This window comes from Clostridium phoceensis (genome assembly GCF_001244495.1).
Lineage (GTDB): Bacteria > Bacillota > Clostridia > Oscillospirales > Oscillospiraceae > Lawsonibacter > Lawsonibacter asaccharolyticus.
In genome coordinates this window covers 703,844-756,795 of sequence record NZ_LN866274.1, presented here as the reverse complement: position 1 = coordinate 756,795, position 52,952 = coordinate 703,844, and the positions used below count along the sequence as shown (strand labels likewise).

At 64.1% G+C, this 52,952-nt stretch carries 48 protein-coding genes, 4 tRNA genes and 1 riboswitch; of the genes, 34 read left to right on the top strand and 18 right to left on the bottom strand.

All coding sequences use genetic code 11. The features are described from left to right. Positions 1-287: 287 nt before the first annotated feature. Positions 288-363: transfer RNA gene (locus BN1969_RS04360), tRNA-Thr, on the top strand. A gap of 11 nt (positions 364-374) precedes the next feature. Next, positions 375-459 (top strand) — tRNA-Tyr (locus BN1969_RS04355). Between the two features lie 553 nt (positions 460-1,012). Here BN1969_RS04355 and BN1969_RS04350 read toward each other — a convergent pair. Then, entirely contained in the window at positions 1,013-1,423 is a 411-nt protein-coding gene (locus tag BN1969_RS04350) for a DEAD/DEAH box helicase family protein (protein ID WP_050623187.1), read from the bottom strand. Positions 1,424-1,548: 125 nt separating this feature from the next. After that, the gene (locus BN1969_RS04345; protein WP_050623186.1) at positions 1,549-2,874 is read right to left on the bottom strand and encodes a glucose-6-phosphate isomerase; all 1,326 of its coding nucleotides are present in this window, start codon (positions 2,872-2,874) and stop codon (positions 1,549-1,551) included. A gap of 174 nt (positions 2,875-3,048) precedes the next feature. Here BN1969_RS04345 and BN1969_RS04340 point away from each other — a divergent pair. Both BN1969_RS04340 and BN1969_RS04335 read left to right on the top strand, forming a co-directional pair. Next, positions 3,049-3,124 (top strand) — tRNA-Val (locus tag BN1969_RS04340). Positions 3,125-3,147: 23 nt separating this feature from the next. Next, positions 3,148-3,223, top strand: a tRNA-Ala gene (locus BN1969_RS04335). A 41-nt stretch (positions 3,224-3,264) separates the two neighbouring features. Here the strand turns inward: BN1969_RS04335 and BN1969_RS04330 are convergent. Next, entirely contained in the window at positions 3,265-3,483 is a 219-nt protein-coding gene (locus tag BN1969_RS04330) for a hypothetical protein (RefSeq protein ID WP_050623185.1), read from the bottom strand. 174 nt (positions 3,484-3,657) lie between these two features. On the opposite strand from BN1969_RS04330, the gene BN1969_RS04325 reads away from it, so the two are divergent. The 5 genes from BN1969_RS04325 to ptsP are packed head-to-tail and all read left to right on the top strand — an operon-like array spanning position 3,658 to position 7,052. Next, positions 3,658-4,194 carry a hypothetical protein gene (locus BN1969_RS04325; RefSeq protein ID WP_050623184.1) on the top strand — a complete coding sequence of 179 codons (537 nt, stop codon included), beginning with the start codon at positions 3,658-3,660 and terminating at the stop codon, positions 4,192-4,194. A gap of 28 nt (positions 4,195-4,222) precedes the next feature. Further along, on the top strand, positions 4,223-4,777 hold the full coding sequence (locus BN1969_RS04320; RefSeq protein WP_050623183.1) for a hypothetical protein: 555 nt from the start codon (positions 4,223-4,225) through the stop codon (positions 4,775-4,777). Between the two features lie 27 nt (positions 4,778-4,804). Next, on the top strand, positions 4,805-5,059 hold the full coding sequence (locus BN1969_RS17820; protein ID WP_108980311.1) for a hypothetical protein: 255 nt from the start codon (positions 4,805-4,807) through the stop codon (positions 5,057-5,059). 22 nt (positions 5,060-5,081) lie between these two features. Continuing rightward, on the top strand, positions 5,082-5,342 hold the full coding sequence (locus BN1969_RS04315) for an HPr family phosphocarrier protein (protein ID WP_050623182.1): 261 nt from the start codon (positions 5,082-5,084) through the stop codon (positions 5,340-5,342). 57 nt (positions 5,343-5,399) lie between these two features. Then, complete coding sequence (ptsP, locus tag BN1969_RS04310; RefSeq protein ID WP_050623181.1) at positions 5,400-7,052, top strand: phosphoenolpyruvate--protein phosphotransferase; 1,653 nt, start codon at positions 5,400-5,402, stop codon at positions 7,050-7,052. A gap of 116 nt (positions 7,053-7,168) precedes the next feature. Here the strand turns inward: ptsP and BN1969_RS04305 are convergent, their stop codons facing one another. Continuing rightward, the gene (locus tag BN1969_RS04305) at positions 7,169-8,587 is read right to left on the bottom strand and encodes a spore germination protein (RefSeq protein ID WP_050623180.1); all 1,419 of its coding nucleotides are present in this window, start codon (positions 8,585-8,587) and stop codon (positions 7,169-7,171) included. A gap of 128 nt (positions 8,588-8,715) precedes the next feature. Here BN1969_RS04305 and BN1969_RS04300 point away from each other — a divergent pair, with 128 nt between their 5' ends. The 6 genes from BN1969_RS04300 to BN1969_RS04275 all read left to right on the top strand — a co-directional run bounded on the left by BN1969_RS04300 (position 8,716) and on the right by BN1969_RS04275 (position 13,328). After that, positions 8,716-9,531 (top strand): sugar phosphate isomerase/epimerase family protein, encoded by an 816-nt coding sequence (locus BN1969_RS04300; protein WP_050623179.1) that lies wholly within the window; start codon positions 8,716-8,718, stop codon positions 9,529-9,531. A 91-nt stretch (positions 9,532-9,622) separates the two neighbouring features. Beyond that, on the top strand, positions 9,623-10,147 hold the full coding sequence (locus tag BN1969_RS04295; protein ID WP_050623178.1) for an RNA polymerase sigma factor: 525 nt from the start codon (positions 9,623-9,625) through the stop codon (positions 10,145-10,147). Next, the gene (locus tag BN1969_RS04290; RefSeq protein WP_050623177.1) at positions 10,107-10,991 is read left to right on the top strand and encodes an RsiV family protein; all 885 of its coding nucleotides are present in this window, start codon (positions 10,107-10,109) and stop codon (positions 10,989-10,991) included. Before BN1969_RS04295 ends, BN1969_RS04290 begins: the two co-directional genes overlap by 41 nt. A 104-nt stretch (positions 10,992-11,095) precedes the next feature. Further along, the gene (locus BN1969_RS04285) at positions 11,096-11,968 is read left to right on the top strand and encodes a YitT family protein (protein ID WP_050623176.1); all 873 of its coding nucleotides are present in this window, start codon (positions 11,096-11,098) and stop codon (positions 11,966-11,968) included. A gap of 134 nt (positions 11,969-12,102) precedes the next feature. Further along, positions 12,103-12,381 carry a hypothetical protein gene (locus BN1969_RS04280; RefSeq protein WP_050623175.1) on the top strand — a complete coding sequence of 93 codons (279 nt, stop codon included), beginning with the start codon at positions 12,103-12,105 and terminating at the stop codon, positions 12,379-12,381. 50 nt (positions 12,382-12,431) lie between these two features. Continuing rightward, positions 12,432-13,328, top strand: coding sequence for a LysR family transcriptional regulator (locus tag BN1969_RS04275; protein ID WP_050623174.1), 897 nt, complete (start codon positions 12,432-12,434; stop codon positions 13,326-13,328). 64 nt (positions 13,329-13,392) lie between these two features. On the opposite strand, the gene BN1969_RS04270 is transcribed toward BN1969_RS04275, so the two are convergent. Genes BN1969_RS04270 through mtnA form a run of 3 tightly spaced genes read right to left on the bottom strand, consistent with a single transcriptional unit; the run spans position 13,393 to position 15,969 of the window. Then, complete coding sequence (locus BN1969_RS04270; RefSeq protein ID WP_050623173.1) at positions 13,393-14,217, bottom strand: aldo/keto reductase; 825 nt, start codon at positions 14,215-14,217, stop codon at positions 13,393-13,395. Between the two features lies 1 nt (position 14,218). Further along, the gene (locus BN1969_RS04265; protein WP_050623172.1) at positions 14,219-14,881 is read right to left on the bottom strand and encodes a class II aldolase/adducin family protein; all 663 of its coding nucleotides are present in this window, start codon (positions 14,879-14,881) and stop codon (positions 14,219-14,221) included. Continuing rightward, on the bottom strand, positions 14,878-15,969 hold the full coding sequence (gene mtnA / locus BN1969_RS04260; protein WP_050623171.1) for an S-methyl-5-thioribose-1-phosphate isomerase: 1,092 nt from the start codon (positions 15,967-15,969) through the stop codon (positions 14,878-14,880). The genes BN1969_RS04265 and mtnA overlap by 4 nt, the downstream gene beginning before the upstream one ends. A gap of 175 nt (positions 15,970-16,144) precedes the next feature. Here mtnA and BN1969_RS04255 point away from each other — a divergent pair, with 175 nt between their 5' ends. From BN1969_RS04255 to BN1969_RS04240, 4 genes are all read left to right on the top strand, one after another. Then, the gene (locus BN1969_RS04255) at positions 16,145-16,789 is read left to right on the top strand and encodes a cytidylate kinase-like family protein (protein WP_050623170.1); all 645 of its coding nucleotides are present in this window, start codon (positions 16,145-16,147) and stop codon (positions 16,787-16,789) included. 21 nt (positions 16,790-16,810) lie between these two features. Continuing rightward, positions 16,811-17,524, top strand: coding sequence for a gamma-glutamyl-gamma-aminobutyrate hydrolase family protein (locus tag BN1969_RS04250; RefSeq protein WP_050623169.1), 714 nt, complete (start codon positions 16,811-16,813; stop codon positions 17,522-17,524). Next, positions 17,521-18,783, top strand: coding sequence for a M15 family metallopeptidase (locus BN1969_RS04245; protein WP_050623168.1), 1,263 nt, complete (start codon positions 17,521-17,523; stop codon positions 18,781-18,783). Before BN1969_RS04250 ends, BN1969_RS04245 begins: the two co-directional genes overlap by 4 nt. Positions 18,784-18,866: 83 nt before the next feature. Beyond that, a complete protein-coding gene (locus BN1969_RS04240) occupies positions 18,867-19,379 on the top strand; it encodes a pyridoxamine 5'-phosphate oxidase family protein (RefSeq protein WP_050623167.1) in 513 nt (170 codons plus the stop codon). 185 nt (positions 19,380-19,564) lie between these two features. Here BN1969_RS04240 and BN1969_RS04235 read toward each other — a convergent pair whose 3' ends face one another. The 5 genes from BN1969_RS04235 to BN1969_RS04215 are packed head-to-tail and all read right to left on the bottom strand — an operon-like array spanning position 19,565 to position 25,746. Then, on the bottom strand, positions 19,565-21,451 hold the full coding sequence (locus tag BN1969_RS04235; RefSeq protein ID WP_050623166.1) for an S-layer homology domain-containing protein: 1,887 nt from the start codon (positions 21,449-21,451) through the stop codon (positions 19,565-19,567). 15 nt (positions 21,452-21,466) lie between these two features. Then, the gene (locus BN1969_RS04230) at positions 21,467-22,696 is read right to left on the bottom strand and encodes an ABC transporter permease (protein ID WP_050623165.1); all 1,230 of its coding nucleotides are present in this window, start codon (positions 22,694-22,696) and stop codon (positions 21,467-21,469) included. Continuing rightward, positions 22,693-23,478, bottom strand: coding sequence for an ABC transporter ATP-binding protein (locus BN1969_RS04225; protein WP_050623164.1), 786 nt, complete (start codon positions 23,476-23,478; stop codon positions 22,693-22,695). Before BN1969_RS04225 ends, BN1969_RS04230 begins: the two co-directional genes overlap by 4 nt. Positions 23,479-23,482: 4 nt before the next feature. Beyond that, a complete protein-coding gene (locus BN1969_RS04220; protein WP_050623163.1) occupies positions 23,483-25,123 on the bottom strand; it encodes an efflux RND transporter periplasmic adaptor subunit in 1,641 nt (546 codons plus the stop codon). A 14-nt stretch (positions 25,124-25,137) separates the two neighbouring features. Next, a complete protein-coding gene (locus tag BN1969_RS04215) occupies positions 25,138-25,746 on the bottom strand; it encodes a TetR/AcrR family transcriptional regulator (protein WP_050623162.1) in 609 nt (202 codons plus the stop codon). A gap of 465 nt (positions 25,747-26,211) precedes the next feature. Between BN1969_RS04215 and BN1969_RS04210 the strand changes: the two genes are divergently transcribed. Next, entirely contained in the window at positions 26,212-26,565 is a 354-nt protein-coding gene (locus BN1969_RS04210) for a helix-turn-helix domain-containing protein (RefSeq protein ID WP_050623161.1), read from the top strand. A 68-nt stretch (positions 26,566-26,633) separates the two neighbouring features. Here the strand turns inward: BN1969_RS04210 and pepV are convergent, their stop codons facing one another. The 3 genes from pepV to feoB are packed head-to-tail and all read right to left on the bottom strand — an operon-like array spanning position 26,634 to position 31,267. Continuing rightward, positions 26,634-28,001 (bottom strand): dipeptidase PepV, encoded by a 1,368-nt coding sequence (pepV, locus tag BN1969_RS04205; protein ID WP_050623160.1) that lies wholly within the window; start codon positions 27,999-28,001, stop codon positions 26,634-26,636. Further along, the gene (locus BN1969_RS04200) at positions 27,998-28,825 is read right to left on the bottom strand and encodes an HAD family hydrolase (RefSeq protein ID WP_050623159.1); all 828 of its coding nucleotides are present in this window, start codon (positions 28,823-28,825) and stop codon (positions 27,998-28,000) included. Before BN1969_RS04200 ends, pepV begins: the two co-directional genes overlap by 4 nt. Positions 28,826-28,846: 21 nt before the next feature. Beyond that, positions 28,847-31,267, bottom strand: coding sequence for a ferrous iron transport protein B (gene feoB, locus BN1969_RS04195; RefSeq protein WP_050623158.1), 2,421 nt, complete (start codon positions 31,265-31,267; stop codon positions 28,847-28,849). A gap of 203 nt (positions 31,268-31,470) precedes the next feature. Between feoB and BN1969_RS04190 the strand changes: the two genes are divergently transcribed. The 4 genes from BN1969_RS04190 (at position 31,471) to BN1969_RS04175 (ending at position 36,084) form a co-directional block, all read left to right on the top strand. Further along, positions 31,471-31,956, top strand: a complete 486-nt coding sequence (locus tag BN1969_RS04190; RefSeq protein WP_050623157.1) for a MarR family winged helix-turn-helix transcriptional regulator — start codon at positions 31,471-31,473, stop codon at positions 31,954-31,956. After that, entirely contained in the window at positions 31,953-33,776 is a 1,824-nt protein-coding gene (gene ftsH, locus BN1969_RS04185) for an ATP-dependent zinc metalloprotease FtsH (RefSeq protein ID WP_050623156.1), read from the top strand. The genes BN1969_RS04190 and ftsH overlap by 4 nt, the downstream gene beginning before the upstream one ends. Before the next feature lie 90 nt (positions 33,777-33,866). Further along, a riboswitch (TPP riboswitch) is annotated at positions 33,867-33,973 on the top strand. 305 nt (positions 33,974-34,278) lie between these two features. Next, positions 34,279-34,797, top strand: a complete 519-nt coding sequence (gene thiW, locus BN1969_RS04180) for an energy coupling factor transporter S component ThiW (RefSeq protein ID WP_050623155.1) — start codon at positions 34,279-34,281, stop codon at positions 34,795-34,797. A 105-nt stretch (positions 34,798-34,902) separates the two neighbouring features. Further along, positions 34,903-36,084: a winged helix DNA-binding domain-containing protein gene (locus BN1969_RS04175; RefSeq protein WP_050623154.1), complete on the top strand. Its 1,182-nt coding sequence runs from the start codon at positions 34,903-34,905 to the stop codon at positions 36,082-36,084. A gap of 289 nt (positions 36,085-36,373) precedes the next feature. Here BN1969_RS04175 and BN1969_RS17815 read toward each other — a convergent pair whose 3' ends face one another. Together BN1969_RS17815 and BN1969_RS04165 are read right to left on the bottom strand one after the other, a co-directional pair. Continuing rightward, positions 36,374-40,009, bottom strand: a complete 3,636-nt coding sequence (locus tag BN1969_RS17815; RefSeq protein WP_050623153.1) for an ABC transporter permease — start codon at positions 40,007-40,009, stop codon at positions 36,374-36,376. A gap of 62 nt (positions 40,010-40,071) precedes the next feature. Continuing rightward, the gene (locus BN1969_RS04165) at positions 40,072-40,773 is read right to left on the bottom strand and encodes an ABC transporter ATP-binding protein (protein ID WP_050623152.1); all 702 of its coding nucleotides are present in this window, start codon (positions 40,771-40,773) and stop codon (positions 40,072-40,074) included. Positions 40,774-40,934: 161 nt separating this feature from the next. Here BN1969_RS04165 and BN1969_RS04160 point away from each other — a divergent pair, with 161 nt between their 5' ends. The 8 genes from BN1969_RS04160 (at position 40,935) to BN1969_RS04125 (ending at position 48,783) form a co-directional block, all read left to right on the top strand. After that, entirely contained in the window at positions 40,935-41,522 is a 588-nt protein-coding gene (locus BN1969_RS04160) for a TetR/AcrR family transcriptional regulator (RefSeq protein WP_050623151.1), read from the top strand. 132 nt (positions 41,523-41,654) lie between these two features. Beyond that, positions 41,655-42,230: a xanthine phosphoribosyltransferase gene (locus BN1969_RS04155; protein WP_050623150.1), complete on the top strand. Its 576-nt coding sequence runs from the start codon at positions 41,655-41,657 to the stop codon at positions 42,228-42,230. A gap of 119 nt (positions 42,231-42,349) precedes the next feature. Further along, positions 42,350-43,654: a BMP family ABC transporter substrate-binding protein gene (locus BN1969_RS04150; RefSeq protein ID WP_050623149.1), complete on the top strand. Its 1,305-nt coding sequence runs from the start codon at positions 42,350-42,352 to the stop codon at positions 43,652-43,654. 193 nt (positions 43,655-43,847) lie between these two features. After that, the gene (locus BN1969_RS04145; protein ID WP_082203648.1) at positions 43,848-45,422 is read left to right on the top strand and encodes an ABC transporter ATP-binding protein; all 1,575 of its coding nucleotides are present in this window, start codon (positions 43,848-43,850) and stop codon (positions 45,420-45,422) included. Further along, a complete protein-coding gene (locus tag BN1969_RS04140; RefSeq protein ID WP_050623148.1) occupies positions 45,419-46,546 on the top strand; it encodes an ABC transporter permease in 1,128 nt (375 codons plus the stop codon). The genes BN1969_RS04145 and BN1969_RS04140 overlap by 4 nt, the downstream gene beginning before the upstream one ends. Further along, complete coding sequence (locus tag BN1969_RS04135; protein WP_050623147.1) at positions 46,543-47,538, top strand: ABC transporter permease; 996 nt, start codon at positions 46,543-46,545, stop codon at positions 47,536-47,538. The genes BN1969_RS04140 and BN1969_RS04135 overlap by 4 nt, the downstream gene beginning before the upstream one ends. Before the next feature lie 749 nt (positions 47,539-48,287). Continuing rightward, entirely contained in the window at positions 48,288-48,500 is a 213-nt protein-coding gene (locus BN1969_RS04130; protein ID WP_050623146.1) for a ribbon-helix-helix domain-containing protein, read from the top strand. Beyond that, entirely contained in the window at positions 48,490-48,783 is a 294-nt protein-coding gene (locus tag BN1969_RS04125; RefSeq protein WP_050623145.1) for a hypothetical protein, read from the top strand. Before BN1969_RS04130 ends, BN1969_RS04125 begins: the two co-directional genes overlap by 11 nt. Before the next feature lie 318 nt (positions 48,784-49,101). Here the strand turns inward: BN1969_RS04125 and BN1969_RS04120 are convergent, their stop codons facing one another. Continuing rightward, positions 49,102-51,762, bottom strand: a complete 2,661-nt coding sequence (locus BN1969_RS04120; RefSeq protein WP_050623144.1) for a cation-translocating P-type ATPase — start codon at positions 51,760-51,762, stop codon at positions 49,102-49,104. Between the two features lie 165 nt (positions 51,763-51,927). Here BN1969_RS04120 and BN1969_RS04115 point away from each other — a divergent pair, with 165 nt between their 5' ends. Both BN1969_RS04115 and BN1969_RS04110 read left to right on the top strand, forming a co-directional pair. Next, complete coding sequence (locus tag BN1969_RS04115) at positions 51,928-52,290, top strand: BlaI/MecI/CopY family transcriptional regulator (protein ID WP_050623143.1); 363 nt, start codon at positions 51,928-51,930, stop codon at positions 52,288-52,290. 2 nt (positions 52,291-52,292) lie between these two features. Beyond that, a partial coding sequence (locus tag BN1969_RS04110) for a M56 family metallopeptidase (RefSeq protein WP_147576994.1) occupies positions 52,293-52,952 on the top strand: 660 nt, incomplete at its 3' end.

Genomic DNA, 52,952 nt, shown 5'->3' with positions numbered 1-52,952 from the left:
CTCCTCCTCTCCCCTCTTGGCGGCGCAGGCGGCGCACAGCAGCCCCCCGTCCGCCCAGCCCAGCTGGTCACAGCGGTACTGCTCCCCGCCGCACCTCGGGCATACCAGCACAGGCCGCGCCTGCTGGATGTCCCGCAGCGGCGGGTACGGCCCCCGGCTCCGCCGGACTATTTGGATCTTCTCCTCTGTTTGGTAAATTTTTTCTCTCTCCTCTCAAAATAATACTTGACAAAAGCCGAGACGTCTGTTATAGTATCCCTTGCTGTTGGACAGCCGTCTTGACAAGTGCTGGTGTAGCTCAGCCGGTAGAGCAGCTGATTTGTAATCAGCAGGTCGGGGGTTCGAATCCGTCCACCAGCTCCACAATTTCATATGGAGGAGTTCCCGAGTGGCCAAAGGGGGCAGACTGTAAATCTGTTGCGTTTCGCTTCGGTGGTTCGAATCCACCCTCCTCCACCACATGGCCGCAAAGTTCGCTTTGCGGCCATGTTTTTTATCCTCAGGACAAAAAACATGCCGTCCGCCGCCTCTCTGTGATTCTATTTGACCCTCACCTCCCATCGATCCTGCTCTTTTTTTGACCCTAAAAGTGCTTATTTTCAAGCCTTTTAGGGTTTTCTGCTTCCACCAGCCCGAAGCGGCCGGAAATGGATGTCAAATGATATGAGCAAGCCGTCCCCCACACTCCTTTCGGTCCAGCGGCCCCCTTTACGGGCGGAACGGCGGCCCTGCCGGTCCGGGACCGCAAGGCCGCCTGTCTTCGGATGCTTTTTTACTCCCTTTTATATAGAACATATGTTCTAATTTCAGTCATAGAATACTCCCTTTTCCTTCCCCTGTCAACCCTATTGGACATCTCTTCCTGTCGGAGTTTTCTCCCTGGTCCCGAAATAAGGGACCGCGCCGGCAGAAGGGGGGCGCTCCCGCCTCTCGGCAGGCGCAAAAAGCCCGGGCACATCCAAAACAGGAGTGCCCGGGCTTCTTTTTATCTCATTCAGACGGGGGGAGGTCTTTAGAAATACTTCTTGATTCCCTCGGGGGCCAGGGAGGCGTCGTCACTGATGGTGATGGTGAACTTGATGCCATGTTTCTCGCCAAAGGCGTTCAGCCAATCCAGAAACTTCTCGGTCTCGTTGTCGCAGGGGCCGGGAACGATCTTGCACAGGCTGTCGATGAAGATATGGGTGATGTCATAATTGCCAGCGTACAGACCGCTGACAAAGCCCTTCAGGGTGGCATAGCTGTCGATATCGTAGCTGCTGGCCTCCACCAGACGGATCTGATAGTGGATGTCATAAGTCAGCTTGGAGCCCCGCTCGATGCAGACGACATTGCCGTGCTCGGTCTGGACGGCGTTGTTGATCATGTCGATCATCTGCTTGGTCTTGCCGGAGCCCTTCTTACCCATGATTACTCTAATCATGTTACTCACTCCTTACGATGTTAAACGTGGGAAGCTGGTCCCTTCCTTGCTATCACTTTACCATATCGAACCGTTTTTTTCAACCGGATTCTTTGTGAATTTTTTGGGATCTGTCCAGGGAGGGCTCAAAGCCGGGACTCCAGCTTCTGCTTCATCTCCTCATAGCCTGGCTTGCCCAGCAGAGCGAACATGTTCTTCTTATAGGCCTCCACGCCGGGCTGGTCAAAGGGATTGACCCCCAGCAGGTAGCCGGACAGGCCGCACACATACTCGAAGAAATAGATCAGGTAACCCACCGAGCTCTCGCTGATCTGGGGCATCCGGATCAGGATGTTGGGCACGCCGCCGTCCACATGGGCCAGGATGGTCCCCCGCAGGGCCTGCTCCGCCACAAAGGACAGGGGCTTGCCGGACAGGAAGTTCAGCCCGTCCACATTCTCCGGGTCGTCCGGGATAAGGAAGGTGCCCTTGGGCTCGAAGCGGACCACAGTCTCGAACATCAGGCGCTGGCCCTGCTGGATGTACTGGCCCATGGAGTGCAGGTCAGCGGTGAACTCCACGCTGGCCGGAAACAGGCCCTTGCCCTCCTTGCCCTCGCTCTCGCCGTAGAGCTGCTTCCACCACTCCGCGAAGAAGCGGAAGCTGGGCTCATAGCAGGCCAGCAGCTCCACCGACTTGCCGCTCTCATACAGGGCGTGCCGGGCGGCGGCATACTGCCAGGCAGGGTTGTCCATTCCTGGGATGGACAGCTCCTTCATGGCCCGGGCCGCGCCCTCCATCAGGGCGGCGATATCGATCCCCGCCGCGGCGATGGGCAGCAGCCCTACTGCGGTGAGCACGGAGTAGCGGCCGCCCACGGCGTCAGGCACTACGAAGGTCTCGTACCCCTCCTGGTCCGCCAGGCCCTTCAGTGCCCCTCTGGCCCGGTCGGTGGTGGCGTAGATCCGCTCTCTGGCTCCCTCCTTGCCGTACTTCTGCTCCAGCATCCCCTTGAAGATCCGGAAAGCCACCGCAGGCTCGGTAGTGGTCCCTGATTTAGAGATCACGTTCACCGAGAAGTCCCGGTCTCCGATGAGGGCGATCAGCTCCAGCAGCGCGTCGGTGGACAGTCCGTTGCCCGCAAAGTAGATGTCGGGGGTGTCCTTCACCTTCAGGTTATAGTTGGGGGAGGACAGCAGCTCGATGACCGCCCGGGCACCCAGGTAGGAGCCGCCGATGCCCACCACCACCAGGACCTGGGACTGCTTTTTGATGCGCTCCGCCGCCGCCTGGATGCGGGCGAACTCCTCCCGGTCGTACTGCTCCGGCAGGGCCACCCAGCCGGTGAAATCCCCCCCGGGGCCGTTGCCGGCGGCCAGCATGTCGGCCGCTTTCTTCAGGCCGGTCTGACGGGAGACCGCGTAGCCCTGGGGCAGAAATCCGGCCAGCTGAGACAGATCAAGCTTTAACATAGAAATCCTCCTCACAGGTATCAAGATCTATGCTTTCAGTGTAACACATCTTTTTGCTTTTTTCACGAAAAATTTGGAAATTTTCGCATTTCCCTTTTTCATATTTTTCTCCGGAAATCGAGAAAAAACACTTGACATTCCACCCAGCGGCATATATAATAGTCCATGCTGTTCGGACGATTAGCTCAGCTGGTAGAGCATCCGCTTGACGTGCGGGAGGTCACAGGTTCAAGTCCTGTATCGTCCACCATTTAAAACTTGATATTGTGTCGTGGGGGTATAGCTCAGCTGGGAGAGCGCTTGAATGGCATTCAAGAGGTCAGCGGTTCGATCCCGCTTATCTCCACCAAAACAGAGACCGACTTGTTTTCACAAGTCGGTCTCTGTTTGTTACCGGACCTCATACACACAAGCTCCATCTATGTTTTTCCCGCTGAACGACATGCTCTGGCAGCGCCCTCCAGCCACATCCTCATAGAGAAACACCCCCTCATGGGCCTGGGGATATCTGGAGAAGCTGTCCAGCATGATCTCCCGAAGGCTGTATTTCCCGGGCGCCAGGCCAGCCAGGATGCTTGGCATGGTTTGATCCCACTCTTTTCGGTTCATGGCTATATGACCTCCTTCATTTAAACTGCCTTGTTCCAATTTTATTATACCAAAACGCCGTAACTTTGTAAATAACTGTTTTAAGCTAACAGTTGATTTTCTCGACTGGCTGTGCTATCATATGGTCAAAGCATTTAAGACCCAAAATTTTTTGAACGAGGGGGCAGCTGGATAATGAACGGCGAGACACTTTCCACCCGCTTTGCGTACCATTATGACCTGACTTTGAGCCTGGCTCTCCCGGGTCCGGAATTTTCCGCTGAGGACCGGCGCACTCTGGAGAACGGGATCAATTCCTATAATGAAAGATCCATCTACATGAACAACCCCAAACATATCAGTCTGCTGGAAATGGGAAAAAACCACATCAAGATCAGGCTCTCCTCCACCCAGATGCTGACCACCCCGGGCCGCGGCCTGCGGGCGCTGACTGCCATCCTGGTCAAAACCCCCTCCTTCGAAGGCCGCGTCACACCAGGAGGCCAGCTCTTCCGCGTACTCCACGCGGAGCGCCCCGATGACCGCGGCGGTGCCCCGGAGGCAGCGGCGATATCAGACGCGGAGCTGGTGAAGGCACTGGTGGACTATCTGCTGGAACGGAAAGACGGGTCGGCCGCCAGCAGAAAGAAAAAGGCCGCGGTGGAGGCGATGAAGCGGCTTGCCATAGACGCCGCCATGATCTGCCCGCCGCCGAAACAGAGTGAACAGTAAGGCCTTTGGTGCAAGGAGGTACACTGGTTTGAAAAGACAGGAAGCTATCCGGGTCCTGACTGGCCGCCTCAGATCTTCCCGTGTTAGGCACAGCGCAGGCTTTGACAGCGGTCAGATGCAGATCACCATGGGATTCAACGCGGTGTATGCCCCGGATCACCGCATCGAGTCCTGTATCTGGTTCTACGAGGACACAATGGAGGCAAGGTGCTACTACTCCTCCCTGGGTGCAGAACTATGCCGGAAAAGCAGACATATCGACGCTCTTCTCCGCCTTCTGAATTTTATCAATGCCCGGGTCTTTCCATCCTGCCGCGGCAGCGGATATATGCTGTACAGCCCGCACATCCTCTACACACCGCGGATCTATCTGACAGCTGACGGCCGCTTTGACATTACGATCACCACCATCATCCCCTATGACTTCTTCGGCCTTGCTCCGCTGGAGACATTGGACTATATCACGATATGCTGCCCGGAACTGCTGGATCGGCTGGCTCTCCCGATCTACTGCGTGCTGCTGGGCAAAGAGACCGCGGATGGTGCCATCTCACACATCGAAAGGGAGTTCCTGAAAACGTAATGTCCTGCAGAAGAGTGTCAGAACAGCATGCTGCGGCTCATATTTGTGACCGACGCCACCGCAGCGGGAAGGCTCTGGTCCATCCGGCAGAATCACCCCGAAAGCGGATCTGACGTGCTCAATGTGTATCACTGTCAGCAGCGCGTCTATGAGGAGATATATGTCAAGGAGCAGGTCTCCCTGGAGGGGGACGAGTGCAGCTTTCCATCTGCGCCAACCGCCGTTCCAGCTGGAGCCGGGCGCTGCGCCCCTATGGATCCGCTTTGCCGGTCAAGGGTCTGAATCATAAAAAGGAGTCTCTGTCATGAAATCTTTTACCTATACCATCGTCGATCCTGTAGGCATCCACGCCCGTCCCGCCGGCCTGCTGGTCAAGACAGCCAAGGCCTTCTCCGGTACCGAGATCTCCGTCACCAAGGGTGACAAGACCGTCAAGAGCACCCAGCTGATGAAGCTGATGGGCCTGGGGGTCAAGGGAGGCGACACCGTCACCGTCACCGCCGAGGGGCCGGACGAGGACAGCGCCATCTCCGCCATGGAACAGCTTTTTAAGGAGAATCTATAAGCGAGCCCCGTGCCCACGGTCCGTTTGACACGGGGCTTTTTGAAAAGAGGGAACGACATGAAGATTTTGCAGGGGCAAGGGGTTTCCAAAGGTGTAGAGCACGGCCCCATCTATTTTTGCCGCCGCAGCCAGACGCTCATTCAGCCCGACAAAGCCGACGACCCCCGGTTCCAGGGGGAGCGGCTGGACCGGGCCATGGAGCAGGCGGCCCAGCAGCTGGGACAGATGGCCGAACTGGCCCGGGCGCAGGCGGGGGACAGTGCCGCCCAGCTGTTTGAGACCCACGCCATGTTTTTAGAGGACGAGGACTATACCGGTGCCATGGAGGAGCTGCTGGCCGAGGGGTACTGCGCCGAGTACGCCGTGGACCAGGCCGGGGAGCAGTTTTCCGCCATGCTGGCGGCCATGGACGACCCCTATATGCAGGCCCGCGCCGGCGACGTCAAGGACGTCACCGGGCGCATTTTGAACAACCTGATGGGCGTGGTGGAGGGGGGCATCGACTCCCAGGTGCCGGTGATCCTGGCCGCCGCTGACCTGGCCCCCTCCGAGACCATCCAGCTGGACAAGAGCAAGATCCTGGCCATCGCCACCCAGGGCGGCTCCGGGAACAGCCACACCGCCATCCTGGCCCGCACTATGGGCATCCCCGCGGTCTGCGGCCTGGGAGCCAGCTTTAATGAGAGCTACCACGGCAAACAGGCCTACATCGTGGGGGAGACCGGCCAGGTGATCTTCGACCCGGACCAGGAGACCCTCCAGAGCCTGAAGGCCCGCCAGGCGCAGCAGGCCCAGCGCCGGGCGCTGATGCGCAGCATGGCGGGCAGAGAGGATGTGACTCTGGATGGCCGGAAGATCAAGCTCTGCTGCAACATCGGCTCTCTGGAGGACGTGGATGCGGTGCTGGCCAATGACGGCCAGGGCATCGGCCTGTTTCGCTCGGAGTTCCTCTATCTGGCCGCCGGCGGCTGCCCCTCCGAGGAGGACCAGTTCCAGGCCTACAAGCGAGTGGCCTTGGCCATGAAGGGCAAGCGGGTCATCGTGCGCACCTTGGACATCGGGGCGGATAAGCAGGCGGGCCGTTTCCATCTGAACAGGGAGGAGAACCCAGCCCTGGGCCTGCGGGCCATCCGCATCTGCCTCAACCATCCCGAGGTGTTCCACACCCAGCTGCGGGCGCTGTACCGGGCCAGCGCCTGCGGTAAGATCGCCATCATGTTCCCCATGATCGCCAGCGTGTGGGAGGTGAAGGAGTGCCGCCGGGCCTGCCAGCGGGTGATGGATGAGCTCACCGCCGAAGGGATCCCCTTCAACCCGGACACCGAGATCGGCATCATGATCGAGACTCCCGCCGCCGTGTTCATGGCGCCTGAGCTGGCCCGGCTGGTGGACTTCTTTTCCGTGGGCACCAACGACCTGACTCAGTACACGCTGGCCTGTGACCGACATCGCAGCGACCTGGGCAAGTTTTTCGATCCTCACCACCCCGCAGTGCTCCGGGCTCTGAAAATGGCCGCCGACGCCGCCCACGAGGCGGGCATCTGGATCGGGATCTGCGGGGAGTTGGGGGCCGACCCGAATCTGCTGCCCATCTTCCTGGCCATCGGCATCGACGAGCTCAGCGTCGCCCCCTCCGCCGTGCTCCCCCTGCGCGCCGCCCTGCGCAAGAGCATCGCAAACCGCTGCACCCTCGACCTGCTGATGTCCTGAGCCGAGCCAGGCCCGCTCCCATCCGGACAAAAGGACCGGTCGTGCCCCTGTGACACAGGGGCACGACCGGTCCCGCTTTCTCTTTCAGCCGGGAGGCGCGCGGCTCCTCCCGGCTGTCAGGCGCCCTTTCTTTCGGGAGGGCCGCCCCCTATCCGCAGCAGCTTTTTCTTCAATTCCCCGCCGTTGAAGGGGACCAGAGGATAGAGGTAGCACTGCCCTGAGATGGTCCGGTTGGACACCAGCACCAAAAACAGCAACGCCGCACCTCCCACAAAACCCCACAGGCCCAGAAGTCCGGTAGCCACCAGCAGGATCAGGCGCATGAACTTCAGCGCATAGCCCAGTTCCAGATTGGGCTGGTTATAGTTGGCGATGGCCACCACCGCCATATACAGCATCACTTCGGCGGAAAACCAGCCGGACTGGACCGCGAAGTCCCCCAGGATGATGGCTCCGATCATGGAGAAGGAGGTGGTCAGGATGTTGGGCGTATTGAGGGCGGCCAGCTTCAGCCCGTCGATGGCCAGCTCCAGGATCAGCAGCTGGAGGAGAGGGGGCACCTGCGCCGGCTCCTCCATCAGAATGAACTCCAGCCACCCGGGGACCCGTTCCGGCTCCTGGATCAGCAGGAGCCACACCGGGGTAAGGAAGGTAGTGAGAAAGGTGGTAAAAAACCGGACCAGCCGCAGGTAGGAGCCGGTGATGGGCGGGAAGTAGTAGTCATTCGCCTCCTCCATCACGTCGAAGAGGGTGGTAGGCAGGATGATGGCGGCGGGGGAATTGTCCACCAGCACCACCACATCCCCTTCCAGGATCTGGGCCGCCGCCGCGTCCGGCCGTTCCGTGAACTTGAACTTGGGGAAGGGATTGTACCACCGCTTCCGGACCAGCAGCTCCGCCAGGCTCTCCTGATTCATGGTCAAAGCGTCCACCCTGGCCTGGGCGATGCGCTCCCGCACCGTGTTGACCAGCTCCGGGTCCGCCCGGCCCTCAAAATAACACACCGCCACGTCGGTCCTGGAGGTCTCCCCCACCTCCAGGTGCTCCACGCACAGCCGGGGCGAGCGGATGCGGCGGCGGATCAGCGCCGCGTTGAAGACCATAGTCTCCACAAAGCCGTCCCGGCTCCCCCGAAAGGACTTGTCCTGGTCCGGCTCCGAGGTGGTCCGCTGGGGATAGGTGCGCTGGTCGATCAGCACGCACTGGTCCATTCCATCCACGAACACCGCCCATACCCCAGACAAGATCTGCCCCACGATGGTGTCCTCCTCCCCGCTGATGGCCACCTCGCAGTAGGGGACACACGACTTTGAGAAAGTATGGGCATCCCGGAGCAGGTCCTCGTCCTGTATCCCATAGAAAAATTCCAGCAGCTTCTCCATGATCTCGTCCTTGGCAAAGCCGTCTACAAAAAACATGCAGGCCTCCCGCCCGCAGATCCGAAACACCCGGTAGACCACATCGAAATTCCGGTCGCACCGCAAAGCCCCTTGGAAATGCCTGATGTTCCAGGTGATGTCCCGCTCCACCGCCATATCCCTCTCCTCCATCCATTTTTTGATTAGTATCCGCGGAACGGGCCGGGATATACCCTCCGCCGTATGCTTGACACGCCCTTTTCCCCATGCTAGGATGAACAAAAGAACTCAAAGGAGGCCCCCCTATGCTCTACGGCTGCTGTGTCAATCTGCTCCCCAAAACACTGGACCGGATCGGTTTGGAATACGCCGGACGCCTGAAGCGGCTGGGCTACGACTACATTGAGCTGCCCCTGAACGAGCTGGCCCAGCTCAGCGAGCAGGAGTTCCGGGATGCCCGGACGGTGCTGGAGGAGCTGGACCTCCCCTGCCGCGCCTGCAACGACTTTATGCCCGCCCGCTTTCAGATCACCGGCCCCGACGTCACCTCCAGAGCGGAGCTGACCGACTACCTCCGGCGGGCCCTGGAGCGGGCAGCTTGGCTGGGTGCTCCCTATACGGTCTTCGGCAGTCCCTGGTCCCGCAGCTGTCCCGAGCACTACTCCCGGGAGGCGGCCTTTGGCCAGATCGCCGAATTTCTGTCCCTTGCGGGGGAGGAGGCCGCCCCATATCAGGTGGTCATTTCCATCGAGCACAACAACCGGGGCGAGACCAACATGCTCAACCACTTCTCCGACGGGGTACGGATGGCCCGCACGGTGGACCACCCCAATGTCCGGGTCCTGTGCGACTACTACCACCTGCGGTTCGAGGGGGACTCCCCCTCTGTCCTGCTGGATGGAGGGAGAGAGCTGTTGGTCCACACCCACATCTCCCAGCTGGAAGGCCGCCGCTACCCCACTGACCTATCCCTGGAGCCCACGCTGCCTGAGTACGCCGGGGTCCTTCGGCAGATCGGATATGCCGGCGGGGTGAGCGTCGAGTCCAAGGTGGATGCCCCAGAGCATTGGGAGGAGCAGGCGGCGCTGGCCCTGGCGAATCTCAGGCAGGTGCTGGGCTGACCGCCCCCCCGCCTTCCTTCAATATTTTTCTCTCATGAAACTTTTTCTTCCATCCAGCCGTCTATTAGGATGGGAGAGGAAAGGAGGCACCATGAGCCCTTCCTCGATGCAGCAGCAGGTGGAATCCCAGCTTTTGGCGTCCTACGAATCTCTGTATCGCTTGGCCTATACCTATGTTAAAAATCCGGATGATGCCATGGATGTGGTCCAGGAAAGCGCCTTCAAAGCCATCTCCCGCTCCGCCGACGTGCGTTCGCCCGCTGCCATCCGGGGCTGGCTGTGCCGCATCGTGGTCAATACGGCCATGGACGTGCTCCGCGCCCGGTCCCGTCAGGCTGACGCGGAACACATCCCCGAGACCGGTCAGGAGGATGTCTATCAGGACACGGATCTGATGCAGGCGCTGGACCTGCTGGACGAGCGGGAGCGGACGGTGATAGTCCTGCGTTTTTTTCAGGAGCTGAAGCTCCAGGAGATCGCCCAGGTCACCGGAGAGAACGTAAACACTGTTAAGACCATTTTGTACCGCAGCCTGAAGAAACTGAAGCTTGAGCTCTCTGAAGGAGGCCCTATCCGTGAATCAAGACCGTCTCGATCATCTGAAACAGGAATATGACGCCATCCCCGTCCCCCCGGAGCTGGAGGAGCGGGTCCGCGCCGCCATCCGGCAGGCCAGGCCGGCCGGGGAGAAGCCGCCCCGGGTCCTCCGGCTGGACCGGTTCCTGCGGCGTACCGGCCTGTCCGCCGCCGCGGCCATGCTGGCCGTCGTGCTGCTGGCCAATTCCGGCCCCGGCATCGCCCACGCTATGGAGCAGGTGCCCGTCCTGGGGGCCATCACCCGTGTGTTCACCTTCCGCACCTATGAGGAAGACCGGGGCAACACCTCCGCCCACATCGACATTCCCTCGGTGGAGGGGGGCGGGGACGCGCTGAGCGCCGCCATCCAGGCGTACACCGACACCATCATCCAACAGTATCAGCATGAAGCCGCCCTTCAGGGGGAGCTGGGCCACTATGACCTGGACCTGACCTACACCGTGGCCACCGACAATGAGACCGTTTTTGCCCTGCGCTTCGACCAGACCCTGGTGATGGCCAGCGGGAATGAGTCGGTCAAGATCTACGCCGTGGACAAGGCTACAGGGGAGCTCCTCACCCTGTCCGATCTCTTCCGCCCGGACAGCGACTGCCTCTCCGTCCTCACCGAAGAGGTCCAGCGCCAGATGGCGGAACAGATGGCCTCCGATGACCAAATCCACTACTGGCTCCATGACGAGGACGTGGGGGACCTGAACTTCACTGCCCTGGACCCGGACACCTCCTTCTACATCGATGGGGAGGGGCGGCTGGTCCTGGTCTTTGACGAGGGTACCGTCGCCCCCATGTATATGGGCATAACAGAATTCACGATTCCCGCCCAAGTCGTGGAGGACATCGCCCTGCCCCAGTATCTGTCCTGAGCCGTCCGGCGGTCCGGACCAGAGCACTTTCGGGATCCCCTTTCCTTTTCCCCCGGGACGCGGGAAATCGGGACAGCAGTTCCCTGACAGGAGGGCATCTTTTTATGAGAAGTCACCACCGTACCGCCGCCCTGCTCAATATGGTCCTGAGCTGTGTCATATGCAGCATAGCCGTCAACTGGATCGCCCTCCCCAACGGCTTTGTGGTCACGGGCATCACCGGGCTGGCCATGACTGCGGAGACCTTCACTGGGATCAACTACGCCCTGATCTACTATGGGCTGACCCTGGCCATCCTGCTCTTCACCGCCGTGACCTTGGGGTACAAGGAGGTGTCCAGCATCCTGTTCCTGTCCATCCTCTACCCCCTGGTCCTGTGGGTGCTCAACCATGTGCAGGTGGAGATCATTCTGAAGGAGAAGCTGATCGCGGTCATGTTCTTCGGCGTGGTCTACGGGGCGGGCGCAGGCCTGACCTACCGCATGGGGTACTCCTACGGCGGAACGGACACCCTGAGCAAGATCCTCAAGCAGAAGGTCTTTAAGGCCGCGGAGCTGAAAAACCTGCTGCTCTGCCTGGACGCCGTCATTATGCTGATCATGCTCTCAGCCTTCAGCCTGGACACGGTGGCCTACGCCTTTGTAGGACAGATCATCTACGTGAACAGCATGAACTACGTCATCTTCAACATGGGTCCCCGCCTCTATGAGATCCAGATCGTCTGTGAGGACCCCCGGGCCATCGAGCGTTTTATCATCGAGGAGATCGGCAAGAGCGCCACCATCTCCAAGGTCATCGGGGGCTACTCCCAGGCGGACAAGATCCAGCTGGACTGTGTCTGCAACTCACGGGAGTATGTCCAATTGCGGGAGTTCATCCGGGACAGCGGGATCGACTGCTTCATCAAGGTCTTCCCCCTCACCCACGTCTTCGGCCGCAGCAAGGATTTCCACCGCCTCAGCGACCAGAATCTGTGACAAAAAGCGGGACACATATGTGTCCCGCTTTTTTCTCCCCATTGCCCAAGAGGCGGTTTTCATTTTCCCTGTTCTGTGGTACAATGCTCCTGCGCCCCTCTGGGGCAGGACTTTTGACTTTCCGGAGAGAGACCATGGAACAGGAACTTTTTTTGCCCACCCTGATGCACTGGCAGTACGGTAACAACTGGTGTGGCAGCCTGAAGCGGGCCAGCTTCTGGATCACCCCTAAAGATGAACAGCTCACCGCCCAGCTGTGGACCGGACCGGCCATCCGGGAAAACGCGGAGATCCTGTACACCGCCCAGTTCCCCATCAGCGACGAGGGGCTGGAGCAGCTCCGCACCTGGCTGCTGGAGCACGCCGCTGCTGTCAACGCCGCCAACCCGGAGTCCTTCCGCTATGCGTGGTAGCCCCCGGCGCCGCTCTTTTCCATTCCGATGAAACAGGAGGCCGCGGCCCCATGAATCTGAATCAACTCTACTATCTCCAGGCCATCGCCCAGGCCAGGGGCCTCACCCGGGCCGCCGACGCCCTCTATGTCACTCAGTCCAACCTGAGCCACTCCATGGCCGCACTGGAGGAGGAGCTGGGCATCCCCCTTCTCTACAAAAACGGGCGGGATACCCTGCTCACTCCGTACGGGCAGGAGTTCCTCGCCTACGCCGAGCGGGCCATCCAGGAGATCGAGGAGGGGAAGCGGGTGGCCCAGTCCCGGTGCAGCCCCACCCGGGGCCAGGTACGGCTGGGCTTCATCAGCGCTGTCAGCGCCACTCTGATCCCCTGGTGCGTCAGTCACTTCTACCAGAACCCGGACAACCAGGGTATTACTTTTACCTTTGACGAGAAACCCACCCGGCGCATCGCCGCCGATTTCACCCACCACGCCCTGGACATCGGCTTCGGCACCCGGTTCGACGACAGCTCATTTGAGTTCTGCCCCGTGGTGCCCGAGGAGCTGGTGGCCGTGGTCCCCGCCGGACATCCCCTGGCCCAGCAGGAGCAGGTGACGCTGGAGCAGTTGAGCCGGGAGCGGCTGGTGATCTACAACCAGGCCAGCCCCACCCGCAATCTGGTGCTGTCCATGTTTCGTCAGCAGAATCTCCAGCCAGATGTCGCTTTCGAGGTGGCCACCGACCACATGTTAGCCAGCTTTGTCTCCCAGGGACTAGGGGTGGGCATCATGCCCCGCATGTTCGGCCTCCGGCTCTACTCTGTCCGTCCCCTCTACATCGCGGACACTGAGACCCACCGCATGCTCTATATGTTCCGCCCCAAGGACCGCAGGGTCCTGCCCGCGGTCCAGCGGTTCTGGGACTTTGTGCTGGAGGTCTGCGCCCAGTACCAGTCTGACGAATAGATACGGAAAGGCCCGTCCTCCCCGCATGCGCGGGGGAGGACGGGCTCTCTTCTGTCCCGCCGGCTCACTTGTCCGGGTGCAGGCCGGACCAGCCTGTCTGGGGCATGGTCCGCAGCCGCTCCAAGTCCTCCGCCTCCAGGACAAAGTCCAGCGCCAGGTTCTGGCGCATCCGTCCAGCGTCGGCCGACTTGGGCAGGGGAACCACGCCGCAGTCCAGGGCGAAGCGCAGGCAGATCTGGGCCTGGGAGACCCCGTATTTTCCGGCCAGCTCCGCCAGCAGGGGATCATCCGCCAGCCTCTGGCGGCCCAGGGGGCTCCATGCCTCCACCAGGATCTGGCTGGCCCGGCAGAACTCCACCGTCTCCCACTGGACATAGCCGGGATGAAACTCGATCTGGTCCACCATGGGGGGCACTGTACACACCTCCAGCAGGTTCTCCAGGTGGTGAGGCAGGAAGTTGCTCACCCCGATGGCCCGGACCCGGCCGGCCCGGTACAGCTCCTCCATGGCCCGCCAGCTCCCCCGGTCCAGCTCCTTCCACTCCTCGCAGGCGGCGTCCGGCCTGGGCCAATGGATCAGGTACAGGTCCAAATAGTCCATCCCCAGCGCCTGGCATGAGGCGTCAAAGGCGGCCAGGGTCCTGTCGTAGCCCAGCTGGTCCTTCCACGCCTTAGTGGTGATGAAGAACTCCGACCGGTCCACCCCGGAGGCGGCCACCGCTCTGCCCACCGCCTCCTCTGTGTGGTAGGCGGAGGCGGTGTCGATATGCCGGTAGCCAGCCCGGATGGCCTCAGAGAGCACCGCGAAGCCGTCGGTCTCCCCTGCCTTCCAGGTCCCGAATCCCACTTCGGGCATCTCCACACCATTGCGCAGCAACTTGTTTTTCATATCAATTTCTCCTTTCTTCTCCCGCCAGACGGCGGACCGTCAGTTCCCTGACCTCCTCCGGCTCCAGGACCGGGATAGGCCGTCCCAGCAGCAGGCCCAGATACCGCTGCTTGCAGTACTGCTCCAGGGCCTGGGTCCGGTACCATGCCTGGACCACGTCCCGTCCCCAGGTCACCGCCCCGTGGTGGGCCAGCAGGGCTGCGCTGTGCCCCTCCGCCGCCCGGGCCACCGCCCCCGCCAGCTCCTCTGTCCCCAGGGGCAGCCAGGGCAGGGCGGGGACCGGCCCCAGCAGCAGGGCCCAGTCCGCGGTGATGGGCTCGGTCAGGTCCTCCCCCAGGTTGGCCGAAAACACGGAATATGGAGCGTGGGTGTGGACTACGCCTCCCACCTCAGGCCGGGTACGGTAGAGAGCCAGATGCATCGGGCTCTCGGACGAGGGCCTCCCTGTTCCGGACAGCACCCGCCCCTCCAGATCCACTTCCAGCAGCATGTCCTCCTCCAGGTCTCCCTTATAGACCCCCGAGGGAGTAATGAGCACCCCGCCATCGGAGCACCGGGCAGACAGGTTCCCGTCGTTGGCAGCCACATAGCCCGCCTGGGCTATCTGGCGGGCGGCCTGGCAGATCTTCCGCCGCAGCTCCTGCTTCTCTCGGCTCCAGCTCACGGCGCATCCCCCTTTTCCCGGGAAACCAGCTCCCGCAGGCTCTCCCCGAAGGGGGGACGGCAGATGCCTCCCTCCGTGACGATGGCAGAGATCAGGCTGTGGTCGGTGACGTCGAAGGCGGGGTCCCAGCACCTCACCTCCGCTGGCGCCATGGGCTCCCGGTACCAGAGGGAGCGGATCTCTTCCCCGTCCCGCTCCTCGATGGGGATGTCCGCCCCGGTGGGACAGTCCAAGTCGATAGTGGAGGTAGGGCCCAGCACATAGAAGGGGACATTGTAGTACCGGGCCAGGACCGCCAGGCCGCTGGTACCGATCTTGTTGGCAGTGTCCCCGTTGGCCGCCACCCGGTCGCAGCCTACGAAGCAGGCCTGGACCCAGCCGTTCTTCATCACCATAGAGGCCATGTTGTCACAGATCAGGGTGACCTCCACCCCGGCCCGGGCCAGCTCCCAGGCGGTGAGCCGGGCCCCCTGGAGCAGGGGCCGGGTCTCGTCGGCAAAGACCCTCAGCTTTTTCCCCCTCTCCTGCCCCAGCAGGATGGGACCCAGGGCGGTGCCGTACCGGGAGGCGGCCAGTGCCCCGGCGTTGCAGTGGGTCAGGATGCCGTCCCCCTCCCCTACCAGGGTCAGACCGTGCTCCGCGATCCGGCGGCACATCTCCCCATCCTCCCGGTGGATGGCCCGGCACTCCCGCTCCAGCACCTGGACGATCTGCTCCGGCGGCCCTGCCGTCCGGTCCGCCCGGGCCAGCATCCGCTCCAGCGCCCAGCGCAGGTTCACCGCCGTGGGCCGGGTGGCCGCCAGGCCGGCAGCCCACTCCCGCAGCCGGGTACGGAACGCCGCCTCCACCGGCGCCCGGTCCGCCAGTCTTCGGGCCAGCACATACAGGGCATACGCCGCAAAGACGCCGATGGCTGGGGCGCCCCGCACCCGCAGGGTGCGGATAGCCTCCGCCAGCTCTTCCGGCTCTTCCAGTTCCAGCCAGACCTCCCGGTTGGGAAGCTGGCTCTGGTCCAGCAGCCTCACCCGGCGGCCGTCCTCCGTCAGCCCAAGATATTGGTTTTTCTCCTTCCAGCGGGTCTCCTCCATCAGACCGCCTCCTCTCTGTTTTGATTATGCCTAGATTTTCTTTTCCTGTCAACCTGGAGGGGCCTGAGATTTTCGTTGTCATTTTCTTCAAATTGCGCTATAATATAAAGAAACAGGAGGTACGGATGAACAGCCTCGCCCGTACCTGAAGCCACACTATAAGGAGGCGTGTCTCATGAGCAACTATGTCGTGTCCATCAGCCGCGAGTTTGGAAGCGGCGGCCGCCTGATCGGCAAGAAGCTGGCCGCAAGCCTGGGCATCCCCTGTTATGACCGCACACTGATCCAAAAGACTGCGGAGAAGAGCGGCCTTTCCCCCGACTTTATCGCCCGGGCGGAGGAGCGGGCCCGCAGCCGGTTCCACCTGAACATCGCCCCCATCGGCATCGGCGTCCCCACCTTCACCCACCAGGGCATCCCGGTCAGCCATCAGGCATTTTTTGCCCAGGCCGACGTGATCCGGGAGCTGGCGGCGGAGGGGCCCTGCGTCATCGTGGGCCGGTGCAGCGACTACATTCTGGGGGAAGACCCCGCTTGCATCAAAGTCTTTATCCATGCCGACATGGCCAGCCGGATCGACCGCTGTGTGGCGGAGTATCACATCCCCTCCGACAACATGGAGAGCCGGATCATCCAGATGGACCGGGGCCGCGCCAACTACTATAACTATTACACCGGCCACACCTGGGGGGAGATGCGCCGGTATGACCTGACCCTCAACTCCTCCATCACCGGCATCAATGGCGCCGTGGAGATGATCGCTCAGCTGGTGCGCCTGCGCTCTGCTCAGTTGGACCAGGCCCCTACCCAGGCGCCCTGAGGCGCCCTGAAAGGAGTTCCCATGTGTGACGCAGTCCTCTCTCCCCGCATCCTGATCTCAGGTGCGGATGGAAAGATGTCCAACTATGTCCGTGCCGTCCGCGCCGCGGGCGGCACGCCTGTTTCTGGTTACTGCCCCCCACCGGACCTGTCCTGCGCCGGGCTGCTGCTGTGCGGCGGCGGCGACCTGGACCCCGGCCTGTACGGACAGCCCGACCAGGGCTCCCAGCCCCCGGACCCCGCCCGGGACCAGGCGGAGCTGGAGCTGTTCCGCGCCTTTTATCAGGCGGGCCGCCCTATCCTGGGGGTCTGCCGAGGCATGCAGATCATTAATGTGGCTCTGGGGGGCACCCTGCTTCAGGACCTGGGGGACGTCCGGCGTCCCTCCCATACCCACCCCCAGGCGGACCAGGTCCACCCGGTCCGCGCCCAGCCGGGCAGCCTGCTCCACACCCTCTACGGCCCCCGCTTCTCCGTCAACAGCTCTCACCACCAGGCAGTGGACTGCCCCGCCCCAGGGCTGGTCCTTACCCTCCGGGCAGTGGACGGCGTTCCCGAGGCCATAGAGCACCCCTCCCTCCCCATTCTGGGGGTCCAGTTCCACCCGGAGCGGATGAGCGGCCCCCTTCTCCGCCCCGACACGGTGGACGGCGCTCCCATCTTCCGCTGGTTCCTGGCCCTCTGCGGCCGGACCGGCCCCGTCTCTTCTTCTACTCAGGAGGTCTCCCAGTTATGAACCATGCTCCCCTGCGCATCCTGACCGGAGCGGCGGCCCTGGTCCTCTCCGTCTCCCTGCTCACCAGCGCTGCCGTCCCTGTTCGGTCTCTCCCCGCCGCCTCCGGGGAGGAGACAGTCCTCGCCCGCCCCTCCCTTCAGGACCCGGACACCCTCGCCCGGGCGGTGGCCTGTCAGTCCCTCTCCTACTACCGCCCGGAGCTGCTGGACCGCTATCTTGCCTACGGCGCCCTTTGGCCGGAGCTCTCCCCGGAGGACGTGGTCACCCGGGTGAACATCGGCCTGGACGGGACCTTTTACGGCGATGTATCCCAGGCGGAGGAGCCGGAGAGCCTCTCCGTCCTGGTCAACAAATACCACCCGCTGCCGGACGGCTATGTCCCCCGGCTGCACAGCCTGCCCGCCCGGTACGCCCCCTCCGGGGGCTCCCTGGCCCCTGCCGCAGCCGCGGCCTTCATGCGGATGGCCGACGCGGCCCGGGAGGACGGCATCACCCTTTACAGCGTCTCCGCCTACCGCTCCTACTCCTATCAGGACTCCCTGTACCGCCGGTATACCGCTCAGGACGGCGTGGAGGCCGACACCTACTCCGCCCGGCCGGGCTTCTCTGAGCACCAGACCGGCCTGGCCCTGGACATCAATACCGCCAGCCGCAGTGCCCATTTCGAGACCACCGCGACCTACCGCTGGCTCATAGAGAACTGCTGGCGCTACGGCTTCATCCTCCGCTATCCGGAAGGCAGGGAGGACATTACCGGCTTCTGCTTTGAACCCTGGCACTACCGCTTTGTGGGGCGTACGCTGGCTCTCCAGGTCCGGGAGAGCGGCCTGACCTACGATGAGTTCCTGGCCCGCAGGGCAGTGGACAGGCCCCATACAGCGCTCTGCGCCGGGGACATGCCTCTGGAGGCCGTCCCCATCCTTCTGGACGGCATCTGCTGGCTGCCCGCCCAGGCGGTGGCCGCCGCCTTCGGCCGTACCGCCGCCATCTCAGGGGACCAGCTGGTCCTCCCCGCCGAAGAGGGCTCCGTGGTCCTTACCGCCGGCTCTCTCACCGGGGAGCGGGACGACCGCCCCTTCGCGCTCAGCAGCCTGCCCTTCCAGTGGGAGGGGGAGTTCTACCTCTCCCTGGAGGACCTGTGCGCTCTGCTGGAACTGACGGCCCGGCGAGAGGAGGGGTTGATCTCTCTCATTCCCCGCTCCGCCCCATCTGCTCTCCTGCCGGAGGAGCTGCCGCCCATCCAGCCACTCCCCTGCTGACCCTGCCCGGCGCCTCTCACGGCGCCGGGTCCTCTTATATAGTATGATGTGGTTGCAGATCTTACAAAAAAGGAGGCAGATCCATGTTTCGACCCATGCGGCGGCACCGCCAGCAGCTCTCTCAGGGGGACTGCGCCGCCATCCTGTCCCGGGGGACCTCCGGCGTCCTGGCCGTGGCCGGCGACGGCGGCTACCCCTATGCGGTCCCCCTCAGCTATGTGTATCAGGAGGGAACGCTGTTCTTCCACTGTGCCAAGGCAGGGCACAAGCTGGACGCCCTGCGTCGGTGCAGCAAGGCGTCCTTCTGCGTCATCGATCAGGATCAGGTGGTCCCCCCGGAGTACACCACCTACTTTCGCAGCGTCATCGCCTTCGGCCGGACCCGTATTTTGGAGGACGAGGCGGAGAAACAAGCTGCCATTTGGCTCCTGGCGGAGAAATACTGCCCCGGCGACAGCCCGGAGCATCGCCAGGAGGCCATTCGCCGGGAGGCCGGCGGACTGTGCCTTGTGTCGCTCTCCATCGAGCACATGACCGGCAAGCAGGCCATCGAGCTGGTTCAGGAAGACCGCCGGCAGGCTGATCTCTCTTTGTGACCCCCGATCCCCTTTTGTGTTCTGGGGCTGAATTTTCCTTTTTTCCACCCTGTCCCCTGCGGGGGCGGTAACACACAAAAGGCTCTTGAGCAGAAACAAGCGGATGCCCCGCTGGGGCATCCGCTTGTTACGGTCCCGAAGAGGGCGCCCCGCACAGCGGGGCGCCCTCCTTATCTTATGGGAGCTTATTTTGCCACGATGACTCGGATACGGCCGCCGTCCTTCTCGGAGCGGTCATACCAGGCGGACAGCTCGTAACCGCCGTCCTTCACCCGGTCCAGGGAGGACAGGTAGTAGTCGCCGCCCCTGTACTCATAGACCAGCACGTTGTCGGACATGAGGTAGGTCCGGTTGCCGGCCGTGACAGTGTTGCCGCTGACGCGGGCAGCCTCCACCTCGGTCAGCTGCCGGATCTTATCGGGGGCCTGGACATTGCCCATCACCACCACAGGGCCCTTCTTCACGCCGTACTTGACGCTCATTCCGGGCAGGGATACGGTCTCGCCCGCCAGATCCATGGTGTAACTCACGATGACGCTGACGCCGCCCTCCGGGCTGCTGTCCACCACATCAGTCATGATGCCGTAGCTGTGCATATCGCCGGTGGCGTCCTTCAGGATCAGCTTTGTGATCTCACCCGCACCGTTCAGGGTGTAGTAGCGCACCATATCGGTGGTCACGTTCAGCCCCGCCAGACGCTCGGGATAGATCCTTACGCCGGTGCCCTCATAGGTGTCCAGGATCTCCACGCCGTCTGCGAAGGGATAACTGCCCAGTTTGGAGGCGTCGGAGGACACCTTGCCGGAGAGCTTGCCGGTCTCGCTCAGCCGCTTGAGGGACACGGAGCCGTCCTCACTGCTGATGACCACCTGGACCAGGTTGCCCAGCTTGAAGTAGTCGGTGGTCCACTGATAGCTGTATGTGCGGCCGTCGGTGGCCAGGATGGTCACAGTGTCAGCGGTGTAGGAGGAGTTGGCCCCGGAGCCGGAGTAGGTGCCGCGGCTCAGGTTAGTGACGATGCCGATCTTGCTGCCGTCCTGAGAGGCGGAGGCGGCGGCCACAGCGGCCACGCCGCCGTTCCGGCCCAGCAGCAGGGTGACGGTGTCCCCCACCTGATAGCTGCCCAGGTCGGACAGCTCGTAGGCGGCGGAGGCTGTCTCAATCTCATAGGTCTGGCCTGCCACCTTCACGGATGTGGGGTTGGAGGGGGTGGGGCTCAGTTCCTGGATCGTGCCGGCCACCCGGTCGGTGTACACCCACAGGGTCTGCATGGACTCACTCCAGTAGACGATGTCGTTGTTCTGGATGGACTTGGCGGAGGAGGCGGCGCCGTCCCGGTACACCCGGGCGCTGTCCACATCGAAGGGGACGGACTGCTGCCAGCTGCCGGCCGCCACCACCGGGCCCTCCATCACGCCGTTGACCAGGGCCACCCGGTCCACCTCACCGGCGGCGTTGAGTGAGTAGCCCAGCTTGTTAATATAGGGGGTGCCCTCCTTGGTGTTGGTGGAGAGCAGGTTATAAAACAGATACAGGGTATCCTGCCGGGTCAGCACGTCGGTGGACTTCTGGGCGGTGACACCCCGGTCCAGCTTTAGGTTGCGGTACATGGCCAGCTGGCCGGTGGGATAGGCCCCAGAGAAGTCCTCTGCGGTGTAGCCCAGCAGCTTGAGGACGATGGTAGCGCCCTCCGCCAGGGTGATCTGGTTGGAGGGGCGGAAGGTCCCATCCAAATAGCCGGAGATCAGCCCGGCCTGCACCCCCGCCTGGACATAGCCGGCGGCCCAGTGGGTCCGGGGCACGTCGGGGTAGGGCGAGGTGGATGCCTCCCCCACCTGATCCCCGGTGCCGGTGGCGTTGACCGCCATGGTGATAAACTCGGCCCGGGTGACCCGGCGGTTCAGGTGGAACTCACCGCTCTCATCGCCCACCATGATGCCCAGGGCGTTGATGACCTGGATGGCCTCCTCTGTGGAGACTGTGGACGCGGCAGCCGCTCCTGCCGGCAGGACCATCAGGCCCAGCAGCAGCACTGCCGCCAGCAGGCCGGAGCAAAATCGTCTGATTTTCATCTGTGTTTCTCCTCCTTATTCATAGCGCAGGGCGTCGATGGGGTTCAGGGCGGCCGCCTTTTTTGCCGGCAGATAGCCGAACAGGATGCCGATGCCCACGGACACGCCGAAAGCCACGGCCACCGAGCTCAGGTTAGGCACCGCACTGAAGGTGCTCCCGCCGCCCATACTGCTGGTCATCATGCCTCCAATGAGGGAACCGGCCAAACTGGCCAGACCGATCCCCACCAGGATGCCCAGCACCCCGCCGATGGCTGAGGTGGTGCCGGCCTCAATGATGAACTGCCCGCGGATATCCTTCCGCTTGGCGCCCAGGGACTTGCGGATGCCGATCTCCCGGGTGCGCTCGGTAACGGAGACCAGCATGATATTCATAATGCCGATGCCGCCCACCAGCAGAGAGATGGCGGCGATGGCCACCAGCACCGCCATCATGGTGCCCATCATGGCGTTCATGGCGTCCATCATCTCGGCGGAGGTCATGACAAAGTAGTAGTCGCTGCTCTGGAAGGTCTTGTACAGCCGGTTCTCGATGATGCCCTTGGCCGTTGCAGCTGTGTCCTTGCTGGTGCTGGTGAACATGTACATGCTGGCGTCCGCGCTCCCGCTCAGGCGCAGGGCGGTGGTGTAGGGGAGGTATATGATGTCGTCCCCGCTCCCCTCGCTCATGTCGCTGTTCTTCTCCAGCACACCGATAACGGTAAAGTGCTCCCCGCCGATGGACAGCTGCTTGCCCAGGGCGTCGCCCTGGAAGGCCTCTTCCTCCAGATAAGCGCCGATGACGCATACGTTCTGGTAGCGGGCAGCGTCGATGTAGGAGATAAATCGGCCTTTGCCCAGGTTCTGGCCGCTCATGGTGGCCCCCCTCTCGTTGAGGAAGGTCTCACCCACACCATAAATGCTGGTGCGCTCAAAATCCTCGCTCCCCTGCCGCACCGCCAGCTGAGCGGAGACATAGGGGGTCACGCCGGAGATGTACTGGGGATATTTATCCACCAGTTCATACATATCGTCTGGGTCCACCGAACGGGAGTCCCCCCCGTACATAAACAATTGGACCTGGACCAGATTGGCGCCCAGCTTCTCAAACTGCTCGTTCATCATATTCTGCATGCCGTTGCCCAGGCTGGTGATAACGATGACGGCACCCACGCCGATGATGATGCCCAGCATGGTGAGCAGAGCCCGCATCTTGCTGGTCATCAGGGACTTCAGGGCCAGGCGGAAGGACTGTCCAAAGTTCATGCGCCCGCCTCCTGTTCCGCCGAGGAGGCGTCCGAAAATCCGCCTGCCGCCGGCTCGTCCTGCTCCATCTCTTCGGGCCGCACCACGGCCCTGGGGTCATGGGCATCGCCGTCGTAGATGATCTTTCCGTCCTGGAGGCGGACGATGCGGTCCGCCTTCACCGCGATGGAGTTGTCATGGGTGATGAGGACCACAGTGTCCCCCTCCCGGTTCAGCTTTTTCAGAAAGCCCAGCACCTCCCGACCGGTGCGGGAGTCCAGTGCGCCGGTGGGCTCGTCAGCCAGGATGACCGACGGGCTACCCGCCAGGGCCCGGGCGATGGACACCCGCTGCTGCTGGCCGCCGGAGAGCTGGGAGGGCAGGTTCCTGCACTTGTCCGCCAGCCCTACCCGCTGGAGGGAGGCCATGGCTCGCTCCTTCCGCTCCGAGGCGTCCACCCCGGCATAGAGCAGGGGGAGCTCCACGTTTTCCAGCACGTTCAGCTTGGGGATCAGGTTATACTGCTGGAAGATGAAGCCCAGCATTTTGTTGCGGATCTCGGCCTGCTGGTCGTCGTCCATGGTAGACACGTCGATCCCGCCCAGATGATAGGTCCCTGAGGTAGGCACGTCCAGACAGCCGATGATATTCATGGCCGTGGACTTTCCCGAGCCGGAGGAGCCCACGATGGCCACGAACTCCCCCTGGTCGATGGTCAGGCTGACGCCGTCCAAGGCATGGACGGTCTCCTCTCCCATCTGGTAGATCTTGTAGACGTCCTTTAATTCGATCAGGTGTTCCATACGCTCAGCCACCCACGCCCATCATCATGGCCATAGCGTTGGAGGCGATATTCTGAACATAGACCGTCTCGCCCTCCTCCAGGCCGTCCAGGATCTCGATGTACTCGCTGCTGCTGCGGCCCAGGGTGACAGGGCGCTCCTCCAGCTTGGTGGGGTCCACCAGATTGCCGCTCTCATCCAGGGCGCCCTGACCGGCCACCAGCACGGTGTTGCCCCGCTGGACCGCCTCTACCGGCACGCACAGCACGTTGCCCGCGTCCTCCACCAGCACCTCGGCAGACACGTTCATGCCCGGCTTCAGCTCCTCTGGTGTGCCCTCCACCACCACGGTGACCGGGTAGGTGGTGCGGCCATTGGCCGTGGTGCCGTTGATGTTGATCTTGTCCACATAGCCCTTGAAGGTCATACCCTCCAGAGCGTCGGCGGTGATCTCTACCTCCTGGCCCACCTGGATGTTGTTGATGTCCAGCTCATTCACCTTCATTTCAAAGGTCAGGGTGGACATGTCATACAGCACTGCCAGGTTCCCTCCCGCGGAGGTCACCGCGGAGCTGTCCACGTTGTCGCCGGCCTTGAAGTTTTTCTCGATAACGGTGCCGGAGATGGGGGCGGTGATCTCATAGTTCTCCAGGGCCTGGAGCCGGCTGTCCAGGGCCAGCTTGGCGTTCTCCACGCCGATGCGGGCGTTCTCCAGGGTGGTCTCCGCGGCAGTACCGCCGATGGTGGCCAGCACAGTGCCGTAGGACACCGGACTTCCGGAGGTGACATGGAGGGCGGTGATCTCCCCCGCTGTCTGTGCCACCACGGTCTGGCCGGTGCTTTGGCTGAAGGTGCCGCTTCCGGCGCAGGCCACGCTGCCCACCACAGCGGTGGCGGCGGTGGTGCCGGTCAGTCCGCCGGGATTGCTCACCCGGAACTTTACCTGACGGATCAAGGCGCCTCCGGCACCCACCTCGTCGGCGCCGGAGATGCTCTCGATGGTGCCGGTCACTGTCTCCATCGTCCCTTCAATGGTCAGTGTGCCCGTCTGGCCCACGTACAGCCCTGCGGCGTCTGCGCTGTGGAAGGGGATCTCCACTGTCATGGTGGTGTTGTCCCCCACGTCCGCGATGGGGTCGCCCACCGCCACCGGGTCGCCCACACTGACATAGAGCTTCTGCACGATGCCGCTGGCAGTGGAGTAGGGGTTCACGCTCTCCTGAGCGGTGCGGTAACCCAGCTCCGCCTGCGCTACGCTCAGCTGGGCCTGCTGCACCGCGTTCTGGGCATCCTCTGCGTCAAAACGGTAGAGCAGAGCGCCCTTCTCTACCCAGTCGCCCTCCTCAAAGGGAGCCTCCACGATCTCCCCGTTGACCAGGGCGGAGACCTTGTAGGAGTCGATGGGCGTGATGGTCCCGGTGCTGGACACGGAGATCCTCAGGTCCTGCCGCTGGGCTGTCTCAGGCAGATAGGTGCCCGCCACGAACTGCTGGCCGGCGCTCATCATGGGCCGGATAAAAATCAGGAAAATGGCCGCCAGCACTACCACCGCGATAATCAGTCGCTTGAGCCATTTTTTCTTCTTTTTGGGCACCTTAAGCTTGGGCGGTTCCTTTTTGCCCGGTGCCTGGACCGCCTCTTCCGTTTTTACCTGTGTTGCTTCCATACCTTGAATCTCCTTTATGTCTTGGTCGCGGACGGGGCTGCTGTCCCCCGTCTCAAAATGTCCAGCTGGGCGCACAGCCGCGCCCGGGCCGGACCGCTGTCCTCTTCAAAGATCGCCTGTGTCATGGCAGTGGCCGAGATGTATATCAGGATCCGGAAGATGTCCATCAAGTCCTCTTCCCCCCGCAGGTCCAGCCTGGCCCGGTCCACCCGCCGCTCCAGCCACTCCCCCAGATCCGGCCGATCCAGCGGGCTCAGCCGCAGGCCCAGGCGCATGTCCGAGTTCCGGCTGAGCATCCTGGCCAGCCCGGCCCAGTGCTTCCGCTGGGCCCGCAGATCATCGAACAGGGCGGGCAGCGCCCCGAGCAGATCGCCTCCCTGCTCCTCCAGCACCCGCTCCAGCCGCTGGAGCAGCCCGTCCTGATACCGCTTCAGGAGGTAGTGGAACAGCTCCTCCTTGTCACGAAAGTACATGTAAAAGCTGCCTCGGGGGATCCCCGCTGCCCGGATCATCCGATTGATAGACGCCTCAGCATAGGGCACACGGGCAAACTCCTCCTCAGCGGCCAACAGCAGCCGCTCCCGCTTCTCCGCGGGCAGGTGGAAGAAGGTCTTGCTGGGCATTCCCGTCCCGCCTCCTCACATGACAAGTTGTCACACAGTATAGTCCCCCTTCATTTTTCTGTCAATCGCCCCCCTCCAGGTTTCAAAAAATGTTCACAATCCTTCTCCGCCGTACGGGCTGCAGCGGACGGATATTCCGTCCCCCCGCCCCAGTCTCTGTCAGAGGCCCCATATGCTTTTCTTTTTTACCATATCAGAGAATCTTTAAGTACAGTACATAAGAAAAATTAAAATTTTCTTAAACCGGCTCCTCCGCTGCATCTGCCTGAGTCCTGACTCTACACCTTCCCCCAGGGGGAAGGTCAAGCAAAATCTGTGGCTGGCCCACATTTTGTCCACTGGATAAGCCTTTTCATTTTAATTCCTATTTTTTAAGAAGTCAATAATATTTTCTTTTTTACTAAGAATAACCAGAGGGATCGTCCTGTTCTGCATTAAAATAGGGGCAAAAGGAGCGTCAGAGCTATGGAAGAACTCGGATACGCCCTGCGGCTGGCGCGGGAGCGCAGGGGCTTGACCCAGACCCAGGTGATGAACCTCACCGGCATCAACAACAAAACGCTCTCCGGCTATGAGAACAACATCGCGGAGCCGGACCTTCAGACCCTGACCACCCTGCTGCGGCTCTACCGGGTGTCGGCGGACCGGCTGCTCCACCTGCCCGTCTCCGCTCAGGAGCTCCCCGCCGACGAGGTCAGGCTCCTCACCCTGTACCGCGCCTTTCCAGAGGAGCAGCGGCAGCAGCTGATGCTGGTGCTGGAGACCCTGTCCAGATCCGCCCCTAAGCCCAAGCCCGCCCCTAAGCCCAGGCAGCCGTGACCGGAATCTAGGCTTTTCCCTGGAAGCAGAGCACCCCCCGGAGCCTTGGCTCCGGGGGGTGCTCTGTACTATCTGGCCAGTTCCCAAATAGCGGCCGCCATCATCTGGGCGTTTTTCAGCAGGGTGTCCGCTTCCATATATTCGTCCGGCTGGTGCTCCGTCATCTCCTGTCCGGGGAACAGGGGCCCGAAGGCCACCAGGTTGGGACATGCCTTGGCGTAGGTGCCGCCCCCGATGGAGAGCAGCTCCGCCTCCTGCCCGGTCTGCTCCCGGTACACCTTGGACAGCGCCTGGACCAGCGGGCTCTCCGGGGGCATGTAGATGCTGTCCTGCCCCTCGGTGCGCTCCCCGGCAAAGCCGCCCCGCTCCATGGCCCCCATGAGCCTGTCGGCAAAGTCCTCATACCGGGCGGTGACGGGCCAGCGCAGGTCCAGGGTGAGGGACAGCTCCTCCCCGCCGCCCCGGATGATGCCCAGGTTCACCGTCAGCGCCCCGGAGATCTGGTCAGACATGGCAATGCCCAGCCCCTCGCCCCGGGTCTCCTCCCCCAGGACATCCGCCAGGAAGGCGGCAGCCTGGCCCGAGTCCCCATCCAGCCCCAGCTCCTTCAGGGCCAGCAGCAGGCGGCCGATGGCGTTGACCCCCTTCTCCGGGGTGGAGCCGTGGGCGCTCTGGCCCTCCGCCTCCACCAGCAGTCCCTCCGCTGTCTCTGTCACCCGGACGCCGTCCAGCGTCAGGGCGCAGGCGGCGGACCGCTCCTCCTCCGGCCAATTCAGCTCCGCCCGGGCCCGGTCAGGCACCACATTGTGAGCGGTCCCCCCGGAAATGCAGCGGATGGACCGGGGGGACGGGGCCAGTGCCCGACGGAAGTCCACCACGGCGATCCCCTTCTCCCCGTTGATAATGGGGTACATGCCGTCCGGGGTGAAGCCCATCACTGGGATCTCTCCGCCGGCCTCCACATAGTGGCGGATACAGGAGGAGCCCTTCTCCTCGTTGCACCCCACCAGCAGGCGCACCCGGCGGTGCAGGGGGGCGCCGCTGTCCCGCACCGCTTTCAGGGCGTACAGGGCCGCCGCCGCGGGCCCTTTGTCGTCGATGACCCCCCGGCCGTAGATCCGCCCCCCCGCCCAGGTACAGTCATAGGGGGGGTAGTGCCACCCGTCTCCGGCGGGGACCACATCCAGATGGCACAGGACAGCCACCATCTCCTCCCCCTCCCCGTACTCACACCAGCCGCAGTGGCCGTCCACGTCCCGGGTCTGGAAGCCCATCTCCGACGCCCTGGACAGGAACCAGTCCAGCGCCCGCCGGCACTCCGCCCCATAGGGGGCCCGCCCCGTCCCGGGGACCGAGACGCTGGGGATGCGGACCAGCTCTCTCAGATCCCGGAGCAGGGCCTTCTCTTCTTTTTGGATCAATTCATCAAAATTCATCCCTTTTCTCCCCTTTCCCACTCATTTTCCTCCAGACAGCGGGAGATGGCCCAGGCTACTCCCTCCTCCTGGTTGGAGGGGGCGGTCCACCGGGCCGCCTCCCGCACCGCTGCCGGGGCATTGCCCATGGCGATGGGCAGCCCCGCCGCCCGGAGCATAGACAGGTCGTTGTCGCTGTCCCCCACGGCGGCGGTCTCCCCCAGGGGGACGCCGTACAGCAGCGCGATCAGGGCCATGGCCCGCCCCTTGTCCACCCGGTCGGGCACCAGCTCAAAGTCGTGGTCATTGGAGGCAGTCAGCTGCACCCCGGGCAGCGCGCCCAGCTCCTCCAGGGGGTAGCGGGCCTGGTTCCAGTCCCCGTGCACCTTGGTCAGCGGCAGCCCCCTCTCCTCCAGATAGGCCCGCGGGTCCTCCGCCACCACGGCGGCGGAGTGGAAGATGGGGAAGGGGTAGGTCCGGGAAAGGGATTCCTTGGAAAAGGGGTCCACCACGATCTCCTCCCCGGCAAAGATCATCAGCTCGATCTCCCGGCCCAGGCACAGCTCCAGCGCCCGGCGGCCCGACTCCTCCGGCATGTCCCAGCGGCGCAGGGTCTCCCCCCGGACACCGTCCACCACGGCGGCGCCCCCCAGGCAGGAGAGCAGCGCATCGCAGCCCGCCTCCCTGGCGAACCAAACCGCCTCCTGGATCGGGCGTCCCGTATTCAGCACCACCCGCACCCCCGCCGCCCGGGCCCGGGCGATGGCATCCTTGGACGCCTGGGTGATCCGGCCCGCCGGGTCCAGCAGGGTCCCGTCCAGGTCCAGCGCGATCAGTCGTATCATGGGCATCTTCTCCTTGAGCAATTATAGGAACAGGCTCCCCACCTGGTAGACCAGCAGAGAGGCTACATAGGCCACCCCCAGCTGCCACCCGATGGAAAACAGGGTCCACTTCGTGCTGTTCATCTCCTTGGCCAGCGTAGACACCGCCGCCACGCAGGGGACGTACAGCAGGATGAACACCAGCATAGAGAAGGCAGACAGGGGGGTGAACCCCGTCATGGCCGCCGCCACCTGGGCGCCGGTGGCAGTGAGCGGGAAAGCGTAGAACATGGACAGGGAGCTGACCACCATCTCCTTGGCGATCAGGCCGGTGAGCAGAGCCACCGCCGCCTGCCAGAAGCCGAAGCCCAGGGGCTTGAAAATGGGGGCGATGACGCTGCCCAGGGCACCCAGCATGCTGTCCGCCTCGTTCTCCACCATATGCAGGGAGAAGTCAAAGGACTGGAGCAGCCAGAGCAGGATGCTCATCAGCAGGATCAGGGTGCCCGCCTTGATGAGGAAGCCCTTCACCTTCTGCCACACATGGGTGAGCATGTTGTGCAGGGAGGGCAGGCGGTAAGGGGGCAGCTCCAGCACAAAGGGGGCGGGCTCCCCGGCGAAGAGGGTATGCTTGAACAGCAGGCCGGACAGGATGCCCGCCGCCATGCCGATGACATACAGGCCGAAGACCACCAGCCCGGCCCAGGGTCCAAAGAAAGCCGAGGAGAGCAGCCCGTACACCGGCAGCTTGGCGGAGCAGCTCATAAAGGGCACCAGCAGGATGGTCATCCGCCGGTCCTTCTCGTTCTCCATGGTCCGGGCACCCATGATGGCGGGCACCGAGCAGCCGAAGCCCATGAGCATGGGAATGAACGCCTTCCCGCTCAGGCCGAAGCGCCGCAGCAGGCGGTCCATGATGAAGGCCGCCCGGGACATATAGCCGATGTCCTCCAGAAAGGACAGGAAGAAGAACAGCAGAGCGATCTGGGGCAGGAAGGAGAGCACGCCCCCCACGCCGGCAATGATGCCCTCACAGATCAGGCTCACCAGTACCTGGGACACCCCCGCCCCCAGCAGAGTCTCCTCCAGCGCGGCGGAGCATGTGTCGATGCCCGCCGCCACCAGATTGGACAGCCAGGAGCCGAAGGGGCCGAAGGTGATGACGAACATCACCAGCATGGCGCACAGGAACAGGGGCAGGGCCAGATATTTCCCCGTCACCACCTTGTCCACCTTCTCGCTGAGGGTCAGCTCCCCCGGCTTCTGCCCCTTGGTCACTGAGGCGGCTACCACCCGCTCGATGTACTGGTAGCGGCTGTCCGCCACCAGGGTCTCCCGGTCACCCAGGTCACTGGCGCTTTCGTATTCCGCCACCACCCGGTCCAGCTGCTCCTGCACCGGCTCAGGCAGGGCCAGTGCCCGCTCCACCAGCTCGTCCCCCTCCAGCAGCTTGATGGAGGCCCAGTGGGCGGGCAGGCCGGCGGCATAGGCGTAGTCGTGGAGCAGCTCCCCCATCCGGTGGTGGATGTCGTGGGTAAAGGCGTCATACAGGTCGTCGGGCTCTACGGTGCAGCCCAGGTGCATCTGCCGGTGGGCGGTGTGGAGCAGTTCCTCCAGCCCCTCCCCGGTGCGGGCGGTGATGGGGACCACTGGGATGCCCAGCTCCTTGGACAGCCGCTCCACATCAATCTGGTCCCCCCGTTTGGCCACCTCGTCCATAAAGTTCAGGGCCAGCACCGTGGGCCGCTCCAGCTCCAGCAGCTGGACGGTAAGGTACAGGTTGCGCTCCAGGTTGGTGGCATCCACGATGTCGATGATGCAGTCAGGGGCCTCCCCGATGATGAAATCCCGGGCGACAATCTCCTCCATGGAGTAGGGAGACAGGGAGTAGATGCCCGGCAGGTCCACGATGGTCAGGGTCTTGTCGCCCAGACGGGCGGTGCCCTCCTTCTTCTCCACCGTCACTCCGGGCCAGTTGCCCACATACTGGTTCGAGCCGGTCAAGGCGTTGAAGAGGGTGGTCTTGCCGCAGTTGGGGTTGCCCGCCAAAGCCACCCGCATGGGCCGGGTGTCGTGGGCAGTGGGGTCATAGCTCCCCCCGTGCTCCTGGAGCTCGTGCTCGTGGTCCCGCAATTGGCGGCGGGCGGTCTCCGGGTCGGTCACGTGCCGGGTCATGGCACCCCGGGCGGTCCCGCCCCGCTCCGTCCTCCTGGGCTGTCCCATCCGGATCTGGGCCGCGTCCGCCCGGCGCAGGGACATCTCATACCCCCGCAGGCTCACTTCCAGGGGGTCGCCCAGAGGGGCGATCTTGGTCACCTTCACCACAGTCCCAGGAGTCAGCCCCATGTCCACCAGGCGGCGCTTCACCGCCCCGGACTGGTTGCCCACCGACAGGATCATCCCGCTCTCCCCGGGGGTCAGGTCATACAGGGTCCGCTCCCCCGATCCACTGTGTTCTGACACAGGTCTCACTTCCTCACGATAATGATCTCTCACACTGGACCTAATTGTAGCCGACTTTTCCCCTCTTTTCAAGGGCAAGTCCCGCCTGGAGAATTCATAATTTATACAAATATTTTTTACACTCCATTCACCCTGCCGCCCCCGCCCCGGTCTATACTGTTCCCATCAGAACAGTTTCTTTTTGAACTATCGGAGGTGTGCCTATGCTCTCCCCCTTGGAGACCGCCCTGACCGGCCAGCCCTTCCGCCGCCTCTACTGCCGGATGCTGGACGAGCTGGCTCAGGAGTGGTCCCTCTCCCGCACCGAGGCAGAGGTGATGTTCCTGCTCTCCTGTGATAAAACCCTGGACACCGCCCGGGACATCTGCGAGACTCAGCTGCTGAAAAAATCCGCTGTCTCCCGGGCGGCGGAGGGTCTGGTGCGTCGGGGATGGCTGGAGGCGCTGCCCGACCCCCGGGACCGGCGGATCCAGCATCTCCGACTCCTGTCCCCTGCCCGGCCTTTCAGCGAAGAGGTCCGTCGGGCAGGAGAGGCGTTCTTCTGTCTGCTGCTCCAGGATGTCACCCTGGAGGAACAGCAGCAGATGGAGAAGATCGCTCAGAAGATAGAGCACAATGTGCGCACCGTACTCAGCCAGTCCGATTCGATTCCACACATTTTGATGAAAAAGGATGGGAAACCGCTATGAAAGAAGTGAAGCAGCCCTCTAAAAAGCCTCTGGTCTATTACTACCTGGTGGCTCTGCTCATTCTGATGGTGCTGAACTTGACCCTGTTCCCCGCCATGCTGGAGACCCCGGTCCAGGATGTGACTTACGATCAGTTCATGTCCATGACCTATGAGCAGAATGTGGGCCAGGTCCAAATCGAGGGGGATGAGATCACCTTTACCGACAAGACCAACGAGAAGGTCTACCGCACCACCGCCACCAACGACCCTGACCGGACCCAGCGCCTTTATGAGAATGGGGCCCAGTTCCAGGAGATCGACACCCAGCCCGGCCTGCTCACCTCCATCCTGGTGGGCTGGGTCCTGCCCCTGCTCCCCTTCCTGCTCATCGGCTGGTTCATCAACAGACGGATGAAAAAATCCATGGGCGGCGACGGCATGATGTTCGGCATGGGCGGCGGCTCTAATGCCAAGATGTATGTCCCCTCATCCACTGGAATCCGCTTTGCCGACGTGGCCGGCGAGGACGAGGCCAAGGAACTGCTCAGCGAGATCGTGGACTTCCTCCACGACCCGGAGAAGTACCGCCAGATCGGCGCCAAGCTGCCCAAAGGCGCCCTGCTGGTAGGCCCTCCGGGCACCGGCAAGACCCTGCTGGCCAAGGCGGTAGCCGGCGAGGCCAACGTGCCCTTCTTCTCCATTGCCGGCAGCGAGTTCGTGGAGATGTTCGTGGGCCGGGGTGCCGCCAAGGTGCGGGACCTGTTCAAGCAGGCCAATGACAAGGCCCCCTGCATCGTGTTCATCGACGAGATCGACACCATCGGCAAGAAGCGGGACGGCCAGATCGGCGGCAATGACGAACGGGAGCAGACCCTGAACCAGCTGCTCACCGAGATGGACGGCTTTGACGGCTCCAAGGGCGTGGTGGTGCTGGCCGCCACCAACCGCCCGGACAGTCTGGACCCCGCCCTGCTGCGCCCCGGCCGGTTCGACCGGCGCATCCCGGTGGAGCTGCCCGACCTTCAGGGCCGCATCGATATCCTGAAGGTCCACGCCAAGCAGATCCGTCTGGCGGAGGACGTGGACTTCGAACCCATTGCCAAGACCGCTGCCGGGGCCTCCGGCGCAGAGCTGGCCAACATCGTCAACGAGGCCGCTCTGAGGGCGGTGCGGGCAGGCCGCCCCTACGCCACTCAGGAGGACTTGCAGGAGAGTGTGGAGGTGGTCATCGCAGGATACCAGAAGAAGAGCCGGGTGCTCTCCGACCAGGAGAAGAAGATCGTGGCCTACCACGAGACGGGCCACGCCCTGGTAGCCGCCCTCCAGACCCACTCCGCCCCGGTGCAGAAGATCACCATCATCCCCCGCACCTCCGGCGCGCTGGGCTATACCCTCCAGGTGGACGACGGTGACCATTTCCTCATGTCTAAGGATGAGCTGCTGAACAAGATCGCCACCTACACCGGCGGCCGGGCCGCCGAAGAGCTGGTCTTCCACTCCATCACCACCGGGGCCTCCAACGACATCGAGCAGGCCACCAAGCTGGCCCGGTCCATGATCTCCCGCTTCGGTATGAGCGACGAGTTCGGCTTCGTGGCCTTTGAGACGGTGAGCAACCAGTACCTGGGCGGGGATGCTGCCCTGGCCTGCTCCCCGGAGACCCAGGCCCGCATCGACCGGAAGGTGACGGAGATGGTGGACACCCAGTACCAGAAGGCCATGGACCTGCTGAAAACCAACGAGGAAAAGCTCCACCAGCTGGCCCAGTACCTCTATGAGCACGAGACCATTACCGGGCGGGAGTTCATGGAGATCCTAGAGGGACAGCGGGAGGTCTGACAGACGGCCTTCTCCTTCCCTCCAGGGTCCGCCGCGCCAGGGTCCGAAAATTTTTCTTGACAAACCGGGCCTCCGGGCCCATAATACAGTTGCAAAAGACAGGGGAGCCTGCGGCAGCGGGCTGAGAGGAAGCTGAGCGCTTCGACCCTTCACCTGATGTGGGTCATGCCACCGTAGGGAGTCATGCTGGCCGTGACCAGACGGGGTGCCCACCGGGCACCCCGTTTTTTGATCCTTTCCGAAGGGAGCGTGAGGAGACACATCGGCGCCCCGGCCTGGCCGGGAGCGGGCAGAGGGGGAGCGCCCTGTGCCCGGGCCGCATACAGCAGCGATGGGAAGCCGTGTTCCGGCGTGAGAGGGGGCCAGTAAGCCCCGACCGAACCCAGGGAGGACCCTGTCTGTCCTTCCGGGACCCGATTTGTGGCCCCTCGGGGCCGGAAAAAGGGGAGACGCTGTCTGCTTTTGTGTGTTTCCCCATCCATTTTGAAAGGAGCACTTTCCCATGAATCAGAGCAACACCAAAAAGCTGGCCATTGCCGGCATTCTGTGCGCCGTGGCGGTGGTGGGCAGCCTGTTCACTTTCCCCGTCCTGGCCAGCAAGTGCGCCCCCATCCAGCATATGGTCAACGTCCTGTGCGCTGTCCTGCTGGGCCCCTGGTACGGAGTCGGGGTGGCTTTCGGCGCCAGCCTGATCCGAAACCTGCTGGGGCTTGGCACGATCATGGCCTTCCCAGGCAGCATGTGCGGCGCCCTGCTGTGCGGACTGGTGTTCTGGAAGACACGGAACCTCCCCGCCACCCTGGTGGGGGAGGTCTTCGGCACCGGCATCATCGGCGGCCTGGCCGCCTATCCCGTGGCCATCCTGTTTACCGGTGCAGACGCCGCCACGGTGGCTTTCTACGCCTACATCGTCCCCTTCCTCATCTCCACTGTGGCCGGCGCCATTCTGGCCGGCATCCTGGTTGCCGCCCTGGGGCGGACCGGGGCCCTGTCCTCCATGCGGACCGCCCTGGAGCGCTGAATCCCCACTTCTTTTCCCGGCCCGCAGAGCGGGCCGGGTTTTTTGCTTTTTTGCCTCCTCCGGGGTATAATGGGACCAACGACGAGACAAGGGAGGTCTTTTCCCATGGACATCACCCCGGAACAGGTCCGCGCCCACCGGCTGCGGGCCCACCATCTGGACCGCCGGTATCCCGCCAGCCGGATACTGGAGGCTGCGGGGGCCTGCGGGCTCCAGAACTCCCCGCCCGGCGGGTGGGAGACTGCCCTCTTCCAGCGCCTGGAGGGCTGCTCCCTCCCCCTCCTCCGAGACGCCCTGTACCGGGACCGGGCCCTGCTCCAGGCCTGGAGCATCCGGGGCGTGCCCCTGGTCTTTCCCGCCGGGGAGAGCGGCGTCTTTCTCTCCCCCCTTCTGGCCCGGGAGGGGGAGTGTCCCTGGATCTACACCCGGGGGATCACCGCGGCCCTGGACTTTGTCGGCATGTCCTTCGACGAGGCCCACGCCCGGGTGCGGGAGGCCGCCCGCTGCCTGGACGGGACCACCGTCCGCAGCAAGGAGGCCCTGGACCAGCTGCTGGCTGACCGGGTCGGGGAGCAGCTCCCGCCGGAACAGCGGGCCCTGTGGGACTCCCCCTCCATGTACGGCCGCCCTGACAGGCAGACCGTGGGAGGCGCCGCTGTCTCCTTTCTCCTCCGCCCCTGCTCCTTTGCCTCTCTGGTGGTGTTCGGCCGCCGGGAGGAGAACAGTCCCACCTTTACCTCCTTCCGCCGCTGGCTGGGCCGGGAGCCCTCCCCCTGCCCTCAGGGGGAGGCGGAGCTGGTGCGGAGATTTCTCCACTGCTACGGCCCCGCCGCCCCCGCCGATCTCCAGGCCTGGCTGGGCAGCTCTCCCCAACAGGCGAAGCGGCTCTGGTCCGCCGCCGCAGAGGAGATGGAACCGGTCCGGGTGTTGGGCCGGACCCGCTGGGCCCTGATCCGGGACCGGGACAGCCTCACCGCTCCGCCGGAGCAGCCCGGCCGCCTGATCCTGCTGGGGCCCCACGACCCCTATCTGGACCTGCGGGACCGAGCCCTGGTCCTGGAGGACCCCGCCCGCCAGCGCCAGGTCTGGCGGACAGTCTCCAACCCCGGCGCCGTTCTGAAGGATGGGCGCGTGGCCGGCATCTGGACCGGAAAAGCGGTACAGGGACGACTAGAGTTCTCCCTGTCCCTGTGGGAGCCCCTCTCTCCTGGAGCGCGTCGGGCTCTGGAGCATGAGGCGGGGGCCTACGCCGCCTTCCGGGGCCTGGAGCTGAGTCTCCTGCCCTAATCGCGGGGCCGCCTGATCCGCAAGCTGAGCAGCTGTGCCCTACGGGCGGTGCTAATCAGTTTACGAACAAGCCTCGCAAAGTTCGCGCCCGCAGGCGCGAATCCAGTTCTGATCTGTTTTCCCCGGCGACATGTGCGTCGGGGAAAACACCTCTCAGGCTGCAAGTGTGGGGTTTGTCCGCCTGCGGCGGACAAACCCTGCGCGCGGCAGACTGCATCTTTCTCGAAAAAGTGGCCTTGCCACTTTTTCGACCCTCTCAGCGCCGCCCATCGGGCGGCGCTGCTGCTGTTCATTCCACTGTCTTCAGCGACTCTACCATATCCAGCTTTTTCAGCTTCCGGTGGGCCGCCAGATTGACCACCAGGGAGAAGACGGCGGTGAGTACCCCGGCGTAGAGATAGCTGGACAGGGCCAGTGTCCGCCCGAACATGAGCAGGTCGATCTCCACTGTCAGCACCAGCCACTGGTGGAGCAGCTTCCCCATCCCCATCCCCAGGGTCACGCCGAACACCGTGAGGATCACGTTCTCCCGGTAGATATAGGCGGACAGCTCGCCGTCGTAGAAGCCCAGCACCTTCAGGGTGGCCAGCTCCCGCATCCGCTCGGTGATGTTGATGTTGGTCAGGTTGTAGAGCACCACGAAGGCCAGGGCCGCGGCGCACACGATGATGAGGACCACGGCGTAGTCCACGCTCTCCAGACTGGAGGTGAATACCTCCCGGGTGGCCGCCACCTGGGACAGGGTGGTGACGCCGTCCAGCCCCACCAGCTCCGCGTCCAGGGCCTCCGCCCCTTCAGCGGGGTAGGCCGCCAGCACCTGGTTCTCCTCCGGCGGCTGGCCATACAGGGTCTGGTAGTAGGCGTCGGTCATGTAGACATAGTGCATGATATAGTGCTCCGTGACATCCGCCACCCGTACCTGGACCCGGCTGTCCCCGTCCAGAGTGAAGGTGTCCCCCGCCGACACCCCCAGCAGGGAGGCCAGCTTCTCCGTCAGGACCACTCCGTCGTCAGGCAGGAGCACCGGCACGCTGTCCGTCCGGTGGCGCAGGGAGACGAAGGGGACCAGCGCCTCCTGGCTGGGCACCACTTCCACCGTGCAGTCCACCGTGTACCGCTCCGTCTCGGCGGAGGCCGTCTCCGAGCGGCTCACCAGCCATCCGCTCACCAGCTCGGACCGCTCCAGCGCCCCGGTCACCTCCGCCAGCTCGCCGGGGGTCACTCGGTCCACCAGCCCGATCTGGGCGGTATAGCGGTAGATCTCGTCGTACTGCCTGTCCATCACGTCGAAAATGGAGCCCCGCAGGCCGAAGGCGGTGACGATCAGGGCCGCGCAGCCACCGATGCCCACCACCGTCATCCAGAAGCGGCGCTGATAGCGGAACAGGTTGCGCAGGGTGATCTTGTAGTTGAAGGACAGCCGCCGCCACAGGGGGGCGATCCGCTCCAGCAGGATGCGCTTGCCCATGGGGGGTGCCTTGGGCCGCATCAGCTCCGCCGGCACCGCTGCCAGGGTGGAGAAGCAGGCCGCCAGGGCGGAGAGGGTCACCGTCCCCACCGCGGCCCCGCAGGCCAGCAGGGAGGTAGCGGGGTAAAAGCCGTACTGGATCTCCCCCACTGTGTAGAGGATGGCCCAGGCGTTGCAGATGATCCAGGGCAGCAGGGTCAGCCCCACTGCCAGCCCCAGGGCCGCCCCCGCCGCGCTGGCCAGGAAGCCGTAGCCCACATATTTCACCGCGATGGCCCCCTTGGAGTAGCCCAGGGCCTTCATCCCGCCGATGGTGATCCGCTGCTCCTCCACCATCCGGGTCATGGTGGTCAGGCACACCAGGGCGGCCACCAGGAAGAAGATCAGGGGGAACACCGCCGCCAGACTGCCCATCCGGTCGGCATCCATCTCGTAGCTGGCGTAGCCGGTGTTGGTGCCCCGTCCCAGGAGATACCAGGAGCAGTCCTCCAAGGCATCCAGGTCCCGCCGGGCCTGCTCCAGCTCCTTGCGGGCGTCCGCCAGCTCCTGCTCCGCCTCCGCCTTCCCCTCCTCATAGTCGGCCAGGCCGTCGGCATACTCCGCCTCGCCGTTCTGCAGCTCAGTCAGGGCATCCGCCAGCTCCGCCCGGCCGTCCGCCGACTCCCGCTCCAGGGTCTCCCGGGCGTCCGCCAGTTCCGCCTGGCCGTCCCGGTACTCCTGCCAGCCCTCGTCCAGCTCCTGCCTGGCATCCGCCAGCTCCCGCTCCCCGTCGGCGAGCTCCTGCTCCCCATCCGCCAGCCGGGCCGCGCCGTCGGCGTACTCCGCCTCCCCGTCGTCCAGCTCCCGCTTGGCCTGGGTCAGCAGCCCCAGGGAGGCGTTGAGCTCCAGGGCGCTGGACTGGAGCCGGGGCAGCCCAGCGGACAGCTGGGCCTCCACCTGGACGGCCTGGACCTCCAGTGCCTCCGCCTGGGCCAGGGCCTGGGCCGCCTGGGCCTGGAGCTGCTGAGCCTGAGCCGTCAGCTGCTGGGCCTGGGCCTCGTACTGCTGGGCCTGGGCTTGAAGCTGCTGGGCCAGCAGCAGATTTCCCATGGCTGCGGCCTGCTGGGCCTGGGCCGCATACTGCTGGGCCGCCGCACCGGCCTGGGCGGCCCCCTGCTGGGCCTGGACCGCCCCCTGCTGGGCCTGGGCCGCCCCCTGGCGGGCCTGCTGGGCCCCGGCGCGCATCTGCTCCACGCCCGCCAGCCCCTGCTCATACTGGGCCATCCCCTCGGTGTAGGCGGCCAGGCCGTATTCATATTTGGCGTACCCCTTGCGGTACTCCGCCCAGCCGTCATCCAGCTCCGCCCGGGCGTCCGCCAGCTCCTGCCGGGCGTCCGCCACCTCCCGGCGGGCATCCTCCAGCTCGGGCAGGGCATCCTGGTACTCCTGCTCCCCGTCCCGCAGCTCAGTCAGAGCGTCCGCCAGCTCCGCCTCCCCGTCGTCGATCTCCCGCTGGGCATCGGCGGTCTCCTGTTCAAAGGTGTTCAGTCCGTCATAGTACTCCGCCCAGCCGTCATCCAGCTCCCGCCGGGCATCCGTCAGCTCCGCCTCCCCCTCGGAGAGCTCCTGAGACACCTCCGCCTCCCCGTCAGACAGCTCCCGCCGGGCGTCCGCCAGGGCCTGCTCGGCCTCTTCCCGGATGGACTCCCCCCGCAGGGCGGAGCGCTCCTCCGCCAGAGGCTCCAGGGCGTCGGAAAGGCTGTTCACCAGCTCGGTGTAGTCCTCACTGTAACACAACAGCTCCTCCGCCCCCTCCGCCCGAAGGTAGGCGTCGGTGTAGTAGTCCAGGGAAAAGGCCGCCTGCGGCAGCAGAACAAAGGCTGAGACCGCCCCCGTCCCCAGAGAGGAAGAACCCCGCTCCACGGAGATATACAGAGGGGAATCCGCCGTTCCCACGATGGTGAATTCCCGCCGGGCCAGGGCGTCCTCAAAGTCGCCGGTCCCGGTGTCCAGGCGGATGGTGTCCCCGATTGACAGGCCCGACTTCTCCAGAAACAGGGGCTCCACCAGGCACTCCCCCGCTTTCCGGGGCAGCCGCCCCTCTACCAGCCGGGGGCGGTTGGACCCCTCCTCTGCAAAGGAGTGAACCTTTACGATCATCTCCTGATCCTTCAGGGGGACAGCTGCGTCGATGGTGTAGGCCCCCTCGGCTTCCTCCACCCCCTCCTGCCGGGCCAGCAGCTCCACATCCTCCTCCGTCAGGCCCAGGGTGGAGACCACCCGCAGGTCCATCAGCCGCTGCTGATCAAAATACAGGTCACCGGTCTCCTTCATGTCGGGGGCAGTGGCCCGCAGTCCGGCCAGGAAGCACACCGCCAGGGCGGAGAGGACCAGCAGGGAGAGGAAGCGGCTGCGGGTGTTCCGAACCTCCCGGACCGCGTCGGTCAGCAGGCGGCTGGGGGCTTTTTTTCGGGACATGGGCTGTTCTCCTCCTCTCCTTTTTGTATTTTTTCTTCACAAAATCGCATTTTGTAGGGGCATTACCACTCAATGGTCTCCACGGGGACCGGGCGGTCGTTGTGGTCGATGCGCTCCACCCGCCCGTTCTTCACGTGGATCACCTGGTCTGCCATGGGGGCTATGGCGCTGTTGTGGGTGATGACCACCACCGTCATGCCCTGCTGGCGGCAGGTGTCCTGGAGCAGCTTCAGGATAGACTTGCCGGTGACATAGTCCAGTGCCCCCGTGGGCTCGTCGCACAGCAGCAGCTTGGGGTTTTTGGCCAGCGCCCGGGCAATGGCCACCCGCTGCTGCTCCCCGCCGGAGAGCTGGGCAGGAAAGTTGTTCAGCCGCTCCCCCAGCCCCACATGGCGCAGCACCTCCTCCGCGTCCAGGGGGTCCCGGCAGATCTGGGCGGCCAGCTCTACATTTTCCAGGGCCGTCAGGTTCTGCACCAGGTTGTAGAACTGGAACACGAAGCCGATGTCATATCGGCGGTATGTGGTGAGCTGTCGGGCCCCATAGCCGCTGATCTCCTGGCCGTCCACCCTGATAGCCCCGCTGTCACAGGCGTCCATCCCCCCCAGGATGTTCAGCACCGTGGTCTTGCCCGCGCCGGAGGGCCCCACGATGACGGCGAACTGTCCTTTCTCAATCTCAAAGGAGATGTCGTCCACTGCGGTGATGGTGATCTCCCCCATCTGATACCGTTTCCCCACATGCTGAAGGGAGATATAGGCCATAGGTCATCCCTCCTGTTGTCCGTTATAAAACAGGTGTTGAATATCTTGTATTTTTTATTATAATAGTGGATAACAGAGGATTGCAATGGGCAAAAGGGCGGCTTCTGTGGAAAATCCGACAGGTTCTGTCCTCTGTGTCGAAAAACGGAGGAGGTGCGTCCATGGCGGAACAGCGCCAGGACCGGAGGGTCCGCAGGTCCAAGGCCCAGCTGCGGCAGGCCCTGATCCAGCTGCTCCAGGAAAAGCCGGTGGAGGAGATCACTGTCCGGGAGCTGACTGAGCGGGCCGATGTGAACCGCGGGACCTTTTACAGCCACTATCAAAACATCTACCACATGCTGGAACAGGTGGAAAACGAGCTCTTCGACGAGCTGGGGCGGCTGCTGGATGCCTATCCGCCCCACCTGCTCCGGGACGAGCTGACCCCCATCCTGGTGGACGTGTTCCGCTTCGTGCGGAGCAACAGCCAGCTGTGCCTGGCCCTGATGGGCGCATGGGGGGAGGGCGACTTCTTCCGCCGGCTGGACGCCATGATCTATGCCCGCTGCCTGCGGGAGTGGCAGGGCATCTACCCCCTGGGCAGTCTGGACGGCCCCAACTACTGTCTGGAGTTCGTCATCGCCGGGGCGGTGGGCATGGCCCGCTCCTGGGCCCTTCAGGGCTTTCCTCAGGCGGAGGAGGAGCTGGCCCGCCTGGCCGATCGGCTCATCTCCTCTGGTCTCGCCGGCACGCTTCAGCACTTCGATTGATTTCTTCATTTTTCGCTCCATCTTTTTGTGGAAATCGCCGGTCGAAAAAATGAAAGAAATCGTTGCGGGACCCTTCTTTTTTCGATAAAATGAATCTGTATCGGAACTTGAAAAAGAGGGATGGGACAAGCTATGGAGCTTTTGAAAGAGCGTATCCGCCGGGACGGCAAGGTAAAGGGGACCGACGTGCTGAAGGTGGACAGCTTCCTGAACCACCAGATGGACATCAAGCTCTTCGCCGAGATCGGCAGGGAGTTTAAGCGCCGCTTCGCGGACTGCCAGATCAACAAGATCCTCACCATCGAGGCTTCCGGCATCGGCATCGCCTGCATCACGGCCCAATACTTCGACTGCCCGGTGATCTTCGCCAAGAAAAGCCAGACCAAGAACATCGCCGGCGAGGTCTACACCGCCAAGGTGGAGTCCTTCACCCACGGCCGGGTCTATGACATCATCGTGGCCAAGGAGTTCCTGGGCCCCGGCGACCGGGTGCTCATCATCGATGACTTTCTGGCCAACGGCGCCGCCCTGATGGGCCTGTCCAAGCTGGTGGAGGACGCCGGCGCCACTCTGGTAGGGGCCGGCATCGTCATCGAGAAAGCCTTCCAGCCCGGCGGCGACATGATCCGCGCCCGAGGCATCCGGCTGGAGTCCCTGGCCCGCGTCAAGTCCATGAATGAGGAGACCGGCGTGGAGTTCGTGGACTGAGCCCGCCGTCCCCAGAATTGAATCGCCCTTCGATTAAAACCGGCTCGCCCGGTTTTAATATATTTGTGCGGGACCCGTCCGGCTCCTGCACATGATCTTTTAAGGAGGAAAACACATTCATGAAGAAGCTTCTTGCCTTTGTCATGGCCGCCGCCATGACGCTGTCCCTGGCCGCCTGCGGCGGCGGCAGCTCCAGCTCCGCCGGCACCAGCACCCCCGCCGGCACCAGCTCTGCTCCGGCCGCCTCCAGCACCCCCGCTGACACCGCCGACTTCAAGGTGGGCGCCATCTACATCAACGGTCAGAACGACACCGCCGGCTACACCTTCCAGCACCACAGCGGCATCACCAAGGCTATGGAGAACCTGGGCCTGGACCCCGCCAGCCAGCTGCTCATCGTGGACAACGTGGCGGAGGATTACACCGCCGTCTCCAACGCCATCGACACCCTGGCCGGCCAGGGCGCCAATATCATCTTCGGCATCTCCTTCGGCTACATCGACGCCATGAATGACAAGGCGGAGGAGTACCCCGAGATCATCTTCTCCCACGCCACCGGCTACATGGGCAATGACACCAACTTCAACAACTACTTCGGCCGCATCTATCAGGCCCGCTACCTCACCGGCGTGGCCGCCGGCCTGAAGAGCCTGGAGATGGGCAACAACTCCATCGGCTACGTGGCCGCCTACAACCGGGAGTATGCCGAGACCTGCTCCGGCATCAACGCCTTCGCCCTGGGCGTGCAGGCCGTCAACCCCGACGCCGTGGTCCATGTGAACAAGATCTCCACCTGGGGCGACGAGAACCTGGAGCGCCAGGCTGCCCAGGCCCTGATCGACACCTATGACTGCTGCGTCATCGGCCAGCACTGCGATTCCGCCCAGCCCCAGCTGGTGGCCGCCGAGAACAACGTGTTCGGCTGCGGCTACAACTCCGACATGACCGAGCAAGCCCCCAACGCCCACCTCACTGCCGCCATCTGGCACTGGGATGTGTACTATCAGGCCGCCATCGAGACCGCTATGACCTGCGGCGGCGCCGAGAACTTTGTCACCGAGATGGGCGGCAACGCCTACTACGCCGGCCTGTCTGAGGGCTTCGTGGACGCCTCCACCCTGAACGAGCTGGTGGCTGCCCCCGGCACCGCCGCCGCCATGGAGGCCGTGCGTGAGCTGATCGACAGCGGCGAGTGGGACGTGTTCTCCGGCGTGAAGCTGAACATCACCGTGGACGCCGAGGCCGGCACCGCCGCTGTGGAGCAGGTGGATGCCCCCCTGATGTCCGACGGCTATGAGCTGAAGGACGGCGAGGTCGTGGAGATGGCCAACCCCGAGATCGTGCCCGCCGGCGGCGCCAGCGTGACCGACGACGTCATCAAGAGCGGCATGAACTACAACGTGGCCGGCGTGGTGGAGGGCTGAGTCCCCTCCCCCCGTCAGACACAGCGCAGACCCTGAACCGGGCCGGCCGGCATCCCCCGCCGGCCGGCCCGGCCTTTTGGCTCCTGCTCCCCGGTCCGGACCCGCCTCCGGACCGGGGAGGAGCAGCCAAAGGCGGCGGAGGGCCGCAGGGGACCGCCGGTCCCCAAGGATAATGAGAAAAGGGGAGAACGCCATGCCAACAGAATACGCCATCGAAATGAAGGGCATCACCAAGACCTTCGGCAGCGTGGTGGCCAACAGGGATGTGGAGCTGAACGTCAGACAGGGGGAGATCCTGGCCCTGCTGGGTGAGAACGGCTCGGGCAAGACCACCCTGATGAACATGCTGTCCGGGATCTACAAGCCGGACAGCGGCGCCATCCTGGTCAACGGCCGGCAGGCGGTCATCAATTCCCCCGAGGACGCCAAGCGGCTGGGCATCGGCATGGTGCACCAGCACTTCAAGCTGGTGGACATTTTTTCCGCCGCGGATAACATCTGGCTGGGGGATGAGAAGTCCGGCCCCATTCTGAAGAAGGACCGGTACGCCGTCATCCAGGAGATGGCCCGGAAGTTCGGCTTTGACATCGACCCCCGGAAAAAGGTGTACAATATGGCGGTGTCGGAGAAGCAGACCCTGGAGATCATCAAGGTGCTCTACTACGGGGCCAAGGTCATCATCCTGGACGAGCCCACCGCCGTCCTTACCGTCCAGGAGACAGCCAAGCTCTTCGACGTGCTCCGCCGCATGAAGGCGGAGGGCCACGCCATCATCATCATCACCCACAAGCTCAACGAGGTGCTGGAGATCTCCGACCGGGTCTCCATCCTCCGCAAGGGGGAGTACATCACCACCGTAGACACCGCCCAGACCGATGAGCAGCAGCTCACCGAGTTCATGGTGGGCCACAAGGTGGACCTGAACATCGAGCGCCCCGTGGTGGAAAAGACCCGCCCCCTGCTGGAGATCCGGGACCTGACCATCCGCAGCGACGAGGGTGCCGTGGCCATCGACCGGGTGAACTTCTATATCCGGGGCGGCGAGATCCTGGGCGTGGCCGGCATCGCGGGCTGCGGCCAGAAGGAGCTGTGTGAGGCCATCGCCGGCCTGCGGCCCATCGAGGGCGGCCAGATGATCCACAAGGGGGAGAACATCGTGGGTCTCTCCCCCAAGGCGATCCTGGACAAGGGCATCTCCATGTCCTTCATCCCGGAGGACCGGCTGGGCATGGGCCTGGCCCCCTCCCTGTCCATCACGGACAACATGCTGCTGAAAACATACAGCGACGGCAGGGGCATCTTTGTGGACCGGAAGCGGGGCCGGGCGGAGGCGGAACACGTCATCCAGGAGCTGGAGGTGGTCACCCCCTCCACCGAGACCCCGGTGCGCCGCCTGTCCGGCGGCAACGTGCAAAAGGTGCTGCTGGGCCGCGAGATCAAGGCCGGCCCCAACGTCATCGTCACCGCCTATCCTGTCCGCGGCCTGGACATCAACTCTTCCTATGCTATTTACCACATTCTCAACGAGCAGAAGAAGTCCGGCGTGGGCATCCTGTTCGTGGGCGAGGACCTGGACGTGATGATGGCCCTGTGCGACAAGATCATGGTCCTCTGCCACGGCAGAGTGATGGGCGTGGTCCACGCCCACAAGGTCACCAAGGAGGAGCTGGGCCTGATGATGACCGGCGCCCTGGACCTGACCCGCAAGTATGAGGACAAGCCCGCGGGCATTGCCCGGGACACTCTGATCGAGGAGGTGGACCAATGAACCGGAAAGAACCGCTCTTCCGCGTGGTCAAGCGGGAGTCGTCCAGCCCCGTCCGCCAGGCCCTGGCCTATGTGGCGGCGGTGGTCATCGCCCTGCTCATCGGCGCGGCCCTCCTCTCCTCCATGGATGTGGACCCCCTCACCTTCTACCAGAAGATGGTGACCATGGGCATCCCGGGCAACAAATTCCCCTGGCGCATCGTGGAGAACTTCGTCAAGCTCTTTGTCCCCCTGCTCATCACCTCCCTGGCCCTGTCGCTGGCCTTCCGGATGCGCTTCTGGAACATCGGCGGAGAGGGGCAGTTCATCATGGGCGCCATCTGTGCCGCCGCGGCCGCCCACAAACTGGGCCCGATCCTGCCCCAGCCCCTGGTGGTGCTGGTCATGGCCCTGTGCGGCATCCTGGGCGGCGGCCTGTACGGCCTGATCGTGGCCCTGCTGAAGGTGCGCTACAACACCAACGAGACCCTGCTCACCCTGATGCTCAACTACATTGCCCTCTATCTCCTCCAGTTCCTGGGGGAGACCAAGGCTGGCTGGAACTTCTTCCTGGACCCCGATTCCGCCCGGCCCAAGTTCGCCGGCTTCCCCGACAACGCGGACATGATCACCTTCCCCCTGGGTCCCTTCAACCTGAACCTGTCCCTGATCATCGCCATCGTCCTGTGCGTGCTCCTCTTCGGCTATCTGAAGTACACCAAGCACGGCTATGAGATCGCCGTGGTGGGGGACAGCCCCAACACCGCCCGCTATGCGGGCATGAAGGTGGGGCGGATCGTGGTGCGCACCATCTTCCTGTCCGCTGCCCTCATCGGCCTGGCCGGCGCCTTCTATGTCTCCTCCGCCGGCACCCTGTCCACCTCCGTCACCAACGATGTGGGCTGGACCGGCATCGTGGTGGCTTGGCTGGCCAAGCTGAACACGGTGGGCATCGTCATCACCGCCCTGCTCATCACAGTGCTCCAGTTCGGCTGTCAGGCTGCCAGCACCACCTATTCCTCCATCGACGCCAACTTCGCGGACCTGATCCAGGGCATCATCCTGTTCGCCGTCCTGGCCGCGGACTTCTTCACCCGCTTCCGTCTGGCGCGGCGCGCCGCAGCCCCCAAGGAGGTGTCCAAATGAACGCATCCATCGACGTATTGACCCTCTTCCTGTTCAACATCGTGCTGGTGAACATCCCCCTGCTCTACGGCACAGTGGGCGAGATCGTCACCGAGAAGGCTGGCAGCCTGAACCTGGGCGTGGAGGGCACCATGGCCATCGGCGCCATCTTCGGCTACCTGGCAGGCTGTATGGCCAACAGCCTGCTGGTGGGCCTGCTGGTCTCCTTCCTGGCCGCCGGCCTGTGCGGGGCCCTGTTTGCCCTGCTCACCGTCTCCCTCCAGGCCAACCAGAACGTCACCGGCCTGACCATCACCACCTTCGGCCTGGGCCTCTACTTCTTCATCGGCAAGGGCCTGGGGGACCGCTGGCCCGTCATGACAAGCGCCGACGCCCTGGTCAGCGGCTTCTCTGCCCGGGAGATCCCCCTGCTCTCCTCCATCCCGGTGGTGGGCAAGGCCCTGTTTTCCCACAACATCCTGGTCTATCTGGGCATCCTGGTGGCGGCGGCGGTGTGGTGGTACCTCACCTGCACCAAGACCGGCCTGCGCCTGCGCTCCGTGGGGGAGAACCCCGGCGCTGCCGACTCGGTGGGCGTCAACATCCTGCTGTATAAGTACGTCCACCTGATCCTGGGCTCCGGCATCATGGGGCTGGGCGGCTTCTATATGGCACTGAACATGGGCGGCTCCTTTGAGGGCTCCAACTGCTGGATCAACGGCTACGGCTGGATCGCCATCGCCCTGGTCATCTTCGCCAACTGGAACCCCCTGTATGCCATCCTGGGCACCCTGGTCTTTGGCTTCTTCAACACCCTTCAGATCTACTCCGGCTCTCTGGCCGGCGCATTCCCGGACGCTCTGGGCTGGCTCAACAGCATCCCCTCCCACCTCTTCAAGGCCCTCCCCTTCCTGATCACCGCTATCGTGCTGGTGGTCACCTCCATCCGCAAGCGGGAGGGCAGCGGACAGCCCGCCGCCCTGGGCCTGAACTACTTCCGCGAGGAGCGGTGAACGGCCTTTTTCCACCATCAGCGCCCTGTCCCCTATGGGACAGGGCGCTTTCTGTGTCCCGATGGGGGCATCGGACCCTACGGGGTGCAATCTTCTCCCATTGCCTGCGTAGGGGCGCACATCGTGCGCCCGCCGGTCTCCCACCGGCCGCCCCTATTCTGCCAGGACAGGCGCGATCCCCTCGTGGGGTATGCCCGCCAATTCAACACACCAGCGGCGGCAGTACAAACGGGGGAACCGGGTGTCGTCCATCACCCGCGCCGGACGCGGGCGCCATGCCCAAGGGCCCGCGTCTCCCGTATTGGGGGTCCGTGGGAAAGCGGACTGCGGGACTCAGGCGGAACGCATGTGGAGCCGTGGTCCCGCCGGGAGCGTCACCCGGCGGCGCTTTGCCTACTTTGCCGCCGGGGGCAAAGTAGGCCGCCCCGCAGGGCGGAATCCCTTGGAGGCGGAGACGGTGGGATGGAAGGAAGACCCCTCATCCGTCACGGCATACGCCGTGACACCTTCCCCCCTGTGGGGGGAAGGCTTTGAGTGCGCCTCCCGGGGCCGCCCCTGTGCTGAAAACCCAGCCTTGTCCCGTCAGCACCGAACTATGACATCTGCCTGATGTCATAGTTTCACCACAAATCTGTTATACTGATGCCACCATCCGCCGTCATTGGTTTGATACCGCCGTTCTCACACTCCATTTAACATTGATGGGAAGATTCTCCTGCTATAAAATATGTGAGAAAGAAGGTGAGTCCATGGAGAGAGATATCCTGCGCATCCGTCAGAAACCCTTGAAGGGAGAGGATGGGTGCCGCACCTTCTCTGTCCGCATCCGTGAGGATATCGTCTCCCGCATGGATCTCATTGCCGCCCAAACCGGGCGGAGCCGAAACGAGCTTGTGGGCATATTCCTGGAATATGCCCTTGACCACTGTGAGATAGAGGAGGGCACCCGCAATGAATCGTGATTACCGCGATTACCCGGCCAGCATTTGGGACGCCATCGGTGATGTTGACCAGGGGATCTGCTGTGCCGCCCTGGGCGGTGTGGTGTGGGATTTTGTGAGCCATCTGACCCCGGCGCAGCTCCTCGCCGCCATGGACAGCGCCGCGCTGGAGACCCTGCGGGCCATCCGGGACATCCTGGAGGACGACACGCTGGAGGACCCGGAGTGTGTCCAGCGCATTGATGCCATTCTCTCCGCCTTCTATCTCAAGCTGGGGGCGGAGGTCCACCGCCGCGGAATTTGAATCGTCCCGCGCCTCTGCCCTCTGCGGGAATGAATCCCACCGCGCACGAAAATGCGCCCCGGCCTGCTTAGTCCAGGGCGTCAGCTTGCGGAAAAAGCCTCGCAGAGTTCGCGCCCGCAGGCGCGAATCCAGTTCTGATCCGTTTTCCCCGGCGACATGCGCGTCGGGGAAAACACCTCTCAGGCTGCAAGTGTGGGGTTTGTCCGCCTTTGGCGGACAAACCCTGCGCGCAGCAGACTGTATCTTTCTCGAAAAAGTGGCAAAGCCACTTTTTCGACAGTCTTGCGCCCCGGCCTGCTCAGGCCGGGGCGCGTCTGTTTACTTTCTGGCCGCGGACAGCTCCTTCTCCTGTCTGGGCTCCTCCGCCTCCGGCCTGCGCCGCCGCAGGGCCTTTTCCGCCTCGCAGATGGGGATGGGGGCCATGGCCAGGGCCAGCACCGTCACCCACTGGGTCAGGTCCATGGGGCACACGGAGAACACCCCCTGAAGGGGCGGCAGGAGCAGCACAGACAGCTGCATGACCATCCCCGCCAGGAACGCCTTGTTCATGGCCGGGTTGGACAGCGCCCCCTGGGCCAGCAGGGACTGGTCCTCGCTGCGGACGTTGAAGGCGTGGAACAGCTGGCTCAGCGTCAGGGTGGCGAAGGCCATGGTGTTGGCCGCCGCCCCCTCCATGCCGGGGGCGCCCAGGTGGAACAGCCCCAGCAGATAGGCCCCCAAAGTCAGCCCGCCCACCATCAGTCCCTGCCACGCCAGGCGCAGGGAGAATCCCCGGGAGAACAGCCCGGCGGAGGGGTCCCGGGGCGGCTGGTCCATCACGCCCTCCTCCACCGGCTCCACGCCCAGGGCCAGGGCGGGCAGGGAGTCAGTCACCAGATTCAGCCACAGCAGCTGCACCGGCACCAGGGGCATCTGCCCGAAGTTCAAGAGGGTGGCCACGAAAATGGTGAAGATCTCCCCGATGTTGCAGGAGAGCAGATAGTGGATGGCCTTGCGGATATTGGAGTAGATCCCCCGCCCCTCCTCCACCGCCTGAACGATGGTGGAAAAGTTGTCGTCTGTGAGGATCATCTCCGCCGCTCCCTTGGCCACGTCGGTGCCGGACAGCCCCATAGCGCAGCCGATGTCCGCCGCCTTGAGGGCTGGGGCGTCGTTGACGCCGTCCCCCGTCATGGCCACCACCCGCCCCTTTTTCTGCCAGGCCCGGACGATGCGCATCTTGTGCTCCGGCGACACCCGGGCAAAGACAGCGAATTTTTCAATGTCCTCCTCCAGCATCTCCTGGGGCATGAAGTCCAGCTCCGGGCCGGTGAGGGCCAGGTCCCCTGGGCGGCAGATGTCCAGCTCCCGTGCCACCGCCATGGCCGTGGCACGGTGGTCCCCGGTGATCATCACCGGGCGGATGCCCGCCTGGTGGCACCGCTCCACCGCCCCCTTCACCTCCCGCCGGGGTGGGTCGGCCATGCCGAACAGCCCCAGGAAGGTAAGGTCCCGCTCCACCGTCCCGCTCTCCAGCTTTCTGGGCTGCAGGGACAGCTCCCGCCGGGCCACCCCGATGACCCGCAGGGCCCGGCGGGCCATGTCCTCATTGGCGGCGAGGATCTGTCTCCGGTCCGCCGGCGACAGTGGGCCTCTTGGGCCGGACACGCACCGCTCCAGCAGCACGTCCGGTGCCCCCTTCACCAGCACCAGGCGGCCGCCTCCCTCCTTTTCGTGGACGGTGGTCATCAGCTTGCGCCCGGAGTCGAAGGGGATCTCCCCGGTGCGGGGCAGGCTCTCGGACAGCTGGTTCCGGTCCAGCCCCTCCCGGGCGGCGGCCACCACCAGCGCCCCCTCGGTGGGGTCCCCCGCGGATACCGGGGCCCCCGCCTTCCACTCCAGCCGGGCGTCGCCGCACAGGGCCCCCGCCAGCAGGGCGTCCCGCCGGTGGCCCCCCGCCGGGATCCACAGCTCCCGCACCGTCATCCGGTTCTGGGTCAGGGTGCCCGTCTTGTCCGAGCAGATGACGCTGGCACAGCCCAGGGTCTCTACCGCGGGCAGCTTCTTCACGATGGCCCCCCGGTCCGCCATCCGCCCCACCCCCAGGGCCAGCACGATGGTGACGATGGCGGGCAGGCCCTCCGGGATGGCGGCCACCGCCAGGGAGACGGCGGTGAGGAACATGCCCAGCATGTCCTTCCCCTGGAGCAGCCCCACCCCGAACATGACGGCACATACGGAGAGGCATAGGAAGGAGAGGGAGCGTGAGATCTCCCCCATCTTCCGCTGGAGGGGGGTGGGCTGGGTCTCTCCCTCCAGCAGCAGGCCGGCGATGCGGCCCATCTGTGTGTCCATGCCGGTGGCGGTGACCAGGGCGGTGGCCCGCCCCGCCGTGACCAGTGTGCCGGAGATCACCATATTGGTCCAGTCTCCCAGGGGGGCGTCCTCCGGCAGCGGCCCACCCGCCGCCTTCTCCACGGGCACCGACTCCCCAGTCATTGCGCTCTCGTCACAGCGCAGTCCCGCCGCCTCCAGCAGGCGGGCGTCCGCAGGCACCAGGTCCCCCGCCTCCAGCAGGATCACGTCCCCCGGCACCAGCTCCGCCGCCTCCACCCGGACGGGCGCGCCCCCCCGCAGGGCGGTGGCGTGGGGGGAGGTCATCTTCCGCAGCTCCTCCAGGGCCCGGTGGGCGTGGTCCTCCTGGGAGATGGAGATGATGTTGTTCACCACCACGATGACCAGGATGATGGCCGCATCCAGCCAGTCCTCCCCCCGGCTGGCCGCCAGAGACAGCCCCGCCGCCCCCAGCAGCACCAAGATCATGGGGTCCTTCATCTGGGCCATCACCCGGGAGAGCAGCCCCGGCCGCCTGGGGGGCTCCAGCTGATTCGGCCCGTACCGGGCCAGCCGCTCCTCCGCCTGCCGCCGGGTCAGTCCCCCGGGCCGCGCGTCCAGTTCCTGAAAAAGATCGGCCTGCGGCCGGCTGTGCCAGCTGTCCATGACCTCACGCTCCCTTCCTTTGTACCGCTCAGTATAGACCCCGGCCTGTCCATTTTTTGCAGAATCCAGGGGGCTGTGACAGGCTTTTTCCCGACAAGGCTTGACAAGTTCCTCCTACACATGTAGAATCATCTCAGAAATTCTACATGTGTAGGAGTGGTCTTTATGTGGAAGCTGACGGACAGCGAGTGGAAGGTGCTGGAGGCCCTCTGGGCCGGCGGGCCCCAGCATCTGGGGCAGATCCTGGGCGCCCTGGCGCCGGAGACCGGCTGGAGCCGCACCACCGTGCACACCTACCTCACCCGGATGGCCGCCAAGGGGCTGGTATCCATGGACCAGTCCTCCCCCCGGCGGTACGCCGCCATCCCCAGCCGGGAGACGTGCGCCGCCCGGGAGCGGCGGGATCTGGTGGACCGGGTCTATGACGGCTCGGCGGGCCAGCTGGTGGCCGCCTTTGTGAAGGACGGCAGCCTCTCCCCCCAGGAGCGGGAGGAGCTGCGCCGCCTGCTGGACGAGATGGAGGTGTAGCCGTGTTCGATCTCTGGTCCTTCCTCCATCAGACGGCGGCGGCCAGCATGGCCGCCCTCTTCGTGCTCGTGCTCCAGCACATCTTCCGGGACAAGCTCTCCCCCCAGTGGCAGTACGCGGTCTGGATGGTGGTGGTGCTCCGGCTGATCCTGCCTGTGGGCTGGCTGGGCCGCTCTGCTATAGCCGACCTGACGGGGCTGGGCGAGGCCCTGCGGACTTGGGTCGAGCTGGGGCTGGACTCCGCCTGGTCCTCCCCCTGGACCCCCTCCCTGCCCCTGGCGGGCATCCCCATCCCCCCGGCGGGCGGACTGCCCCGCTCTGTCACTGACTGGCTGTTCCTCCTCTATCTGGCGGGGGTCCTCCTGTCCGCCCTGTGGCTGGCGGCGGGCGGGCTGCGGCTGCGCCGCTCCCTGGGGGAGGCCGTGCCGGTGGCCGGAGCCCGGCTGGAGGCCGTCGCCGCCCTGGCGGAGCGCTTCGGTCTGTCCATGCCCCGGCGGGTGGTGGAGAGCCGCGCAGCCTCTACCCCCTTCCTGGTGGGGGTGGTCCGTCCGGTGCTGGTGCTCCCCATGGGCTGGGCCCCGGACCGCAAGGTGATCCTCCACGAGCTGATCCATTTGAAACAGCGGGACGTGGCCGCCGGGTGGGTCACCGCCCTGTTCCGG

Coding starts and splice junctions, on each gene's coding strand:
- BN1969_RS04345 (WP_050623186.1), bottom strand. CDS start 2,874: ATGTTAAAGCTTGATCTGTCTCAGCTGGCCGGATTTCTGCCCCAGGGC.
- BN1969_RS04285 (WP_050623176.1), top strand. CDS start 11,096: ATGAGAAGTCACCACCGTACCGCCGCCCTGCTCAATATGGTCCTGAGC.
- BN1969_RS04135 (WP_050623147.1), top strand. CDS start 46,543: ATGAACGCATCCATCGACGTATTGACCCTCTTCCTGTTCAACATCGTG.
- BN1969_RS04175 (WP_050623154.1), top strand. CDS start 34,903: ATGGACATCACCCCGGAACAGGTCCGCGCCCACCGGCTGCGGGCCCAC.
- ptsP (WP_050623181.1), top strand. CDS start 5,400: ATGAAGATTTTGCAGGGGCAAGGGGTTTCCAAAGGTGTAGAGCACGGC.
- BN1969_RS04305 (WP_050623180.1), bottom strand. CDS start 8,587: ATGGCGGTGGAGCGGGACATCACCTGGAACATCAGGCATTTCCAAGGG.
- pepV (WP_050623160.1), bottom strand. CDS start 28,001: ATGAATTTTGATGAATTGATCCAAAAAGAAGAGAAGGCCCTGCTCCGG.
- BN1969_RS04130 (WP_050623146.1), top strand. CDS start 48,288: ATGGAGAGAGATATCCTGCGCATCCGTCAGAAACCCTTGAAGGGAGAG.
- BN1969_RS04155 (WP_050623150.1), top strand. CDS start 41,655: ATGGAGCTTTTGAAAGAGCGTATCCGCCGGGACGGCAAGGTAAAGGGG.
- BN1969_RS04225 (WP_050623164.1), bottom strand. CDS start 23,478: ATGGAACACCTGATCGAATTAAAGGACGTCTACAAGATCTACCAGATG.
- BN1969_RS04125 (WP_050623145.1), top strand. CDS start 48,490: ATGAATCGTGATTACCGCGATTACCCGGCCAGCATTTGGGACGCCATC.
- BN1969_RS04250 (WP_050623169.1), top strand. CDS start 16,811: ATGTGTGACGCAGTCCTCTCTCCCCGCATCCTGATCTCAGGTGCGGAT.
- BN1969_RS04295 (WP_050623178.1), top strand. CDS start 9,623: ATGAGCCCTTCCTCGATGCAGCAGCAGGTGGAATCCCAGCTTTTGGCG.
- thiW (WP_050623155.1), top strand. CDS start 34,279: ATGAATCAGAGCAACACCAAAAAGCTGGCCATTGCCGGCATTCTGTGC.
- BN1969_RS17820 (WP_108980311.1), top strand. CDS start 4,805: ATGCTGCGGCTCATATTTGTGACCGACGCCACCGCAGCGGGAAGGCTC.
- BN1969_RS04245 (WP_050623168.1), top strand. CDS start 17,521: ATGAACCATGCTCCCCTGCGCATCCTGACCGGAGCGGCGGCCCTGGTC.
- BN1969_RS04315 (WP_050623182.1), top strand. CDS start 5,082: ATGAAATCTTTTACCTATACCATCGTCGATCCTGTAGGCATCCACGCC.
- BN1969_RS04230 (WP_050623165.1), bottom strand. CDS start 22,696: ATGAACTTTGGACAGTCCTTCCGCCTGGCCCTGAAGTCCCTGATGACC.
- BN1969_RS04160 (WP_050623151.1), top strand. CDS start 40,935: ATGGCGGAACAGCGCCAGGACCGGAGGGTCCGCAGGTCCAAGGCCCAG.
- BN1969_RS04145 (WP_082203648.1), top strand. CDS start 43,848: ATGCCAACAGAATACGCCATCGAAATGAAGGGCATCACCAAGACCTTC.
- BN1969_RS04300 (WP_050623179.1), top strand. CDS start 8,716: ATGCTCTACGGCTGCTGTGTCAATCTGCTCCCCAAAACACTGGACCGG.
- BN1969_RS04220 (WP_050623163.1), bottom strand. CDS start 25,123: ATGGAAGCAACACAGGTAAAAACGGAAGAGGCGGTCCAGGCACCGGGC.
- BN1969_RS04150 (WP_050623149.1), top strand. CDS start 42,350: ATGAAGAAGCTTCTTGCCTTTGTCATGGCCGCCGCCATGACGCTGTCC.
- BN1969_RS04350 (WP_050623187.1), bottom strand. CDS start 1,423: ATGATTAGAGTAATCATGGGTAAGAAGGGCTCCGGCAAGACCAAGCAG.
- BN1969_RS04140 (WP_050623148.1), top strand. CDS start 45,419: ATGAACCGGAAAGAACCGCTCTTCCGCGTGGTCAAGCGGGAGTCGTCC.
- BN1969_RS04270 (WP_050623173.1), bottom strand. CDS start 14,217: ATGAAAAACAAGTTGCTGCGCAATGGTGTGGAGATGCCCGAAGTGGGA.
- BN1969_RS04330 (WP_050623185.1), bottom strand. CDS start 3,483: ATGAACCGAAAAGAGTGGGATCAAACCATGCCAAGCATCCTGGCTGGC.
- BN1969_RS04275 (WP_050623174.1), top strand. CDS start 12,432: ATGAATCTGAATCAACTCTACTATCTCCAGGCCATCGCCCAGGCCAGG.
- BN1969_RS04215 (WP_050623162.1), bottom strand. CDS start 25,746: ATGCCCAGCAAGACCTTCTTCCACCTGCCCGCGGAGAAGCGGGAGCGG.
- BN1969_RS04200 (WP_050623159.1), bottom strand. CDS start 28,825: ATGATACGACTGATCGCGCTGGACCTGGACGGGACCCTGCTGGACCCG.
- BN1969_RS04280 (WP_050623175.1), top strand. CDS start 12,103: ATGGAACAGGAACTTTTTTTGCCCACCCTGATGCACTGGCAGTACGGT.
- BN1969_RS04190 (WP_050623157.1), top strand. CDS start 31,471: ATGCTCTCCCCCTTGGAGACCGCCCTGACCGGCCAGCCCTTCCGCCGC.
- mtnA (WP_050623171.1), bottom strand. CDS start 15,969: ATGGAGGAGACCCGCTGGAAGGAGAAAAACCAATATCTTGGGCTGACG.
- BN1969_RS04120 (WP_050623144.1), bottom strand. CDS start 51,762: ATGGACAGCTGGCACAGCCGGCCGCAGGCCGATCTTTTTCAGGAACTG.
- BN1969_RS04325 (WP_050623184.1), top strand. CDS start 3,658: ATGAACGGCGAGACACTTTCCACCCGCTTTGCGTACCATTATGACCTG.
- BN1969_RS17815 (WP_050623153.1), bottom strand. CDS start 40,009: ATGTCCCGAAAAAAAGCCCCCAGCCGCCTGCTGACCGACGCGGTCCGG.
- ftsH (WP_050623156.1), top strand. CDS start 31,953: ATGAAAGAAGTGAAGCAGCCCTCTAAAAAGCCTCTGGTCTATTACTAC.
- BN1969_RS04255 (WP_050623170.1), top strand. CDS start 16,145: ATGAGCAACTATGTCGTGTCCATCAGCCGCGAGTTTGGAAGCGGCGGC.
- BN1969_RS04165 (WP_050623152.1), bottom strand. CDS start 40,773: ATGGCCTATATCTCCCTTCAGCATGTGGGGAAACGGTATCAGATGGGG.
- BN1969_RS04235 (WP_050623166.1), bottom strand. CDS start 21,451: ATGAAAATCAGACGATTTTGCTCCGGCCTGCTGGCGGCAGTGCTGCTG.
- BN1969_RS04240 (WP_050623167.1), top strand. CDS start 18,867: ATGTTTCGACCCATGCGGCGGCACCGCCAGCAGCTCTCTCAGGGGGAC.
- BN1969_RS04210 (WP_050623161.1), top strand. CDS start 26,212: ATGGAAGAACTCGGATACGCCCTGCGGCTGGCGCGGGAGCGCAGGGGC.
- BN1969_RS04115 (WP_050623143.1), top strand. CDS start 51,928: ATGTGGAAGCTGACGGACAGCGAGTGGAAGGTGCTGGAGGCCCTCTGG.